Source organism: Actinoplanes sp. NPDC026670, assembly GCF_040638175.1.
Lineage (GTDB): Bacteria > Actinomycetota > Actinomycetes > Mycobacteriales > Micromonosporaceae > Actinoplanes.
Genome location: NZ_JBEZXU010000002.1, coordinates 1 through 55,296, shown reverse-complemented (window position 1 = coordinate 55,296; position 55,296 = coordinate 1). Strand labels below are relative to the sequence as shown.

Annotated in this window: 60 protein-coding genes (1 of these 60 only partly in view); 31 read left to right on the top strand and 29 right to left on the bottom strand. The window is 68.8% G+C overall.

The features are described from left to right. Nucleotides 1-621, top strand: partial view of a 2-oxoglutarate and iron-dependent oxygenase domain-containing protein gene (locus tag AB0E94_RS01980; RefSeq protein WP_360321026.1) — the 3' portion only. Its footprint begins 342 nt before the window's first position; the window shows 621 of its 963 coding nt (coding positions 343-963); the start codon falls outside the window, past its left edge; it ends in the stop codon at nt 619-621. 18 nt (nt 622-639) lie between these two features. On the opposite strand, the gene AB0E94_RS01975 is transcribed toward AB0E94_RS01980, so the two are convergent. Next, a complete protein-coding gene (locus AB0E94_RS01975) occupies nt 640-783 on the bottom strand; it encodes a hypothetical protein (RefSeq protein ID WP_360321023.1) in 144 nt (47 codons plus the stop codon). 154 nt (nt 784-937) lie between these two features. On the opposite strand from AB0E94_RS01975, the gene AB0E94_RS01970 reads away from it, so the two are divergent. Beyond that, nucleotides 938-1,669 carry a DUF6461 domain-containing protein gene (locus AB0E94_RS01970; protein WP_360321020.1) on the top strand — a complete coding sequence of 244 codons (732 nt, stop codon included), beginning with the start codon at nt 938-940 and terminating at the stop codon, nt 1,667-1,669. Here the strand turns inward: AB0E94_RS01970 and AB0E94_RS01965 are convergent. The 9 genes from AB0E94_RS01965 to AB0E94_RS01925 are packed head-to-tail and all read right to left on the bottom strand — an operon-like array spanning nt 1,627 to nt 9,571. Beyond that, nucleotides 1,627-2,874 (bottom strand): family 1 glycosylhydrolase, encoded by a 1,248-nt coding sequence (locus tag AB0E94_RS01965; RefSeq protein ID WP_360321017.1) that lies wholly within the window; start codon nt 2,872-2,874, stop codon nt 1,627-1,629. The genes AB0E94_RS01970 and AB0E94_RS01965 overlap by 43 nt on opposite strands. Further along, a complete protein-coding gene (locus AB0E94_RS01960; RefSeq protein ID WP_360321014.1) occupies nt 2,871-4,028 on the bottom strand; it encodes an alpha/beta fold hydrolase in 1,158 nt (385 codons plus the stop codon). Before AB0E94_RS01960 ends, AB0E94_RS01965 begins: the two co-directional genes overlap by 4 nt. Continuing rightward, nucleotides 4,028-4,753 (bottom strand): SDR family oxidoreductase, encoded by a 726-nt coding sequence (locus tag AB0E94_RS01955; protein ID WP_360321011.1) that lies wholly within the window; start codon nt 4,751-4,753, stop codon nt 4,028-4,030. Before AB0E94_RS01955 ends, AB0E94_RS01960 begins: the two co-directional genes overlap by 1 nt. Further along, complete coding sequence (locus AB0E94_RS01950) at nt 4,753-5,700, bottom strand: VOC family protein (protein ID WP_360321008.1); 948 nt, start codon at nt 5,698-5,700, stop codon at nt 4,753-4,755. Before AB0E94_RS01950 ends, AB0E94_RS01955 begins: the two co-directional genes overlap by 1 nt. A 25-nt stretch (nt 5,701-5,725) precedes the next feature. Next, complete coding sequence (locus AB0E94_RS01945; protein ID WP_360321005.1) at nt 5,726-6,481, bottom strand: SDR family NAD(P)-dependent oxidoreductase; 756 nt, start codon at nt 6,479-6,481, stop codon at nt 5,726-5,728. Continuing rightward, a complete protein-coding gene (locus tag AB0E94_RS01940; RefSeq protein WP_360321002.1) occupies nt 6,478-6,885 on the bottom strand; it encodes a VOC family protein in 408 nt (135 codons plus the stop codon). The genes AB0E94_RS01945 and AB0E94_RS01940 overlap by 4 nt, the downstream gene beginning before the upstream one ends. A 55-nt stretch (nt 6,886-6,940) precedes the next feature. Continuing rightward, the gene (locus AB0E94_RS01935; RefSeq protein WP_360320999.1) at nt 6,941-8,281 is read right to left on the bottom strand and encodes an aldehyde dehydrogenase family protein; all 1,341 of its coding nucleotides are present in this window, start codon (nt 8,279-8,281) and stop codon (nt 6,941-6,943) included. Nucleotides 8,282-8,283: 2 nt separating this feature from the next. After that, nucleotides 8,284-9,276, bottom strand: coding sequence for a fumarylacetoacetate hydrolase family protein (locus AB0E94_RS01930; RefSeq protein WP_360320996.1), 993 nt, complete (start codon nt 9,274-9,276; stop codon nt 8,284-8,286). A 4-nt stretch (nt 9,277-9,280) separates the two neighbouring features. Beyond that, on the bottom strand, nt 9,281-9,571 hold the full coding sequence (locus AB0E94_RS01925) for a putative quinol monooxygenase (RefSeq protein WP_360320993.1): 291 nt from the start codon (nt 9,569-9,571) through the stop codon (nt 9,281-9,283). Nucleotides 9,572-9,747: 176 nt separating this feature from the next. On the opposite strand from AB0E94_RS01925, the gene AB0E94_RS01920 reads away from it, so the two are divergent. From AB0E94_RS01920 to AB0E94_RS01900, 5 genes are read left to right on the top strand one after another with little or no spacing between them, the layout of a single operon-like run. Then, the gene (locus tag AB0E94_RS01920; RefSeq protein WP_360320990.1) at nt 9,748-10,716 is read left to right on the top strand and encodes a sugar ABC transporter substrate-binding protein; all 969 of its coding nucleotides are present in this window, start codon (nt 9,748-9,750) and stop codon (nt 10,714-10,716) included. Nucleotides 10,717-10,718: 2 nt separating this feature from the next. Further along, the gene (locus tag AB0E94_RS01915; RefSeq protein ID WP_360320987.1) at nt 10,719-11,756 is read left to right on the top strand and encodes an ABC transporter permease; all 1,038 of its coding nucleotides are present in this window, start codon (nt 10,719-10,721) and stop codon (nt 11,754-11,756) included. A gap of 3 nt (nt 11,757-11,759) precedes the next feature. Beyond that, nucleotides 11,760-12,533: an ATP-binding cassette domain-containing protein gene (locus tag AB0E94_RS01910; protein ID WP_360320984.1), complete on the top strand. Its 774-nt coding sequence runs from the start codon at nt 11,760-11,762 to the stop codon at nt 12,531-12,533. A 12-nt stretch (nt 12,534-12,545) separates the two neighbouring features. Next, nucleotides 12,546-13,679: an FAD-dependent monooxygenase gene (locus tag AB0E94_RS01905; RefSeq protein ID WP_360320981.1), complete on the top strand. Its 1,134-nt coding sequence runs from the start codon at nt 12,546-12,548 to the stop codon at nt 13,677-13,679. Then, complete coding sequence (locus AB0E94_RS01900) at nt 13,676-15,019, top strand: FAD-binding oxidoreductase (RefSeq protein ID WP_360320978.1); 1,344 nt, start codon at nt 13,676-13,678, stop codon at nt 15,017-15,019. Before AB0E94_RS01905 ends, AB0E94_RS01900 begins: the two co-directional genes overlap by 4 nt. 18 nt (nt 15,020-15,037) lie before the next feature. Here AB0E94_RS01900 and AB0E94_RS01895 read toward each other — a convergent pair whose 3' ends face one another. After that, nucleotides 15,038-16,984 carry a tachylectin-related carbohydrate-binding protein gene (locus AB0E94_RS01895; RefSeq protein WP_360320975.1) on the bottom strand — a complete coding sequence of 649 codons (1,947 nt, stop codon included), beginning with the start codon at nt 16,982-16,984 and terminating at the stop codon, nt 15,038-15,040. 66 nt (nt 16,985-17,050) lie between these two features. Continuing rightward, the gene (locus tag AB0E94_RS01890) at nt 17,051-17,995 is read right to left on the bottom strand and encodes a LysR family transcriptional regulator (protein WP_360320972.1); all 945 of its coding nucleotides are present in this window, start codon (nt 17,993-17,995) and stop codon (nt 17,051-17,053) included. A 32-nt stretch (nt 17,996-18,027) separates the two neighbouring features. Between AB0E94_RS01890 and AB0E94_RS01885 the strand changes: the two genes are divergently transcribed. Beyond that, on the top strand, nt 18,028-18,960 hold the full coding sequence (locus AB0E94_RS01885) for a LysR family transcriptional regulator (RefSeq protein ID WP_360320969.1): 933 nt from the start codon (nt 18,028-18,030) through the stop codon (nt 18,958-18,960). Nucleotides 18,961-19,090: 130 nt separating this feature from the next. Further along, a complete protein-coding gene (locus AB0E94_RS01880; protein ID WP_360320966.1) occupies nt 19,091-19,483 on the top strand; it encodes a hypothetical protein in 393 nt (130 codons plus the stop codon). A gap of 791 nt (nt 19,484-20,274) precedes the next feature. Here AB0E94_RS01880 and AB0E94_RS01875 read toward each other — a convergent pair. From AB0E94_RS01875 to AB0E94_RS01865, 3 genes are read right to left on the bottom strand one after another with little or no spacing between them, the layout of a single operon-like run. Further along, nucleotides 20,275-21,150: an SMI1/KNR4 family protein gene (locus AB0E94_RS01875; RefSeq protein WP_360320963.1), complete on the bottom strand. Its 876-nt coding sequence runs from the start codon at nt 21,148-21,150 to the stop codon at nt 20,275-20,277. A gap of 9 nt (nt 21,151-21,159) precedes the next feature. After that, a complete protein-coding gene (locus AB0E94_RS01870; protein WP_360320960.1) occupies nt 21,160-21,651 on the bottom strand; it encodes an SRPBCC family protein in 492 nt (163 codons plus the stop codon). Beyond that, nucleotides 21,648-22,172 carry an NUDIX hydrolase gene (locus AB0E94_RS01865; RefSeq protein WP_360320957.1) on the bottom strand — a complete coding sequence of 175 codons (525 nt, stop codon included), beginning with the start codon at nt 22,170-22,172 and terminating at the stop codon, nt 21,648-21,650. Before AB0E94_RS01865 ends, AB0E94_RS01870 begins: the two co-directional genes overlap by 4 nt. A gap of 82 nt (nt 22,173-22,254) precedes the next feature. Between AB0E94_RS01865 and AB0E94_RS01860 the strand changes: the two genes are divergently transcribed. Genes AB0E94_RS01860 through AB0E94_RS01850 form a run of 3 tightly spaced genes read left to right on the top strand, consistent with a single transcriptional unit; the run spans nt 22,255 to nt 23,873 of the window. Beyond that, the gene (locus AB0E94_RS01860; RefSeq protein WP_360320954.1) at nt 22,255-22,659 is read left to right on the top strand and encodes a type II toxin-antitoxin system VapC family toxin; all 405 of its coding nucleotides are present in this window, start codon (nt 22,255-22,257) and stop codon (nt 22,657-22,659) included. A 5-nt stretch (nt 22,660-22,664) separates the two neighbouring features. Next, entirely contained in the window at nt 22,665-23,375 is a 711-nt protein-coding gene (locus AB0E94_RS01855) for a DUF6193 family natural product biosynthesis protein (protein ID WP_360320951.1), read from the top strand. 27 nt (nt 23,376-23,402) lie between these two features. Continuing rightward, nucleotides 23,403-23,873, top strand: coding sequence for a GNAT family N-acetyltransferase (locus AB0E94_RS01850; RefSeq protein ID WP_360320948.1), 471 nt, complete (start codon nt 23,403-23,405; stop codon nt 23,871-23,873). Here the strand turns inward: AB0E94_RS01850 and coaD are convergent. From coaD to AB0E94_RS01830, 4 genes are all read right to left on the bottom strand, one after another. Beyond that, nucleotides 23,823-24,263 carry a pantetheine-phosphate adenylyltransferase gene (gene coaD, locus AB0E94_RS01845; protein ID WP_360320945.1) on the bottom strand — a complete coding sequence of 147 codons (441 nt, stop codon included), beginning with the start codon at nt 24,261-24,263 and terminating at the stop codon, nt 23,823-23,825. The two genes, AB0E94_RS01850 and coaD, sit on opposite strands and share 51 nt — an antisense overlap. Before the next feature lie 53 nt (nt 24,264-24,316). Next, entirely contained in the window at nt 24,317-24,496 is a 180-nt protein-coding gene (locus AB0E94_RS01840; RefSeq protein ID WP_360320942.1) for a hypothetical protein, read from the bottom strand. 92 nt (nt 24,497-24,588) lie between these two features. Continuing rightward, nucleotides 24,589-25,794: a hypothetical protein gene (locus tag AB0E94_RS01835; RefSeq protein ID WP_360320939.1), complete on the bottom strand. Its 1,206-nt coding sequence runs from the start codon at nt 25,792-25,794 to the stop codon at nt 24,589-24,591. Between the two features lies 1 nt (nt 25,795). Beyond that, nucleotides 25,796-27,247, bottom strand: a complete 1,452-nt coding sequence (locus AB0E94_RS01830; protein ID WP_360320936.1) for an AAA family ATPase — start codon at nt 27,245-27,247, stop codon at nt 25,796-25,798. Between the two features lie 68 nt (nt 27,248-27,315). Between AB0E94_RS01830 and AB0E94_RS01825 the strand changes: the two genes are divergently transcribed. After that, nucleotides 27,316-28,488 (top strand): PP2C family protein-serine/threonine phosphatase, encoded by a 1,173-nt coding sequence (locus AB0E94_RS01825; RefSeq protein WP_360320933.1) that lies wholly within the window; start codon nt 27,316-27,318, stop codon nt 28,486-28,488. A gap of 66 nt (nt 28,489-28,554) precedes the next feature. Beyond that, on the top strand, nt 28,555-29,196 hold the full coding sequence (locus tag AB0E94_RS01820) for a lysophospholipid acyltransferase family protein (RefSeq protein ID WP_360320930.1): 642 nt from the start codon (nt 28,555-28,557) through the stop codon (nt 29,194-29,196). 219 nt (nt 29,197-29,415) lie between these two features. Here AB0E94_RS01820 and AB0E94_RS01815 read toward each other — a convergent pair whose 3' ends face one another. Then, nucleotides 29,416-30,519, bottom strand: coding sequence for a serine/threonine protein phosphatase (locus AB0E94_RS01815; RefSeq protein WP_360320927.1), 1,104 nt, complete (start codon nt 30,517-30,519; stop codon nt 29,416-29,418). Nucleotides 30,520-31,177: 658 nt separating this feature from the next. Here AB0E94_RS01815 and AB0E94_RS01810 point away from each other — a divergent pair. The 5 genes from AB0E94_RS01810 (at nt 31,178) to AB0E94_RS01790 (ending at nt 38,183) form a co-directional block, all read left to right on the top strand. Further along, complete coding sequence (locus AB0E94_RS01810) at nt 31,178-31,726, top strand: hypothetical protein (RefSeq protein WP_360320924.1); 549 nt, start codon at nt 31,178-31,180, stop codon at nt 31,724-31,726. A 55-nt stretch (nt 31,727-31,781) separates the two neighbouring features. Continuing rightward, nucleotides 31,782-32,288 carry a DinB family protein gene (locus AB0E94_RS01805; RefSeq protein WP_360320921.1) on the top strand — a complete coding sequence of 169 codons (507 nt, stop codon included), beginning with the start codon at nt 31,782-31,784 and terminating at the stop codon, nt 32,286-32,288. Nucleotides 32,289-32,551: 263 nt separating this feature from the next. Further along, entirely contained in the window at nt 32,552-32,902 is a 351-nt protein-coding gene (locus tag AB0E94_RS01800) for a CU044_2847 family protein (RefSeq protein ID WP_360320919.1), read from the top strand. Further along, a complete protein-coding gene (locus tag AB0E94_RS01795; protein ID WP_360320916.1) occupies nt 32,899-36,978 on the top strand; it encodes a trypsin-like peptidase domain-containing protein in 4,080 nt (1,359 codons plus the stop codon). Before AB0E94_RS01800 ends, AB0E94_RS01795 begins: the two co-directional genes overlap by 4 nt. 233 nt (nt 36,979-37,211) lie before the next feature. Continuing rightward, nucleotides 37,212-38,183 carry an ISAs1 family transposase gene (locus AB0E94_RS01790; protein ID WP_360320913.1) on the top strand — a complete coding sequence of 324 codons (972 nt, stop codon included), beginning with the start codon at nt 37,212-37,214 and terminating at the stop codon, nt 38,181-38,183. A gap of 96 nt (nt 38,184-38,279) precedes the next feature. Here the strand turns inward: AB0E94_RS01790 and AB0E94_RS01785 are convergent, their stop codons facing one another. Further along, nucleotides 38,280-38,561, bottom strand: coding sequence for a hypothetical protein (locus tag AB0E94_RS01785; protein WP_360320910.1), 282 nt, complete (start codon nt 38,559-38,561; stop codon nt 38,280-38,282). A gap of 265 nt (nt 38,562-38,826) precedes the next feature. On the opposite strand from AB0E94_RS01785, the gene AB0E94_RS01780 reads away from it, so the two are divergent. Next, nucleotides 38,827-39,120, top strand: a complete 294-nt coding sequence (locus AB0E94_RS01780; protein ID WP_360320907.1) for a hypothetical protein — start codon at nt 38,827-38,829, stop codon at nt 39,118-39,120. Between the two features lie 637 nt (nt 39,121-39,757). Here AB0E94_RS01780 and AB0E94_RS01775 read toward each other — a convergent pair. The 5 genes from AB0E94_RS01775 to AB0E94_RS01755 form a co-directional block, all read right to left on the bottom strand. After that, the gene (locus AB0E94_RS01775; RefSeq protein ID WP_360320904.1) at nt 39,758-40,237 is read right to left on the bottom strand and encodes a hypothetical protein; all 480 of its coding nucleotides are present in this window, start codon (nt 40,235-40,237) and stop codon (nt 39,758-39,760) included. A 386-nt stretch (nt 40,238-40,623) separates the two neighbouring features. Further along, the gene (locus tag AB0E94_RS01770) at nt 40,624-40,914 is read right to left on the bottom strand and encodes a hypothetical protein (RefSeq protein WP_360320901.1); all 291 of its coding nucleotides are present in this window, start codon (nt 40,912-40,914) and stop codon (nt 40,624-40,626) included. 384 nt (nt 40,915-41,298) lie between these two features. Continuing rightward, a complete protein-coding gene (locus AB0E94_RS01765) occupies nt 41,299-41,847 on the bottom strand; it encodes an SMI1/KNR4 family protein (RefSeq protein ID WP_360320898.1) in 549 nt (182 codons plus the stop codon). 281 nt (nt 41,848-42,128) lie between these two features. Further along, complete coding sequence (locus AB0E94_RS01760; RefSeq protein ID WP_360320895.1) at nt 42,129-42,392, bottom strand: hypothetical protein; 264 nt, start codon at nt 42,390-42,392, stop codon at nt 42,129-42,131. 15 nt (nt 42,393-42,407) lie between these two features. Next, a complete protein-coding gene (locus AB0E94_RS01755; RefSeq protein ID WP_360320892.1) occupies nt 42,408-42,749 on the bottom strand; it encodes a hypothetical protein in 342 nt (113 codons plus the stop codon). Between the two features lie 222 nt (nt 42,750-42,971). Here AB0E94_RS01755 and AB0E94_RS01750 point away from each other — a divergent pair, with 222 nt between their 5' ends. The 3 genes from AB0E94_RS01750 (at nt 42,972) to AB0E94_RS01740 (ending at nt 45,004) form a co-directional block, all read left to right on the top strand. Continuing rightward, the gene (locus tag AB0E94_RS01750) at nt 42,972-43,307 is read left to right on the top strand and encodes a hypothetical protein (RefSeq protein ID WP_360320889.1); all 336 of its coding nucleotides are present in this window, start codon (nt 42,972-42,974) and stop codon (nt 43,305-43,307) included. A gap of 239 nt (nt 43,308-43,546) precedes the next feature. Then, nucleotides 43,547-44,116: a GIY-YIG nuclease family protein gene (locus AB0E94_RS01745; RefSeq protein ID WP_360320886.1), complete on the top strand. Its 570-nt coding sequence runs from the start codon at nt 43,547-43,549 to the stop codon at nt 44,114-44,116. 57 nt (nt 44,117-44,173) lie between these two features. Continuing rightward, a complete protein-coding gene (locus AB0E94_RS01740) occupies nt 44,174-45,004 on the top strand; it encodes a hypothetical protein (RefSeq protein WP_360320883.1) in 831 nt (276 codons plus the stop codon). 237 nt (nt 45,005-45,241) lie between these two features. Here AB0E94_RS01740 and AB0E94_RS01735 read toward each other — a convergent pair whose 3' ends face one another. Next, nucleotides 45,242-45,898 (bottom strand): maleylpyruvate isomerase family mycothiol-dependent enzyme, encoded by a 657-nt coding sequence (locus AB0E94_RS01735; protein WP_360320880.1) that lies wholly within the window; start codon nt 45,896-45,898, stop codon nt 45,242-45,244. 159 nt (nt 45,899-46,057) lie between these two features. Here AB0E94_RS01735 and AB0E94_RS01730 point away from each other — a divergent pair, with 159 nt between their 5' ends. The 5 genes from AB0E94_RS01730 (at nt 46,058) to AB0E94_RS01710 (ending at nt 50,169) form a co-directional block, all read left to right on the top strand. Next, a complete protein-coding gene (locus AB0E94_RS01730; RefSeq protein WP_360320877.1) occupies nt 46,058-46,369 on the top strand; it encodes a hypothetical protein in 312 nt (103 codons plus the stop codon). Between the two features lie 61 nt (nt 46,370-46,430). Further along, nucleotides 46,431-46,991 (top strand): TetR/AcrR family transcriptional regulator, encoded by a 561-nt coding sequence (locus AB0E94_RS01725; RefSeq protein ID WP_360320874.1) that lies wholly within the window; start codon nt 46,431-46,433, stop codon nt 46,989-46,991. Nucleotides 46,992-47,160: 169 nt separating this feature from the next. Beyond that, nucleotides 47,161-47,478 carry a DUF6355 family natural product biosynthesis protein gene (locus tag AB0E94_RS01720; RefSeq protein WP_360320871.1) on the top strand — a complete coding sequence of 106 codons (318 nt, stop codon included), beginning with the start codon at nt 47,161-47,163 and terminating at the stop codon, nt 47,476-47,478. Nucleotides 47,479-47,589: 111 nt separating this feature from the next. Next, entirely contained in the window at nt 47,590-49,365 is a 1,776-nt protein-coding gene (locus tag AB0E94_RS01715; RefSeq protein WP_360320868.1) for a serine/threonine-protein kinase, read from the top strand. 15 nt (nt 49,366-49,380) lie between these two features. After that, on the top strand, nt 49,381-50,169 hold the full coding sequence (locus AB0E94_RS01710; protein WP_360320865.1) for a hypothetical protein: 789 nt from the start codon (nt 49,381-49,383) through the stop codon (nt 50,167-50,169). A gap of 12 nt (nt 50,170-50,181) precedes the next feature. Here the strand turns inward: AB0E94_RS01710 and AB0E94_RS01705 are convergent, their stop codons facing one another. After that, the gene (locus tag AB0E94_RS01705) at nt 50,182-51,351 is read right to left on the bottom strand and encodes a Bcr/CflA family efflux MFS transporter (protein WP_360320862.1); all 1,170 of its coding nucleotides are present in this window, start codon (nt 51,349-51,351) and stop codon (nt 50,182-50,184) included. A gap of 184 nt (nt 51,352-51,535) precedes the next feature. Between AB0E94_RS01705 and AB0E94_RS01700 the strand changes: the two genes are divergently transcribed. Next, entirely contained in the window at nt 51,536-52,465 is a 930-nt protein-coding gene (locus tag AB0E94_RS01700; RefSeq protein WP_360320859.1) for an MBL fold metallo-hydrolase, read from the top strand. Then, a complete protein-coding gene (locus AB0E94_RS01695; RefSeq protein ID WP_360320856.1) occupies nt 52,462-52,995 on the top strand; it encodes a cupin domain-containing protein in 534 nt (177 codons plus the stop codon). The genes AB0E94_RS01700 and AB0E94_RS01695 overlap by 4 nt, the downstream gene beginning before the upstream one ends. Before the next feature lie 231 nt (nt 52,996-53,226). Here AB0E94_RS01695 and AB0E94_RS01690 read toward each other — a convergent pair whose 3' ends face one another. Beyond that, a complete protein-coding gene (locus tag AB0E94_RS01690; RefSeq protein ID WP_360320853.1) occupies nt 53,227-54,264 on the bottom strand; it encodes an alcohol dehydrogenase catalytic domain-containing protein in 1,038 nt (345 codons plus the stop codon). Between the two features lie 136 nt (nt 54,265-54,400). On the opposite strand from AB0E94_RS01690, the gene AB0E94_RS01685 reads away from it, so the two are divergent. Then, complete coding sequence (locus AB0E94_RS01685; protein WP_360320850.1) at nt 54,401-55,282, top strand: helix-turn-helix transcriptional regulator; 882 nt, start codon at nt 54,401-54,403, stop codon at nt 55,280-55,282. The last annotated feature ends 14 nt before the right edge of the window (nt 55,283-55,296 follow it).

Here is a 55,296-nt window from a genome sequence, read left to right as displayed (position 1 = left end):
GCCGGCGATCCGGCGTGGTTCCCGGCGAACGTGTGGCCGGCCGAGGTGCCGGATCTGCGCGAACCGGTGATCGAGTACGCGACCCGGATCCAGGACCTCTACCGGGAGCTGCTGGAGGTGCTGGCCGTCGCGCTCGGGCTGGAGACCGGCTACTTCGTCGACCGGACCAGGAAGTCGCCCTACACGTTCAACATCAACCGCTATCCGGCGTTGTCGGTCACCGGCAAACCACTCGACGGCCAGTTCCGGGTCGCGCCGCACACCGACTGGGGGATGCTGACCATCCTTGACCGGCAGCCGGGCTACGGCGGGCTGCAGGTGCAGACCCTCGACGGTGAGTGGGCCGACGCCCCGTACGTGCCGGGCGCCTTCACCGTCAACATCGCCGATCTGCTCGCCCGGTGGACCGGCGACCGGTGGCGGTCCACCCGGCACCGGGTGCTGCCGCCGTCCGAGGCCGACCCGGACGAGGAGCTGATCAGCCTGATCGTCTTCTGCGAATCGGACATGGACCGGGTCGTCACGTCGCTCGCTCCCCCGGTCGGCGGCGGAACCGACTATCCGCCGGTGGTGGCCGGCGACTACTACCGGGAACGGGAGGCCGCCGCCTCGGTCGACTGACGGCGGCCCCTGCGTAGATCAGCGCCGTCGCAGCAGATCCTGAAAGGTCGCGATGGTCGAGGCCGATTTGACCTCAGTCCCGGACAGCTCTCGCTCCAGACTCGCCCATGCCTTCCTGGCGCCCAGCACGCCGGCCACGATGAACGGAATCGCGACGGCCATCAGCCGTCGCTGAGCACGGTAAAGCCGCTCGCATTCCAGTAGTGAACGACGGCTGACGGTCCCAGCCGTCGCTGAGCACGGTAAAGCTGGCGGTATTCCAGTGGTGAGCGACGGCTGGCGGTCCTGGGCCGCGGAAGCTGCGAGACTGGTGGGCATGCGCAGACGCGGGCTTCTTGTGCTGGTCGCCGGGCTGCCGGTCGCCGGCTGCACGGGGCCGGCCGGGGATTCGCCGCCCGCCGCGCCCGCGCCGACGACCGGGAGTCCTGCGCCGTCGACCCGGAGCGGGCGGCTCTGGGGCGCCCGGGCCACCCCGGCGGTGGCGACGGACTACACCTGGCTGGTGGAGGATCCGAAGTTCTCGGGCCTGGGCTTCTCCCTGACGTGGCTGCGCGGGGTCGCGCCGGCCGAGTTCGCCCGCCGGCTGGGCGCGCGGGCCGGGCAGGTCCACCCGTGGGATTCGCTGCCGGAGCCGGGTGAGGACGACGCGTTGCTGGCGATCACCGACACCGGCGACTGGAGTCTGCTGGTCGAGTACAACGGGTTCGTCGCCATCGAGGACGAGCTGATGCAGTCGTTGTCGGCCGGCACCCGGCTGATCTCCAACTACTGCAATGTCGAGAGCGACAGTCGTTTCGTGCTCGTGGAGGACGGGACGATCGTCGCCGACTTCGATCCGACCTACCCGGCGAGGGTGTACGGGTCCGCCCCGGACCGGATCCGTACCGAGATGGCTGGGCTCGGTTTCGACGACACGCCCCGCCGCGACTACACCGAGGCCGCCCTGGTGCTCACCGAGCGGCTCACCGGTGTTCCCCTCACCGAGCAGAACCTGCGCGGATCCGATTACCTGGCGGCGGCCGTTCGTGATCCGTACGGCGGACGATAGGCGGCGACCAGGGCGGCGTACGTCTTGGCGCTGGGTTTCGGGGTTCGGGTGAAGGTTTCGCGGTCCACCTCGTGCAGGCCGTAGTGGAAGGCGTAGCCGAAGATCCACTCGAAGTTGTCGAGCAGGGTCCAGTGCAGGTAGCCGAGCACCGGGACGCCGTCGGCCATCGCCCGGTGCAGGCCTTCGAGGGCCGGGGCCAGGAACGCGTCGCGCAGGGTGTCGTCGGGGGTGGCCATGCCGTGTTCGGTGACCAGCACCGGGCGGCCGGTCATCGCGTGGGCGTAGCGGACGGCCCCGGCGAGCGACAGCGGTTCGATAGCGCTGCCCATCTGGTTGCGCGGGACGCCCGGTGGCGGCGGGACGGCTCCGTCGCCGTTGTAGAGGATGGTTTCGTAGTTCTGGACGCCGACGAAGTCGTCCTCGCGGGCCAGGTCGAGCCAGCGTTCGTACACCTCTGATCGTTTGCGGTCTCGCACCGAGGAGTCGTCTCCGCTGACCAGGTCGTCGACGATCGCCAGGGAGAAGCCGACCGGCAGGTCGGGGCGGTGGGCCTTGATCGCGGCGCGGGCGGCGCGGTGGCCGGCGGTCATGCCGTCGGCGATGGCGTCCATCTCCTCGGGGAGCATGACGTTCGAGACCCGGTAGCGGGGCACGCCGGCGGCGTGGCTGGCGGCTTCGAGGGTGGCGCGTTCCTGGTCGCGGATGAACGGCGGCAGGTCGAGCCAGGTCAGCAGGCGGGCCAGGTTGGGTTCGTTGAGGGTGACGGCGACGGCGATCCGGTCGGCGAAGCGGGCGGCGACCTGGTCGCAGTAGCGGGCGAACAGTGCCGGGGCGTCCGGGTTCAGCCAGCCGCCGAGGGCCGCGAACCAGTGCGGTGAGGTGAAGTGGTTGAACGTGACGACCGGGGCCAGCCCTTGCGCGAGGCAGTGGTCGACGATCGCCTCGTAGTGGTCGAGTTCGGCCTGGTCGAAGACTCCGGGTACGGGTTCGACGCGGGCCCACTCGACGGAGAACCGGTAGGCGTTCAGGCCCATGCCGACGGCGAGGCCGATGTCCTCCTGCCAGCGGGCGTAGCTGTCGCAGGCGCGGCCGGAGGGTTCGGCGAAGACGGTCGGGCTGACGTGTTCGAGGTACCAGGTGTCGCTGCCACTGTTGTCGCCCTCAGTTTGGTGTCCGGCGCCGGAGACGCCCCACAGGAAGGTCATTTGTTCAGCTCCTTGAGGGTGTCTTCGATCCAGTCGGCGGTGAAGGCGGCCACGTGCGGCAGGTGGTCGAGGCCGCAGTGTTCGGTGGCGCCCTCCTCCGGGGTGAACAGGCGCAGGTCCTTCTTCGGGGCGGCGACGGCTAGGTCGTACGACTGATGGGCGTAGTTGACGTTGATCTGCCGGTCGTTGGTGCCGTGGGTGATCAGAAGCGGGCAGGTGATCTGGTCGACGACGCCGTTGAGGTTGATCCGTTCGGACTTCGCGATGAATGTCGGGATGTCGGTTTCGCCCCAGACCCAGAGGACGTGTTCCCAGTAGTGCGGTACCGGGTTCTCGCCTTCGCGTTCGAGGCGTTTGCGCTGTACTTCGCCCCAGTTGTGGTTGGCGCCCCAGGCGACGGCGAGGGCGAGGCGTTTCTCGAAGGCGGCGGCCCGGGGCACGTAGTAGCCGCCGAGCGACCAGCCGACCAGGCCGATCCGGTCGTGGCGGACGTCGTCGCGGGTCTCCAGCCAGTCGACGATGGCGCGGGCCCAGTCCTCGCTCTCGACGCGGGAGGTGAGGCCGCGCAGGCGCAGGGCCTCGCCGGAGCCGGGGCAGTCGACCTGGAGCACGGAGATGCCGCGGGCGGCCATCTCGGCCGGCCAGCCGGAGGTGTACATGTGTTCCTTGGTGGAGTCGAGCCCGTTCCACATGATCATGGTGGGTACGGGTTCGCCGTCGCGGGAGGCGTTGGTGAAGTAGGCCGGCAGGCTCGAACCTTCGAACGGGATCTCCACGCGGGTGGTCGCCGGATCGATCAGCTCGAACGATTTATTCATGAGTTCGAGCAGGTGGCGGTAGGTGGGCAGCCGGTCGGGCGAGGAGTTGCTGAGCATCCGTTCGGCCTGGCACAGGTAGGCGGCGGCGCGCAGATACTTCTGCCCGGCGGTGCGGAAGTGGCCGGCTTTCTCGGCGTCGGCGGCCTGTTCCTCGATCTGGTCGGCGACGCGCCGCCAGGAGGCCATGAACTCACCGGTGCCGACGTCGGAGCCCTGCCGGGCCAGCTCGCGGATGGGTTTGCAGGCCCGGTCGACCTCGTCGATGGTGCCACCGGAGTTGAGGGTGGCGACGACGCCGAGATTCCAGATGTAGTTGCCGGGAAAGTACTCGAACATCAGTGGCCTTCCGTTGCTGGCGCGATGGCGTCGGCGATGCCCTTGTGGGAGACGTGGCCGGTCAGGCCGCCGTCGATCACCAGTTCGGCGCCGGTCATGTAGGAGGAGTCGTCGGAGACGAGGTAGACGATCGCCGGGGCGATGTCGGCGACGGTTCCGGTGCGGCCGAGGGGGATCTCGGCGAGCGCGGCCGTGCGGAACGCCGGTGACGCGGATTCCATCAGCGGGGTCTCGATCAGGCCGGGCATCACGGCGTTGACCCGGATGCCGCGCGGCCCGAGTTCCAGCGACGCGGATCGGGTCAGGCCGCGCAGGGCCCATTTGCTGGCGGTGTACGCGGCGGCGACGTGCCCGGAGAGGGCGGCGACCGAGCACACGTTGACGATCGACGACCCGGGCGGCATCAGGGGCACGAGCGCCTGGATGCCGAGCATCGGCCCGGTCACGTTGATGGCGAACGTGTTGTTCCAGACGTCCAGGTCGACGTGCGGCAGGCGGCCGCGGCTGGCGACGCCGGCGTTGTTGACCAGGGCGTCGACCCGATCGAGGTCGGCGGCGAGCCCGGCCCAGGCGGCGGGGTCGCGGACGTCCAGGTATCGGGCGCCGGGAAGAACGTCGGTGGCGATCACCTCCGCCCCGGCGGCGGTCAGGGCGGCGACCTCGGCCGCTCCCTGACCGCGGGCCGCGCCGGTGACCACGACGACCTTGCCGGAGAGACGGCCCATCAGACCGGCGGGGCGACGAACACGCCGCGGTCGGGGGTGTTGAAGCTGTCCTTCGCGATGATCTCACTCATCGGGTCGGCGGTGCCCCACTGGTCCTGCGTCTGGGGGTCGGCGATGTCGTACAGCGTGGGGTGCCATTGATCGGTTTCGAGGCGCTCCAGCTCGGTGGTGTACTCCATCGTGTTGCCGCTGGGGTCGAGGAAGTAGGTGAAGGTGTTGTTGCCGGCCAGGTGGCGGCCGGGTCCCCAGATCTTCTTGATGCCGGCGCGCATGACCCGGCCGGTGCCGCGCATGTATTCGTCGAGGCCGCGCATCTCGAACGACACGTGGTGCACCGAGGTGTGCGGGCCGCGGGCGATGGCGAGGCTGTGGTGCCAGTCGTTGCACCGCATGAAGTGCATCATCTCGCCCATGTGCTGGCTCCACAGCGTGTCGGACAGCTTGAAGCCCAGGTAGGTCTCGTACCAGTCCTTGGTGATGGTGGGGTCGTTGGAGTTCATCACCGCGTGCGAGATGCGGACCGGGATGGCCTCGCCCTCCTCGATCGCCCGGTGCTGGCGGGACTGCACGTCGGCGGAGATCTCGATGGTGCGGCCGTCGACGTCGAAGAACCGGAAGCCGTAGCCGCCGCCGGCGGTCTGCAGCTTGCCGGGCTGGTTGACCAGCTGGACGCCCTGGGTGCCGAGTTTCGCGGCGAGCGCGTCGACGGCGGCCTCGTCGGTGGCGCCGAAAGAGATCAGGTCGAGGCGCTTCTCGTCAGCCTTGCGCAGCCGGATGACGTACTGCTCGGGTGAGCCCTCGGCGGCCAGGTAGGACAGGTCGCCGTCGGTGCCGACCTCGGTCAGGCCCCACGTGTCGCGGTAGAAGGTGCGCTGGGTGGCGTAGTCGGGCACGGCCAGGTCGACGTGCCGCAGGTGGGTGATGCCGAATTCGTTGAGGTGGGACATGACGAACCTTTCAGCCGAGTGCTGATCAACCGAGTACTGAGCCGCCGCCGTCGACGACGAGGTGGGCGCCGCTGACCCAGGCCGACTCGTCGGAGGCCAGGAAGACGGCGGCGTTGACGACGTCGTCGGGGCGGCCGTGCCGGCCCAGCGGGATGCGGTCGAGGACGACCTTGCGCAGGGATTCGGGCGGGTCGGCGAGCATGGGGGCGGTGTTGGGGGTTTCGATCAGGCCGGGGCTGATCACGTTGGCGCGGATGCCGTGCGGGCCGCCTTCGACAACCAGTTGCAGCGTGAGGGCGATGACGCCGCCCTTGGCGGCGCTGTGCGCGTTCTGGGCCATGAACTCGACGCCGCGGATGGCGGCGATCGAGCCGACGTTGACGATCGACCCACCGCCGTGCTGTTTCAGGTGCGGCCAGGCCGCCCGGACGGTGTAGTAGACGAGGTTGAGCTCGTTGCGCATGGTGAAGTCCCAGTCGGCGGTGCTCAGTTCGTCGAGCGCGCCGAACCGCTGGGTGGAGGCGTTGTTGTAGAGGATGTCGATGCCGTCGTGCACGGCCACCGCCTCGTCGACCCATGCCTGGGCCTGGGCCGGGTCGCCGAGGTCGACGCCACCCATCACGGTGATGCCGGGGACCGCTTTCGCCGTGCGTTTGGCGCCGACGGTGTCGAGGTCGCAGCCCACGACCCGGGCGCCCTCGGCCGCGAAACGGGCCGCCGCGGCGGCGCCGATGCCGCCGCCGACACCGGTGATCAGGGCGATCTTGCCGGCGAGTCTCATGCGTTCACCTGCCGGTCCAGCAGTTCGATCAGGTTTCCCTCCGGGTCGGCCACATACGCCATCCGGACGCCGGGCTCCGGCGAGGGGCGCGGCGACATCCGGTCGGTCGCTCCGGCTTCGATCAATCTCTGGTACGCGGAATCGACATCCGTGACGTCCAGGGCGATGTGCCCGAACCCGCGGGTGAGGGCGGCCTCGATCGGGTTCGCCGGGGACGGGCGGCCGGTGCTGCCGGCCCGTTCGAGCAACTCGATGCGGTAGCCGTCGCCCCGCAGCATGACGCCTCGGAAGTGGTGCTCGGCGAGCTCGAAGGAGAATTCGCTGGTCAGGCCGAGGGCGCCTTGATACCACTCACTCATTTTGTCGATGTCGCCGACGGTGAGCCCGACGTGATCGAGTCTCATGCTGAGCCCTCCTCGGCATGCGCTCCCGGCCCTTGCTTCGCTGCGGTGCAGTCGCTCATGCCAGCACCACCGTGCGGAGGTTGGTGAACTCGCGGACCCCTTCGGCGGACAGTTCGCGGCCGTAGCCGGACCGGCCCACTCCCCCGAACGGCAGCCGTGGGTCGGAGGCGACCGGCGCGTTGACGAACAGCGCCCCGGACCGGATCCGCCGCCCGACCGCGAGGGCGTGCTCGGGGATCCCCCACACCGAGCAGCCGAGCCCGAAGTCGGTGTCGTTGGCCAGCTCGACCGCATGCTCGTCGTCGCGGGCCCGGATCACCGCCGCGACCGGCCCGAACGTCTCCTCGGCGAAGACCGCCATGCCCGGGGTGACCTGGTCGAGGACGGCCGGTTCCAGGAAGAACCCGGGCCCGCCGACCGTCGTCCCGCCGGTGAGCAGCCGAGCCCCGGCGGTCACGCTCTGCTCGATCTGCCGGACGGCGGCATCCCGGAGATCGGCGCGGGCCAGCGGGCCGATCTCCAGGGAACGGATCTCGGTGAGCAGCAGGGCGACGAACTCGTCGGCGACCGCGTCGACCACGATGAACCGTTTGGCCGACACGCAGCTCTGCCCGGCGTTGCCGAACCGGGAGCGGGCCGCAGCGGCGGCGGCCGTCTGCACGTCGGCGTCGCCGAGCACGACGAACGGGTCGGAGCCGCCGAGTTCCAGCACGGTCTTCTTCAGCGCGGCCCCGGCGGCCTGCGCGATGGCCGAGCCGGCCCGTTCGCTGCCGGTCAGGGTGACCGCGGCGATGCGTGGGTCGGCGACGATCCGCGCCGACACCTGCGGCACCCGCTCGGCCTCGACGACCAGCGACCGGAACAGCCCGGGCGGCGCGCCGGCGTCGGTGAACAGCGCCTCGATCGCCAGCGCGCAGCCGGTGACGTCGGGGCTGTGCTTGAGCAGGGCGGCGTTGCCGGCGGACAGGGCCGCGCAGGCGAACCGCAGGACCTGCCAGAACGGGAAGTTCCACGGCATCACCGCGAAGATCACGCCCAGTGGCTCGTAGGAGATCCACGACCGGGTCGCGCCCGACGCGATCTCCCGGTCGGCGAGCCAGCCGGGTGCCAGGTCGGCGACGACCCGGCAGTTCCAGGCGCACTTGTCGATCTCGGCGAGGGATTCGGCGAGCGGTTTGCCCATCTCGGCGGTGATCAGGGCGGCGTACTCGTCGCGGCGGTCGGACAGCAGCTTGCCGACCGCGCGCAGCAGGGCCAGCCGCTCGTCCAGGCCGGTGACGGCCCACCGCTGGGCCGCGGCGGCGGTCGCCGCCAGCGCGGCGTCCACCGCGGCGTCGTCGTGGGACTCGTATCGGTGCAGTTCGGCGCCGGTCGCCGGGTTGCGGGTGGAGATCATGGTCAGACCCCCTGTGGTACGCGACGACGGGCCGGCACGACCGGCGGCACCTGTTCGGTGCTCTCAACGATGCGGTTGCGGACCGTGCCGAGGCGTTCGATGGTCATCTCGACCACGTCACCGACCTGCAGTGGCGGCGGGGTGAGGGTGCCGGTGCGGCCCCACGCCTCGGCCAGGGCGCCCGACGCGCAGGTGCCGGAGGCGAGCACCTCACCGGCCTTCACCCAGGAGGCCCGGGAGGCGTAGGAGACCAGGTGCTCGAACGACCAGCCCATGTGGCTGCTGCGGTCGGCGCCGGTCTCGACGCCGTTGACGCGTACCGTCATGGCCAGGTCGAGGAATCCGTCGGCGTCGCGGCAGTCGTCGAGTTCGTCGGCGGTGACCACCCACGGGCCGATCGTGGTCGCGAAGTCCTTGCCCTTGGACGGGCCGAGGCCGAGTTTCATCTCCCGGCCCTGCACGTCACGGGCCGACCAGTCGTTCATCACGCAGTAGCCGCCGATCGCCGCACGGGCCTGTTCGGGGCTCACGTTGCGCACGTCGCGGCAGATGATCGCGGCGATCTCCAGCTCGTAGTCGAGGCGCTCGGTGTCCGGTGGCATGGCCACGTCGTCGTGCGCGCCGGTGACCGCGTGCGGGGCCATGAACAGGAAGGACGGGGCGGCGTACCACTCGGGTGGCACCGACGCGTGGCCCTGCATGCCTTTGCCGACGCCTTCGACGTGGGCTTCGAAGGTGAGGAAGTCACGCATCGCCACCGGGTAGACCGGCGGGAGCAGGACGACCTGGTCGGGGCGCAGTCCGTCGCCCTGTGCGGCGGCGTCGGCGGCGGCCTCCCGGTCGGCCGGGTCGGCGGCGAGCAGGCCGACCAGGTCGGTGCCGTCCGGGAACGGGTGCAGCCACCACTCGTTGCGCTCGCCGACGACCAGTCCGGTCCGGCGGGCGGCTGACTCACTCGCCGGCACGTCCGCCGGCCGGAAGCTGGCCAGTCTCATCTGATCAGCCGATCGTCTCGTAGAAGGCGCGCTCACGCTTGGCGAGCACCGGGATGGCCTGGCCGAAGCCGTACTTCTCGAAGTGCTCGGACGTGCCGTGCGCCTTGTAGGCGTCCTCGTCGTCGTAGATCTCGAACAGGTGGAAGGTGCTGGGCTCGGCCGGGTCCTGGTAGGCCTGGTAGAAGCGGTTGCCCGGTTCGGCTCGCGAGATCGGGGTCAGCTTCTCGATCGCGTCGAGCACCACGCTCTCCTGGCCGGGCTCGGCGACCCAGGTAGCGCTGACGACGTAGGCCATGGGTTTTCCTCCTCGTTGGGTTCTGCCGCCACGCTAGGCGCGGGCCTGTGGTGGGCGGAAAGCTCTGACAGCGATGCCTGCCATCACCGCGATGAGGGTTCCGATCCACATGTGGCGCGTGTTGTCTGTGAGCCAGACCACGGTTAACAAGAACGTCACATAGCCCAGGAGGCGCCGTGAATCGCATAACTTTCGCCGCTCTGACCGCCGGATCCCTTTTCCTCGCCGCTTGCAGCTCCGGCGGAACCCAGCCGGCCACGGGTGCCGCAGCGGGCGCCGACAACGCCAAGACCATCGTGTTCTCGCCGCTGGCTCTGAAGATCCCGGCGATGAAGGGCCTGTCCGAAGGCGTCAAGGGCTACGGCTCCAGCAAGGGCTACACCGTGCTGGTGCAGGACCCGAACCTCGACCCGCAGAAGCAGCTCACCGACCTCAAGACGGTCATCGAGTCCGGCAAGGCCGGCGGGGCGTGGGTGATCGCGGTGCAGCCGGCTGCCCTGTCCGACCTGGTCAAGACGGCCCAGGAGAAGAAGGTGCCGCTGGTGCTCAACGGTGTGCCGGAGGATTACGGACTGAGCGGTCTGCAAGCCGGCCTCACCTTCGCCAAGATCGACTACACGGCGCAGGGCAAAGCCATCGGCGAAACGCTCGGCAAGTGCATCAACGAGAAACTCGGCGGCACCGCCAAGGTCATCCTGACCGTGTCGGCCGCGGGCACCGCCGGCAAAGAGGACGTCGAGAAAGCGCAGCTGGAGGCGCTGAAGGCGGCCGCTCCGGGCGCGGAGATCGTCACCGAGGTGCAGGTCGGCGACCGGGCCAAGGCGCAGACCGACATCGGCAACGCCCTGCAGGGCAACCCGGGCGCCAACGCGGTGATCGGCAACAACGACGAGGGCGCCCTCGGTGCGGTCGGCGCGTTCGCCGCGGCCGGCAAGGAACTGCCCTGCATCACCGAGACCGGCGGCAACGACGAGGTCCTGCAGGCGGTCAAGGACGGGAAGATCTACGCATCGGTGGCGCTCCAGTTCGACGCCGACATGGTCCAGTCGTTCGACAGCCTCACCGCGATGATGGCCAACCCGACGGCCCAGGGCCAGCAGCTCGCGACGCCGCAGAAGGTGATCACGGCAGCGGGTGGGCAGTGACGGTGACCGCACCCGCGGCGGAGACGACCGTTCCGACCGGCCACGACGTTCCGCGTGCCGTCTCCGCCCTGCTGTTCGTCCGCGACCGTGGCATCTTCGTGCTCTGGGGCCTGATCATCCTGGCCTTCTCGTTCTGGTGCGCCCCCTACTTCGCGACCCTGGACAACGCGCTGCTGATCGCCAACGCGGCCGCGCTCACCGCGATCTTCGCCGCCGGTGTCGGCTTCGGCGTGATGACCGGTGTGCTGGATCTGTCGCTGCCGGGCACCGCGGCGTTCGCGTCCTGCCTCACCGGCTGGCTGATCACCAACGGTCAGCCGGTGTGGGCCGGGCTGCTCGCCGGGCTGGCCAGCGGGGTGCTGGTCGGCCTGGCCAACGGGCTGATCGTGCTGCGCGGCTTCAACCCGATCATCGTCACCATCGGCACGCTGTCGGCGCTGTCCGGGCTGGCCGCGGTGATCGCCGGCGGCTACACCTTCCCCGGGCTGACCGGGCTGACGTTCATGGGCACCGACAGGTACCTCGGGGTGCCGGCGCCGGTGTACATCGTCGCCCTGTTGTTCCTGGTCGGGACGGTGTTCCTGACCCGTACCCGGGACGGGATCCGGCTGATGGCGGTCGGTGGCAACGCCGAGGCGGTGCGCCGGTCCGGCATCCACGCCGACCGGTACAAGGTCCTCGGGTTCGTGATCTCCGGGCTGTGCGCCGCCCTCGGCGGGCTGGTCACCGCGGCGATCACCACCGAGGCCACCCCGGAGGCCAGCCCCAGCATCATCTTCAACGCCCTCACCGCGGTCGCGCTGGCCGGGGTGGCGCTGACCGGCGGGCGCGGCAGCCTGCCCCGGGTGCTGGTCGGCGCGCTGATCCTGGCCACCATCGCCAACGGCCTGACCATCCGCGGGGTGCAGCCATACTGGGCGACCGTCACCACCGGCGTGCTGCTGCTCGCGTCGCTGCTGCTGGAGCGGATCGTGCAGACCGGTGTCTCGAACCGGCTGATGAGCAGCGCCAACCTGTCGGTCCACAAGAAGCAGGTCTGACCCATGACGACTCCCGCTCTGCGACTCACCGGCATCGACATGCACTACGGCTACGTGCGGGCGCTGTCCGGCATCGACTTCCACGTCCAGCCTGGCGAGGTGGTCGGCCTGCTCGGCGACAACGGCGCCGGCAAATCCACCCTGCTCAAGGTGATGTCCGGCGCCCACCGCCCGAGCGGCGGCACGATCGCGGTCAACGGCCGCGAGGTGTCCTTCCACTCCCCCAGCGACTCGGCGGCCGCCGGCATCCAGATGGTCTACCAGGACCTCGCCCTGGTCGACCCGCAGGACATCTCCACCAACCTCAACATCGGCCGGGAGATCCTGCGCCGCGGCCCGCTCGGCTGGCTCGGTTTCGTCGATCGCAAAGCCATGCGTAAACGCTCCGAGACCGAACTCGACCGCCTCGGCGTGCGCACCGCGCCGATGACCCGCCCGGTGGAGATGCTCTCCGGCGGCCAGCGCCAGGTGGTCGCCCTGGCCCGCGGCGCGATCCGGGTCTCCGGTGAAGCCGGCGGTGTGCTGCTGCTCGACGAACCCACCGCCGCCCTCGGCTACGAGCAGACCAAGCAGGTCGAGGCGCTGATCCGGCGGATGGCCGGGCAGGGCATCGCGATCGTCCTGGTCACCCACAACCTTCCGCTCTGCAACGAGGTCGCCGATCGGATCGTGGTGCTCAACCGGGGCAGCAAGGTCGCCGACATCGCCGTCGCCGACACCGACCCGGACGCCGTCGTCGGCTGGATCACCGGCGCCCGCCCCTCCCAATTCGTGTGAAAGGCAGTCCTCATGGCTGACTCCCCGAGCCGCCGGGTCCTCGTCGTCGGCGGCGGCATCACCGGCAGCACCCTCGCCCTCGCGCTCGCCCAGCGCGGCGTCCACGTCATCCTGGTCGAGCTGCGCCGCGAACTCGGCGGCGTCGGCCACGGCATCACCCTGCAGGGCAACGCGCTCAAGGCCTTCCACTCCGTCGGCATCCTCGACGAACTCGCCGAACACGGCTGCGCCTTCGACCGGCTGCGGATGTTCCGGGCCGACGGCGTACAGATCATGGAGATGCCGGCGCCGCCGATGGGCGGGCCCGGCCTGCCGCCGACGATGGGCGCGCTGCGGGCCCGGCTCGCCGACATCCTGGCCCGCCGGGTCGCCGGCGCCGGGGTGGACGTACGCACCGGCACCACCGTCACGGCGATCGACGACCGGGGCCACGAGGTCGTCGCGACCCTGTCCGACGGCACCACCGAAACCGTGGACCTGCTGGTCGGCGCGGACGGCATCCGGTCCAGCGTCCGATCCATGATCGGCATCGACACGTCGCCGCGTTCGGTCGGCATGGGCATCTGGCGGGTCGTCGCGCAACGGCCGAAGGAGATGGACTGCTCCGGCCTCTACTACGGCGGCCCGAAGTACAAGGCCGGCTACACGCCGATCTCCGACGACCTCTGCTACGCGTTCCTGCTGGAGGGCAACCTCGACCGCTCGTTCGTCGGCGAACACCCCAACGGCAAGATCCTGAAAGAGCGCGGGCAGGGGTACGGCGGGGTGTGGGGCCAGGTCCGCGACAGCCTCGCCGACGACGCGGTCGTCAACTACCAGTACATCGAGGCGATCCTGGTCGACGAGCCGTGGTTCCGCGGCCGGACGATCGTGATCGGCGACGCGGCGCACGCCTGCCCGCCGCTGATCGCCCAGGGCGCCGCCATGTGCGCCGAGGACGCGGTGGTCCTGGCCGACATGCTGACCGGCGGCGACGGAATCGACGAGGTGCTGCCGGCGTTCATGGCCCGGCGGCTGCCGCGAGTGAAGATGGTGCTGGACAACAGCCTGCTGATGGCCGAGTGGGAGATCCACCCGGACACCCCCGGCGCCGACCCGGGCCGGTTGATGGGCCAGACCCTCGGCGCGCTGTGCGAGCCGGCGTGAACCTGATCGAACGCGGCACGCCCGGCTTCGAGCAGGCCTGCTCCGACCGGATCTTCAACCGGCGGCTTCCCGACCGGTCACCCGCCGCGGTGCTGCGGGCGACCAGCGAGAAGGACGTCATCGATGGGGTACGGCTGGCCCGCGACCGTGGCTGGCAGGTCGCGGTCCGGTCCGGCGGGCACAGCTGGGCGCAATGGTCGGTGCGCGACGACGCCCTCGTCATCGACCTCGGCGGTCTCCGCGAGCTGGGCTACGACGAGACGACCGGGATCGCGACCGCGTCACCGGCGATCCAGGGCGGCACCGAGCTGGCGCCGTTCCTGGCCGGGCACGGGCGGTTCTTCGTGGGCGGGCACTGCCCGACCGTGGGGATCGGCGGGTTCCTGCTGCAGGGCGGGCAGGGCTGGAACGCCCGCGGCTGGGGCTGGGCCGCCGAATACGTCGAGGCGATCGACGTGGTCACCGCCGACGGCGAGCTGGTCCGGGCGGACGCCACCGTCAACAGCGACCTGTACTGGGCGGCCCGCGGCTCCGGCCCCGGCTTTCCCGGGGTGGTGACCCGCTTCCACCTGCGGACGTTGCCCGCCCCCGGGTATGTGGCGCAGACCGTGCAGGCGTACCGGCTCGACGACTTCGACGAAGTGATGACGTGGCTGCAAGGCATGCACGGCACGGTCGACAGCAACGTGGAGATCGTGGCGCTGACCAAGACGGACGTGGAGCTCTCGCCGTACCCCATCCTGCTGGTGACTGCGGTCGCGCTCGTCGCGGACGCACCGCAAGCCGACGCCGCGCTCGCGCCGTTGCGGGCCAATCCCGCCCTCGGGCGGGCCCTGTTCGTGGTGGACGCGGTCCCGACGACGCTCGACGAACAGCGGGCCCGGCAGCTGGCCGACAACCCGGAGGGACATCGGTGGGCCGTCGACAACGCCTGGCTCACCGGCCCGGCGGGGGACGTGGTGCCGGCGATGCGGCGGGCGTTCACGACGCTGCCGAACGAGAAGGCGTTCACGATCTGGTTCAGCATGGCGCCGTTGCGGGAGCTGCCGGACATGGCGTTCTCCGTGCAGTCGGAGATCTACCTGGCCAGCTACGTGCTGTGGCAGGACCCGGCCGACGACGAACGCCACCAGCGGTGGCTGGCCGCCGCGATGACGGACCTGGAACCGGTGACCGCCGGCCAGTACCTCGGTGACAGCGACCTGAGCCGCCGCCAGGTCCGCTTCATGTCCGACGACGCCTGGCAGCGCTACCGCAAGATCGTCACCGAGCGTGATCCGGACGGCGTATTCTGCGGCTACCTGGGCGGCGCCCTGAACCGCAACCACTGGGCGGGCTGACCGCCCGCCCGGTGGCCTTCAGGGGCGGTAGACGTCGGTGGTGAGCCGGCAGGCGTCCGGTGCGGCGGTGACGTCGGCGAACTGCTGCCAGCCGTCACCGATGTCCCGGCCGGAGATCGCCCACGCGCTGTCCCACTCGCGGTGCCGGTACTGCCGCAGGTCACCGTTGCCGGGCAGACCGAACAGGGTGTTCCCGCCGGCCGAGAACACTCCGCCGGAGAACTGCTGCCAGCCGGCGCCCGCCCAGACGCCCTTGGCGACCCAGGTCCGGGCGGCGGGGTCGAAGTGGTACCGGTACAGACGGCCGTCGGCGGCGGCCCGCGCGTAGAGCACACCGGTGTCGGCGGCGATCACCTTGTCGTATTTCTCCCACCCGGTGTCGATGGTCTGCTCGATCGACCAGGTCCAGGTCTGCTCGTCCAGCCGTGACCAGATGAGATTCCCGGCGCTGTCGATACGGTAGAAGTCACCCTGCCGGTCGACGGTGATCCGGTCGTTCCAGCCCGGCTGCGCATACTGACCGAACCACGAGCCGAGCGACCCCACGGGGTACGTCCAGCGCTGCGCCAAACCGCCCCAGACGTACTGGTACAGCCCGTCGGACTTGATCCCGTAGACCCGGCCGCCCGGCCCGCCGAGCACCTTGCCGAACTGATTCCAGCCGGCGCCGATCGCGTTCCGGTCGTTGACGTACTCCCAGGTGGTGCTGGTGGTGGACGGCTGGTGCAGGCCGTACAGGTACATCCTGCCGTCGGGGGCGACGGCGTAGATCGTGGCGCTCGTGGCGCAGTCGGTGGACCGTGCGGCCGAGGTCAGCCCGAGGCCGCTGGGCACCGGGCGCTCCTCGGTCTGGGTGCCGCCGACCGCCGACACCCCGGTGGTCCCGGGCAGGCGGGCGACCATTCTGGTCGAACCGCCGCCGTCGAGGCTGATCGCATCGTCCGCGCCGAGCCCCTTGAGCGCCTGTGCCGCCTGCGCGAACGTCATGCCGGTGCGGTCGTCGCCGTTCGCGGCCAGGATCCAGATGCGGGTGCCGTCGGCGGAGAAGCCGATCGCCGTACGCGGCCGGGTCGTGGTGTTGGTGAAGGTCTTCACCACGCCGTTCTCCAGCAGGATCCAGTCGGGGTGGGCGCCGATGGCGACCGTGGCGGCGGCCGGCTGGCCGGACCCGTCGACGGGCCGGTAGTCGACGGTGACCGGGGTGCCGGCGGTGAGCGCCGCGAGCCGGTCGACCCCGGTGCCGGTGCCGACGAGCACGACCGAGCCGGGCGCCACCGGCCCGCCGATCGTGTCGTTGACCTCGGTCACCCGGCCCTGGCTGATGACGACCTCGCGGACCCGCGAGGCGCTGCCGGTGGTGATCGTCCGGTCGGCGCTGCCCCACAGCTCGGAGTAGACGCCGACGCCGTTGGCGATCAGCCGCGGCGAGTTGAGCTGGTCGGCGGTGAAGGCCGCGCCGCCGTCAGGTGTGACCGTCGCCTCCAGGTACAGCTGGGTGTAGCCGGCCAGGGTGCCCGTCGCGGCGGGAGTGAACGCTGCCACCCCGTTGTAGCCGGCGGTGGCGGCCCGCGCGCTGCGCAGCGTCCCGTCGCTGATGGCGGTGCCGTTCGGCGCGTTGGTTCCGGCGGCATCCGGGTCCCAGAAGTCACCGTTGACCGCGGCCACCGCGCCGGCGTCGCCCGCCATGGTGGCGACGGTCGCGGTGCTGCGGCTGACGGTCGCCCCGGACAGATACTTCACCCCGAGCGTGGGCGTGGTCAGGTCCGCCTCGAAGACCTGAACCGGCAGCGATGATCCGGTGCCGGTCACGGTGCTCAGGGTCAGCCCGGGAGCGATGGTCCGGGTGCCGGTCACCGCGACCGCCGCCGACGCCGGCCGGGCCGGGACCGCGACCCACGCGGTCGTCGCGGTCAGGCCGGTGAGCAGCAGACAGCCGCATTTTCGGGCAGCATGAAACAGTCCCAAGAGATCCCCCCATGATCAATACCTCTAGGACCGATCACCCTACTCGACGATCATCAGGGCATTGATCTACGCCGGTGGTGTCCGCCGGGGCCGGGCCGGTTCGCCCAGTTCGCCGGAGAGCTGGTCGAGCTGGGTGAACAGCCAGCGGTGGGCCGGATCGGAGAGGCGGTCGGCGGCGAACCAGTAGCCCTCGGCCAGGACCACCTCGCCGAACGGCGGCTCCACCACGGTGATCGGGCCGCCGTCGGCCAGGTGCATGCGGGCCAGCCGCTCCGGCACGACGGCGACCATCTCGGTGCCCTCGATGACGAACGCCAGCGGCAGGAAACCGGACACCTGAAGCGCGATGCGCCGGTCCACGCCGACCTCGCCGAAGACCCGGTCGACCGGGGTGAGGATGCCGGGCCCGAACGCGGCCACCGCGTGCGGCAGCACCGCCAGGTCGTCGAGCGTCAGCCGGCCGCCGGCCAGCCGCGAGTTGCGGCGGTCGGCGATCACCACCATCCGGTCCCGCCACAGCGGCCGTGACTCGCCGGGGAACCCGAACCCCAGCGGGGCGATCAGGGCGTCGTGCTCGAACAGGATCCGCTCCGAGGTCCGCGCGTTCGGGCCCAGATGCTCGATCACCAGCCGTACGCCCGGGGCGGTCGCGCTGAGCAGCCGGACCAGCGGCTCGTGCAGCACCGCGATCGCGTAGTCGCTCATGCCCAGCCGGAACGACCGTTCGCTGGTGGACGCGTCGAACCGGCCTTCGACGTCCAGGGCGCGGGCCATCAGCCGTACCGCATGCTGCACTTCCGGAAGCAGGTCGCGGGCGAACGGGGTCAGCTCGTAGTCGCGGCCGGCCCGGACCAGCAGCTCGTCGTCGAACCGGCGGCGCAGTTTGGCCAGCGCGGCGCTCATCGCGGGCTGGCCCACATCAAGGCGGGCGCCGGCCCGGGTCACGTTGCCCTCCTCCAGCAGGACACGCAGAAAGAGCAGCAGATTCAGGTCGGTACCGCCCAGAGTCATCGTTCGGCCTCCTCGTGCCCGAGACTAGAGGGGTGAAGGAACGGCTGCGGGAAGTCGACGCCAACCTGTTGCTCTCCCTGCACGCGCTGCTGGAGGAACGCAACCTGACCCACGCTGGCGACCGGATGACGATGAGCCAGTCGGCGATGAGCGGCGCCCTCGGGCGGCTGCGCAAACATTTCGACGACGAGCTTCTGGTACGGGAGGGGCGCGGCTTCGTACTGAGCCCGCTCGCCGGACGGTTGCGGCCGGTCGTCGCCGAGGCCGTGGAAGCCGCCGAGGCGCTGCTCGGGGCGCAGCGGGAGTTCGATGCGGCGGCCAGCACCCACCGGTTCGGGGTGAGCATGTCGGAGTATGCGATGACCGTGCTCGCCGAGCCGCTGACCCGGCTGGTCGCACAGCGGGCGCCGGGGTGTTCGCTGGCCCTGGATCCACTCGAGGTGGCACGCGAGCAGTTCGAGTCACAGCTGATGCGGCGCGACCTGATCGTCGGGCCGCTCGGCTACGACTTCCCGGGACGCACCCAGCCGGTCTTCACCGACCACCTCGTGTGCGTGGTCGCCCGTGACCATCCGCGCCTGGTCGACGGGGAACTCGGGCTGGCGGATCTGCGGGCCATGCCGCATGCGGTCGCCCAGTTCAATGCGGCCGGGAGCCGGCGGCGGCCGCTGGAGGTGACCCTGGAACAGCACGGGCTCGCCGACCGGACCGTGCTGGTGCAGGTCACCAGCCTGCTGACGTTGCCGTTCGCGGTCGGCGGGACGCAGATGTGCGCTTTCGTGCCGTCCCGGCTGGCCCGGCGCTGCCTCGACATCCTCGACCTGGTGGTCGCCCGCACGCCGTTGCCGACCGTGCACATCACCGAGGCCGCCCATTGGCATCCGCGCCGCGAGAACGACCCGGCCGTGGTCTGGCTGCGCCGCCTGCTGTACGACGTGGCCGTCGCCGTCGAGGACAACACGTGAGGTGAGCTCCGGAGATAATCGGCGGGTGCCCTCGTACGTGACCACCCCTCGCAGTCTCAGCGACCTCAGTGCCCTTGAATACCGGTTCGCGACCGCCCGGGGTGAGGCGTCAACCCGCGACGATCTGCTGGTGGTGACCTTCACCGGCACGTACGGCATGGGCAGCGCCGGCAACAGCGACGCCGTGTTCATGCGGGCGGTGCTCGCGCTCGCGCTACGGGCGTTCGCGCCGGTCGGCGTCGTGCTGGACCTGCGGGAACTCGACTACCGTTGGGGCGACATGATGGGCGCGGTGCTCAACGACGCCACCATCCGCGACGTCACACCCGCAGTCGTGATCTCAGAAGCCTGCCGCAAAGCCATGACCAGCCTCATCACCGACGAGCTCGGCGAAGAGCCGGTCGAATGGCTGTTCGACAGTCCCGAAGACGCGTTCTTCGCCGTCGACAACAGGGTGCAGCGTGCGCGGGCCGAGGTCCGGCAACAAATCCGGGCAGCGCAGCGTCGTGCGGATCAGCCGTGACGATTCCGCCGGTCGCCTGGCTTGGATCAACGCTGCGGCCAGGTCGGAACAGAATGGACCTTCTGTTTGACGTAGGCAGTACCCGTTCCGCAACGTCCCGGACGGGCCGATCGGCGCGACACCCTGGCCCGTCCGCGCGAACGACACGAGGCAGCCGGTCGTCACACGTAGCGGAACCCCGTAGACGACGTCGCGTTCCGGGGATTCGCCGTCGTATTCGGCACGCCGGACTTCGGCGCCGGGGTAGCCCAGGTCTCGCAGTGCCTTGCGGACAACCACGCCCGTGTCCGCGCCGGATTGCTCACCAGAGCAGGAAGCGGGATCCGGGCAGATCGCGGCCTGCACCGCCGCGTTGATCTTCCGGGCTTCCGCCTCCGCGGCCGCTGACGTCGGCGACGGTCGCCGATCCGGGTCGCGGGCGGTCAGGAATCCGCAGTCCTGTGCATCCTCTTTCAGGGTCGCGGCCTGAAGAGCGTGGATGTCGACGGGTCCGCCACTGACGAAGGAGCCGCGGAGGGTGCCCGGAGTACAGCTCACCGGACGGTTCGGGAACTCGGCGACAGGCGCCGCCTCCGGCATCGGATGCCCAAGCACCGCGGTCACCAGAGCACCGGAGATCACCGCGAGAGCCACGACGCTGGGGAGGCCGACCCTGCGCGACGTGCGAGGATCTTCGCCGAAGACGGACACGCTGGCAAAGTAGCCACTCCAGGGTGCGGCAACGGTTGCCGTCCGGGAGCGGCACAGACCGCACGCGTGCCGCTCCATCGGCCTCGCCCCGTTTCTGCTGGTCAGCGGTCGTAGGAGTGCGGGCCGCCGAGCCAGATGCTCAGGTACTCGGACTGGACGATGCCGGTCAGCAGGTCGGCCAGCGTGGCGGCGAAGCCGGTCTCGTACTGCTCCCAGAGCGGCCCCCGCTCCTTGAACACCACAGGCCACCGGTCGGGTGCCGTGCCGGGTTTGATGTGCCAGAAGAGAAAGTCGCCGTTTCCGGTGTGCCCCCACGAGATCAGGTCGTCGCCGGGCTCGAACCAAGCCGGAATGTCCTCCCGGCCTGGGGCCCAATGCGACGCGTCGCCCAGGCGCCATTCCCGGCGCCAGTTTCCCCGCCCGAAGAACTCCGGGCCGGCACATTCGTGAGCATACGAGTTGTGCCGGAGGAGATCCGCCCAGTCCTGGGCCGCGCCGGGAGCACACACATACAGATGGTCATCGACCGAACCGTTGCCGTAGGCGTCGATGAAAGCCCGATAGTCGCCGGGCAGTGTCACACCGAGTTCCGCCTCCACGACCGGCCAGTCGATGCTCTTTCCGCCGGAATCGGCCAGAGGTGGCAGTTCCAGAATCTCGGCCAGGTGGGCGGCCGCCTCGGTCGGCGTCCGCTGGGTGTCCACGCGGTCGGGAACACTGCGCTCACCGGACACGATGTCGCCTGACCGGAGCAGGTCGCCGCCGATGCCGGACACCACCGCATACGACTCGGCGAGCTCGGCGACGACCAGGTCCACGGCGCGCCGCTTCCGGCCGGACTCGTTGCAGGCGAGACGAAAGCGCTCGCCCGGCTGGGCCCAGTGCCGTGGGTGGTAACCCGCCTCGCCCTCGAGGCGCCACCCGCCGGCGGCGGCCTCGACGGACTCAACGGCGAACTCAAACCGCTCGACACGCATAAGGACAGGTCAACCTTTCGCTTCGCGGACATCGGTTCCGTCTTCGGCATACGCCTTGAAATCCTGCATGTGCTGTTGTGACTGCTTGCGGAAGCTACCCGGCATCAGCAGACCCACCAGCCGCATCATCAGGCCGCTGAACCGGTATTCGTTCTCGCTGACCCAGAGAGTCGCCTCCGGGCCGGCCTCGGTCAGCCGCTCACGTGCGGCATTCCACATGCCCTTGGCGACGATCTCGCGCTCGAAGCGGACGACCATGTCACTCGGGATCCGGTGCAGGTCGGCCGGCTCCCGGCGGGTGATGGTCTCGGTGCACTCGAACTGCTGCCCGCCCGAGTTGAACACGACGCGTGACTCGGTGCCGACCTGGCCGTGCACCCCTGTCAGCGGCTCGTGCAGCACCAGGCCGCGTAGCCAGCCCGGCATCTGTGCCGGGTCGGCGAGCATCTGAGCCACCTGCTCCAGGGGCCGGGCGATCTCGATGGAGACGGTGTATTTCATGGCGAGACGCTCCCCGCTGCCAGCCACTGCGCGTGCTCGCGCATGCGGACCACGTCGTCCGGGAACCAGCTCTCCCACACGTCGTCGAGGCTCATCCAGGCGGCGGGCTGGCCGGGCTCGGGTGTGAGCGGAGCGGCGGAATCGACGATCGCGGCGTAGGACAGGCTCAGCGTCGGCGGCTTGGCCGGATGGAACGAGCGGACGCACGCCCCGGCCGGCTGAGCGAGAAGCTCGGCATCCACTCCGGTCTCCTCGCGGAACTCACGACGCGCCGCAGCGCGGGGCGACTCCCCCGCCTCGACCTTTCCGCCCGGTGGGACCCAGCCCCGCCAGGGATTACGCACCAGAAGGATTCGGGACAGGTCGCGGTCGAACGCCCAGACCTCGGCGCCCAGCGGATCCGCCGGGCTCGCGCCGACACCGGCCACCCAGCCTGCGACGTCGTCGAACTCGACCCGGGCGACAGCGACGTCACCCAGAGCGGCCGCCAGCGACCGCCGCTGCAACTCCTCGCGACTCATGGCAGCAACCTAGCGGCAGGGTCCGACATTCCGGTGCCGCAACCGGTCGATCCGGCCCACCGGCGCCGCCTACCCTGAGACGGTGGCCCGCTATGTGATCGATGCTGCGACCCTGCTGCACGTCGTCGACAACGCGCTCGCGGTAGATCGCGGCCATCAACTCGTGGCGCCGAACGTCATCCGTTCCGAGGCCCTGGACCTGTTGTGGCGCGACGTCCGCCGGGGCGAGCGCACCGAGCGTGCGGCGCTGGAAACCCATGTCCGGATCACCGAGCTGAAAATGCGGCTGCTCGGTGACCGCGTGTCGCGGGCGACGGCGTGGCGGATCGCCCGCGAGAACGACTGGGACACGCTACGCGACGCCGAATACCTGGCGGTGGCGCGGCTACAGGCCGACGCCCTGGTGACGGTCGATCCCCGGATGGCGGCGAAGGCGAAGAACGTCGTTCCGGTGCTGCCCGTTGAGGCCCTCATGACCAGCGGGTAGCAACCATGCCGTCGGTGCATCATGGAGCGATGGCTGATCAAGTGTCGTGGGGCGACGCGGCGCAGTGGTATCCGGACGTCGTCGGGTACGGGGCTGTGCATGATGCCTGGCAGGCCGAGTTCAGCCGGCTCGGGTCGCTGTTCCGGGCTCGTCCCAAGCAACCGGCGAATCCTCGGACCGCGGCCGTCAGCAACGGTGAACGGAACGCCTATCTGATCCTCAGCGCACGGGAACGCAAGATCATTCTCGGTCTGTGCCTTGAGCGTTCCGTCATGGTCAGCGGCTACGCACCGGACGTGGCCGTCGCCGCGGACGCGGCGCACGAATGGCTGTCCGGTGCGCGGCCGCCTGTGGTTGCGGCCGCTTGGCCGTTTCTCGGATCCGTGGCCCTGGCGGCAGCGCGGGAACGCGGCGATCACCGTGAGGCCAAGTGGCTTCACTTGTACGAGAACCACCGCGACGATCGGATAGCGACACGGCTGCATCCTTTTGTCGCCCTGGCCTTCCATGAACCTCGGCTGCGTCGGCTCAGCCCGTACACCAGCCTGTGGACTCTGCGTTTCAGCGCCACCGCGACGTGGCCGTTCACCGGGTCCTATCCCAAGGTCACCCCTGTTGCAACGCCCGGCCGGTATGTCGTGACCACCAGTGACGGCCGAACCCACGACGAGACCGACGCGGCCGACACGCTCCGGCTCGTACTCGCCGCGCTGTGACCCGGCCCCCAGCGAGGGGATGCCAGGATGTCCGGCATGGATCTACAGCTTCGGCCGGTTCGGCGGCAGGACGTCTCGGCGATTACCGGTCTGCTGGGCCAATTGGGTTATCCGACGACCGAGGCGGTGGTGCTGGAACGACTCCACCTCTGGCTGGATGACCCGTCGAGCTGGCTGATCGGCGCCGACGACGATGGTGAACTGGTCGGCGTCGCGGCGCTGCATGTCATGCCGATGCTGGAGATATCCGGAAAGCTCGGGCGCCTGCTCGCGTTGGTCGTCGATGAGCGGTACCGCAGCCGGGGCGTGGGCCAGTTGCTGGTGGCTGCCACCGAACGGCAGGCACGCGCCGCCGGTTGCGTGAAGTTGGAGATCACCAGCAACCGTCTCCGGACGCGAACCCACGAGTTCTACCAGCTTCTCGGGTACGCGGACATCTGCGCGTCCTCAGCCCGTTTCGTCAAGAGCCTCGCCGACGGCCGTCCGCACAGCGGTTGAGGACATGTTCGCCAGAGCCGGTCGAGCGGGTACGAGCAGCGTCGTGATCCCGAGTGTCTCGTTCATGGCGGCGAGCTGGTACTCGTACAGCGCATCGGTTGAATTCCGGACGCCGCGGATGATCGCTGTGCTGTGGTCTCGGTGGCAGTAGTCGACGGTCAGGCCGGACCAGGTGGCAACCGTGACGTTGGTCCAGCCGGGCGGTAGAACCTTCCGGACGGCGTCCGCCCGGGCCGTGCCGGGTTGGGTGGGATCCTTGTCGGCGTTGACCGCGACGAGAACGGTGAGGTGTGCGAACAACCGCCGTGCCCGGTCGACGATGTCGAGGTGCCCCGGGGTGAAGGGGGCGAAGGTGCCGGGGTAGACGGCGCGCGCAGACGTTGGAGGCACCGGCTCAGGGTATTCGCTGCGCGCGGGCCGGTCCTCGAACACCGGGGCCGGGGTCAGGCGGTCCAGATCAGGGCTGTGGTGAGTGCTACTGCGGCGGCGACGGCGACGAGCATCAGGGTCGCGGCGCCGGCTCCGGCGGCGAGGCGGCCGGCGATGGTCCGGGCGTCGATGCGGGTGGGCAGGGCCGGGGCATACTGGACGGTGACGGCGTCCGAGTCGTCGAAGAAGATCACGCTGCGTAGGTTACGGCTCTGAAGGTCAACTAGAAAAACCCAGTTCAGGTGACGTTGAGCACCACAGTGCGGGCCGTCACCGAGCATTGACCTTACGTACTGTGACCATTGTGGAATCGATGGTCGTGATGCCGCACGGTGGGCGTCCGACCACCCCGCGTGGGCGCGGCAAGATCAAGATCTTCGATCGGGACGGCCCACGACTCGATGGTCACCGGCCCAACCGTTGTCGTCGTTCGTCGGCTCTCGGGCGCGGGGTATACGAGTGCCGCCTTTTCGACGCCGAGTCGTTGGGCGTACGTGAAGAGTTGATAGATCTCGTCGGTGGCGGGAGTCGCCTGCCAAGGGCGGTATTTGGCGTCGTAGACGGCGGAGGCCTCGCCGCCGCGATAGAGGACGAAGTCGGCTTTGCCGGTCCGTTTCGGTCCGGTGTCGGTCAGCGCGATCGGCTGCTGGGCGGTGACCGACATTCCCGGCGACCGGTGTCGCAGCCACCTGCCGACGTAGTCCTCCCAGATGCGCGTCATGTCGAACATGACGCTCACCCCCGACACCCCGGCGCCGGTCGGCAGCGTGCTGCGGTCGTCGAGGAGCAGCCGGGCCAGGCGTTCGATCTGGAGATAGCGAGCGGGAACGGAAGCGGATCCGGCCGGGCGGCCGGTCAGCGGGGTGATGCCGTGGAAGATCGGGTCGAGGGCCCGGACCCGGGTGCGCAGGCGGGCGTCCGGGTAGGGCAGCCCGATCAGCCTGCGGTACGCGGTGGCGAGGAGCCGATTGAGCGGGATGTCGCTGGTGAGCCGGTTGGCGTGGGTGGCCAGCCGGTCCGGGCGGCCCGCGTGCGCCTTGAGATGCAGCGTCACCGACGGCACGCCCGGATACGGGGATCGGGTGAACGCGCGTCGCTCGTACGCCTTGGCCAGCCCCTGGCCGGAGATCCGCTCCGCCTCCCGGACGAACGCGAGAGCGATCAGGTCCACCAGGCTGTGCCCGCCGCTGCCCGGCGCGGTGGCCTCGTCGAGCAGCGCGGCATCACGGCCGAGCCCGAGCAGCGTGGCCAGATCCTGGAACGGGAACCGGCCGGTCACCTCGACGGCCCCGCCGCTGAGCAGCTGAAACCGGCCGACGTACGGGCCCGGCTGGAGATCGTAGAAGCCGGGGCGCGCGGTCGGCGTCAGTCGCTGGATCAGCCGCGGCCGTCCGCTGCCGTCGCGGGTTCCGACGGTCATCCGGGCCAGTTCGGCGGCCTCGGCCGTGCTGAGCTGCACGGTCGCGGGCCGGTATTCGACCAGTCGCAGCACGTCAGGCCAGTTCCGCGATCAGGGAGCGGACATCCTCGTCCAGCCGGTTCAATTCGGACGGCTGCTCGAACCAGTATTCGGCCAGATAGGGCCGGACCTGGTAATCCCAGATCCGCTCGGCCACGGCGGCGTCCAGAGCCGCCGTCATCCAGTACGAATGGCCCGGACTGACCGGCGCGTCCGGGCCGACCCGGTCCCGGATCAACCGGAACACCCCCAGCGCGAGTTCGGCGCTGCCGTCCGGACGGCCGGCGGTCCAGCGTTCGAGCACCTTCTCGTCGGGCGGCAGCGGAAAGGCGTTGAATCGGCGGCGCAGGGCGAAATCGAGCATGGCGAGGCTGCGATCGGCCGTGTTCATGGTGCCGAGCAGAAAGACATTTTCGGGTACGGAGAACCGGCGCTGTGAATACGGCAGGGTGACCTCGGTGTCCCGGTATTCCAGCAGGAACAGCAGCTCCCCGAAGACAGCGGCAAGGTCGGCCCGGTTCATCTCGTCGATGATCATGACGAAGGTGTCCCCCGGCGTGTTCCGGGCACGCTCACAGAGCCTGGTGAAGACGCCGGGCCGGACCTCGTACCGCAGCCCGTTTTCTGTGGTGTCGGGCCGAAGGCCCTCGATGAAGTCCTCGTAGGAATACGCGGGGTGGAACTGGGTGAGCTCGATGTGGCCGGGCGAAGTCGCCAGGTGCCGGGCGAGCAGCCGGGCCACGTGCGTCTTGCCGGTGCCGGGCGGCCCGTGGAAGACCGCCTGCCGCATGCCTGTGGTGAGCGCCTGAACCCACTGGTCCACCTGCTCGACGTCGAGGAAGCAGCCCTCGGCGACCTCGGCCACGCCGACTTCGGAGGGCAGGGGCTCGGCCGGCGCCGGCTTGTTGAGGCGCATGATCGCGGTGAGGATCGCGTCGGCTTCCTGCGGTGCGATCCCGTGCCGCTGACGCCAATCGCGGAGATCAACACAGAATTTCTCGTACGCGGCCCGGCTTCGCGCGTGATAGGCGTTTCCGGTCTCCTGTGCGAGGCCGAGCCTCGTGGCGTTGATGCAGATTCCGAACTGCTCGGGATCACGCAGGTAGAGCAGCAGGCTCGGCAGTGAAGAACCGGCGTGTGGAAACAGTGACCGGTCGGCGTAGATCGCCCCGAGAGTCGCGAGAGCGTCCGGGAACGGTTCGGTCCACAGCCGGGTCGCCATGCGGTTGAAGGTGTCGGGGTCGCTGCCGAGTTTGCTCATGATCGCGCCGATGAAGCCCGGGGTGAACCTGTCGTACCGTTCCCGGCCGAGCATGTTGTGCTGATTGATCAGGCGGCCGAGCGCGATGATCTGCGCGGAGTCCATCGATCCGAGGTGCTTGTGGAGGAACGTGCGCACCTGTTCCTCGGCGGCGACCCGGGCCGGAACGAAGTCCGGGCCGAACTGCTCACGGACGATGGAGTTGACCTCAGCAGTGGTGGGCATCAGCAATTTCTAGCAGTCGAGGACCCCCTGGGGCTGCGTCCCGGATCGGGCGATGGAGTATGAGGGTGATGCTCGAATCGATGGAGGCCGTGCGGCGGCTCATGGACCTGCGGCACCGGGGGCGGGCCGAGGATCTGCCGGCCGTGCTGATGGAGACCGCGCCGCTGCTGGAGGCGCGGGCCGCGATCGTGCTGCTGGCCGACTACGGGCAGGTCGGGCTGCACCCGCTGCGGTCGGGCCGGGATGTGTCCTCGCCTCTGGAGGTGGAGGCGACACTCGCCGGGCGGGCGTTCATCACGTCTCAGCGTCAGTGGAGCGACGCGGGTGACGGCGGGGTGTTGTGGCTGCCGCTGCTGCACGGGGCCGAACGGCTCGGTGTGCTGGAGTTGCAGGTCACGGCTCATCCTTCGGCATCGGCGCTGCACGACCTGGAGATCATTGCGGCTCTGGTGGCCGAGCTGATCGCCAGTCGCCGCTTCTACGGCGACGCGGTGGAGCACACCCGGCGGCGGCTGCCGATGCAGCTGGCGGCGGAGATCATCTGGAATCAGCTGCCGCCGCTGACGTACGCGATCGACGGCACCCGGGTCGCCGCGGTGCTGGAGCCCTGCTACGACGTCGGTGGTGACGCCTTCGACTACGCCGCCAACGCGGATGTCCTGCATGTCGCGCTGTTCGACACGGTCGGGCACGGGATCAGTGCGAGCGCGCTGACCACGTTGACGCTCAACACGTACCGTAATGCGCGTCGCTCTGGCCTTTCTTTGATCGACACCTGCCGATCGATTGACAAGTGGGTGCGCGCTCAGTACCCGGGCGCCTTCGTGACCGCGTTGCTGGCCGAGCTGGACATGGCGACCGGCCGGTACCGGCGGATCAGCGCCGGGCATCCGGCCGAGGTCTTCCTGCGCGGCGGCCGCATGCGGCCGCCGCTGCCGACACCGAACACGTTGCCGCTGGGGCTCGGCCACATGGTCGCCCGGCCGCCGGCGGTGGTCGAGGAGCAGCTCGAACCCGGCGACACGCTGGTGCTCTACACCGATGGGATCACCGAGGCGCGGGATGCGTCGGGCGCGCTGTTCGGGGTGGAGCGGCTGGCCGCGTTCCTGCTCGACACCCTCGGCCAGGGGACGGCGGCGGCGGAGACGATGCGCCGCCTGGTGCAGACCATCGTGTCGTACGAGGACGGCGAGCTCCGCGACGACGCCACCGCCGCGATGCTCCAGTGGCGTGCCCACTGACCGTGCGCCGCAACCCTGTAGCGTTGCTGGACCGGCATGTCGCCGTTCAATCACTGGGAGTGGCTCATGAAACGCGATCGGACGGGCGACGCCGCACCGATCCCGCCGATGTATCGGGCGGTGATGACGGCGGCCGGGCCGATCGTGCGCTGGTGGGGCCGTCTGGAAGTGGTCGGGCTGGATCTCCTGCCGCCGCAGGGCGCGACGATCGTGCCAGCGAACCACGACAGTGTCTGGGATCCGTTCGTCATCGCGTTCGCCGCCCGCCGGCGTCGGCAGATCAGGGCTCTCGCCAAGGCGTCGCTCTGGAAGAATCCTCTGCTCCGGCGGGTTCTCGATGGGATGGGTCAGATCCCGGTCCGGCGCGGGCAGGCCGACACGGATGCGCTCGATGCCGCGGTGGAGTGCCTGGCCACGGGTGGTTGTCTCGGGATCTTCCCGGAGGGCACGCGGTCACAGGGGCGGCAATTACGGGCCCGCAGCGGTACGGGGCGTCTCGCTCAGGCTGTTCCGGAGGCGCGGATCGTGTGCGCGGCGGTGTCGGGGACCGTGGATATTGCCCGGTTTCCCCGGCGCCCGCGCCTTAAGGTGACGTTCTTCGAGCCCACGCCGTCGGATGCGGCGGAGTCCGCGCTGGAGCTGTCTACGCGGCTGACTGCCGAGCTCCGCGCCATCGCACCGGTGGCCCCGGCCGGGCGACAGCCGTAGCCTTGGTCGCTGCCGTCGGTGAGCTCGCGATTTTCGGGCCGGGCGGGGCCGGCAGCGGCCGTGGTCACCCGTCCGGTGGCGGTCAACCTTCCTCTTCCCAATTCAGTTCGCGCTCCGGAGTCACGACTGGTCGGTAGAGGCGTGCGACTCCGCCCCTCGCGCCGGCTGTCACCGGCGAACCGTGGATCAACGCGTTGCGAATCTCCAGCAGCATGTGGCTCACGCTCGGGTAGAAGAAGCCGGCGCCATCCCAACCGGACTCGTGGTCAAATTGGCCGATATGGAGATTTCTCGGCCCGCCTCGATCGCCTTCCGATGGCCGGGGTACTCGGCATTAAGGTCGCCGTCGAATAGGCGCGAGCAGAAATCGTTCATCCGGGAGGCGGCGGGGGCGTGTCTGGCGATGATCTCCGCCAAGGACAGTGGCACCTCTGGTGGGATGTCGCCGGTTGCGCACCGGCGGACAAGCTGGTCGCGGGCGACGGGACTGCTGCCGGTCGGCGGGGGCACCCTGCATGTCGAGGTGATCAGCCAGTTCACCAGCTGCATGGAAGCGTAGTCGGCGTCGTGGCCGGTGTTGGTGGCCGCGAATTCCCGCTCGGCGTCTGACAGGTCGAAGCGCGGCGAGGTGGCGAGCCCGAAATCAACAAGGTAGAGCTGGTCGTTGTCGGCTCGGATGTTGCCGAAGTGTCCGTCGAGGTGCAGCACCTCGCGGTTACGCAGGAATGCCGCGATCTCGAGTAGTTGTCGTTCCACCGTTGCGGCTCTGCCGACTGGGTCGCTGAGCCAGTGCGGCAGCCCATCGGGGAGATGTTCGAAAAACAGCACGAGGCTCGAAGTAGCGCTCGCGAGCGCTTCAAATCGTGCGCGAACGGCTCTGTTACCACCGAACTGAGCGACGACGGCATCGATGTCGAGGTGCTCTGCCGCTATCGGCGGGCGGCCGGGCAGCACCCGCCAGTGGTACAGCAACGGGAACGAGTGGGCCTCGCCTGCGAGCACTCCCTCAGTGACAGTCTGGTTGACGGCGAGTTCCCGCCACGCACCGAAACCCGGACCGGCCAGGCGGTACATGCCGTATTGCCAACGGGCCGGTAGGTCGAACAGGTTTGCCGTGCTGTGTGGATGAGCCAGCTCCCAGTCGGTGATCGGCACGCGCTTGACGAACACGGGCGAGCCATCGATGTCGATGCTCGAAGCGCCGCCACCAACGCCCACGCCCCTGAGCTGCGCGGTCCGCAACAACGCCGTCAGTTCGGCGTCGGCGTGGGCTGCCAGTAAGGTCGCGACATGGTTATGGCGGGAACGCCGCTCAAGGAGCACCTCGGCATCATGCCACTGGGTGCTGATTCCCTCAGAGTGGTGACTCCGGTCCGCTGCCGTCCGGCCAGACTTACCTCCTCACTTGACCGGCCCGGGGAGAATCACTGGGCGGAAGCGTCAAGTTGACGGTGGGCCTGCCGACCGTCGAGCCGTGACGAATCTGCGCTCGTCCTCCCGCCGGTCTGGCTGGCTGGCTCTGCTCGCCGCAACCGGGGCCGTACTAGGTGGGGCGTACGCAGTCCATCGGCACCGGCAAAGGCGGGGCGACCAGCGCCCGGAGGCAACTGGTACATCTCGCCCACAGCCCGCTATTGAGCCGGTGCCCGTGATGCCTCCGGACGACCCAGCCGTACCCCGGCCGCGGTTCCGGTCGACCTTCGTCCTCGCGCTGTTTCTCGTGTTGGCGGTGGCCGCCGTGATGGCGATACATCTGTCGGGCACCGACTCCACCGCCTTGCCGAACCGGCTGCCGCGGACGGAGTCACCCGCCACCCACCCCGGCGATGTTGTTCTGCCGCTCCCCCCTGTCACAGCCTGGCGCCCCGAGTGGCCAGTCCCTACCGAGGCGCCACGACCGTCCCCTGCGGTGGTGCCGGACAGCTTTCGAGTCGACGGCAGGACCTGCGGCTCCGGTGAGGCTCGCCCCGTCCTTGACACGATGCATCCCGTCCTGACCGTCCGGCTAACCGCGCCGGCAGAGAATAGGCTGCAACTTTTTAAGAAGAGCGGCGACTTTTTCGCATACGTTAACGTCAACAGCAGTGACCTGACGACGAACGATCAAGGCGATGTGACCCTGTATCCCCGCCGGGAACTCGAGCGCGGTGAGTTGTACCGCTGGGAGCTTTACACGACGACGAGCGACCCGTCGCCGTGGTGCGAGTTCAGGATCGCCGCGCTCGCCCCCACCTCCCCTGACCTCCAGAGCTCCCTCCGTACGGTCCGCCTGTCGCCCTCGAAGTGGCGGAAGATCCGCGCAGTGCTTGACAATCCGTCCGCGTACCGGCCGATCTATGCGGCCAGCAAGCGGGTCTCGAAGGGCGACGTCGCGGCCAAGATGGAGACCCAGAAATGGGAAACGGTGCTCGAACTGATGGCAGAACGGGCTTCGGCAACCGATGATCTCAAACTCTGGCGACTCGTTGACACGCTCTCCGTGAAGTTGGGCGGGCCGCCCGATCCGACTATGGGCTTCACTCGCGCCTGACGGGTCCGGTGCCTTGAGATGCTTGTGGCACATGCTCTTGTGGAAGCATTGATGGATGCCGAGCGAGATGACCGTGTCGCGCACACCGAAATCCGAGTACGACGCGCTGGAGAACTTCCTCGATGCCCAGCGCATCGGGCTTATCCGCAAAGTCGAAGACGTCAGCGACGAACTGGCACGCCAAGCGCCAACGGCGAGTTCCCTGTCGTTGCTCGGCCTCATCAAGCACGCGGCGACCTGGGAGCGCCGCTGGTTCCAGGTGATCATGGCGGGAAGGACGTCGCCCGATGGATGGCCCGAGGTCATGCCGGAACCTCGGGACGCCGAGCTCATCAGCCACGACAGCGATACCGTGGCGAACTGGATCGCGGTCTATCGGGAGCACATCGAGACGTCAAACACGATCGCCGCCGCAATGGACCTGGACGCCCTCTGCGCGCGCACCGATCTCATCGAATGCAACCTGCGCTATGTTCTCCTCCACATGATCGAGGAGACCGCTCGTCATGCCGGGCACGCCGACATCATCCGCGAGACGCTCGACGGGTCACGGGGAATCTGATCTGAGCGGACGCCTGCCGCCGGGCAGAGCTGGTGTTTCACCGGACTCGACAGGGGAAACCCGCGGAGATCGAGGTTCCCTCGTGACCCCGATCGCGGCTGGTCAGCGGGTTTCCGTACAGCCATCAGGCCCGAAGGAATGGTCTTTCCGGGATCGCGGCGCGGATTCTGTGAGCGGTTGCGTAACTGGGTTTCGGAATCGCTCGTTGTGGGGTCGCGTGATCGTTGCCCCGGTCAACCGGTGCCATTCGAAACGGAGTTCTGATGGCCGCTCTACTTCAAGTCGCATTGGGTGATGGCGGTCAGCTGTTGCTGGAGGCGGCGGAGACCAGCCCTTCCGGGCCGGTGAAGGTCGGCCGGGCCACCGACGCGGTCGAGGAACTGCGCGAGAGCCTGCGGACGGTACTGCGGCCGGTCGCCCAGGCGTCCCGGGATGTGCTGGCAGAATTGCGTACCGCCGGCCCCGACGAGGTGAAGGTCGAATTCGCGGTCAAGCTGACCGTCGGCGCGGGCGCGATCGTCGCCAAGAGCGAGGCCGGTTGCCATTTCAAGGTCACGCTGGGATGGGCGCGAAACGGGATCGTCGCCCCGGACGCGGACGGCGAGGCGCCGTGACGACCGATCTGGTCGAGCGCGGCCACGGGGTTGTGGCGGTGCTCGACGGGACCGAGGCCGCCTGTGGCGTGGGGTTCGTCGCGGCGGACGGCGTCGTCGTCACGTGCGCTCACGTCGTGGAGGCGGCCGGCGCCGGGCCCGGCGACCAGGTGCGGCTGGCGTTTCCTCGGCTGCCGGGATGCCCCCAGGTCGTCGGCTGGGTCGATCCGGGCGCGTGGCGGCAGGACGAGGACGTCGCGCTCCTCCGGCTGACCGATGTCCCCGCGGATGCCACCTCGTTTCTGCTGGGCTCCGCGGCCGGGTGCCGTGGGCACCGGGTGTCGGCGTTCGGGGTTCCCGACGGCGGGCTGCGTGGCCGGTTCGGCTACGCACGGGCCGGTGACGTGCTGTCGGACACCGATGGCGGGCCGCTGCTGCAGCTCGCCGAGGCCAACGACGTGACCGCCGGGTTCAGCGGATCTCCGGTGATCGACGAGGAGACCGGCCTGGTCGTCGGCATGGTCACCGAGATCGACCGGGCCGACGAGTACCAGCGCGGCATGGGCGTGGCCTACGCGACGGCCGCCGAGACGCTGCGGCAGCTGGACGACGCTCTGCAACTGCAAACGGTGTGCCCGTACCGGGGACTGGCTCCGTTCGGGATCGAACACGCGACCTGGTTCCATGGCCGGGGCGCCGCCGTGCAGCGGGTCGTCGGCGCGCTGGCCCGGCGTGGCGTGCTGCTGCTCGGGCCGTCGGGCTCCGGTAAGTCGTCCCTGGTGAACGCCGGAGTGCTGGCCAAGGTCGCCGCGGGACGAGCGGCGACCGGCTCGGACACCTGGCGTGTGATCTCGGTACGCCCCGGCCGGGGTCTACTCGGCGAACTCGACCAGGCGGGCCTGCCCGGCGCGTCGGCTCTCGGCCTCGCGGGCGGGGTACAGGCCTGCCTCGCCTCTCTGCCGCCGGGGTCACGTCTGCTGCTGGTCATCGACCAGTTCGAGGAGATCTTCGCCGACCCCGACGCCCGCGGCCTGCTGAGGCAACTCGAAGAACTGCTACGCGCGCCGGCCGCGCTGACCGTCGTGCTGGTGATGCGCGACGACTTCTACGCTCAACTGGCCGCGGCATCACCGGAACTCCTGCAGACGCTGGCCGCCGGAATGGTGAACGTCCCCGCGTCGCTGGCACGTTCCGAAGTGGAGAACATCATCGCTGCCCCGGCCGCTGCCGCCGGCCTCCGGTTCGAGCCCGGCCTGGTCGCTCAGATGGTCGCCGATCTGGAATCGCTCGCCGTCGAGCAGGACGATCGGCAGATTCCCGTCACTGTGCTGCCGTTGCTCGAACTGTCGCTGCTGCAGTTGTGGGAACACCGCGTCGACGGCCGGCTGACCCACGACGGCTACCAGCGCATCGGCCGCCTTTCGGGCAGCCTGACCAGCCGCTGCGACCAGAGCGTCGCCGCACTCGACCTCACCCATCAGCCGATCGCGCGGCGGCTGCTCACGGCGCTCGTCCGGCCCGCCGACCCGGAAAGAAACATCCCAGCGGTACGACGCCAGGTGCCCCTCGACGAACTGAGAGATCTGGCCGCCGGCCACGGTCAGCAGGACCGGCCCGCCGTCGAAGCCGTTCTGCGCGCGCTGACCACGGCCACCCCACTGATCGTCACGCACGCACAGCCGGGCCGGCCCGACGCGCCGCCGGTGGCCGAACTGATCCACGACTCACTCATCCGTGACTGGGCGACCCTGCGTGACTGGATCCGCCAGGACTCCCGGTTCCACGATTGGCTCCGCCGGGCCGACGACCAGCGCCACCGCTGGTCCGAGACCAACAACAACGCGGACCTGCTCCGCGGGTCCGACCTCACCGAAGGACTTGATTGGTACGGGAAACGCCGGCTCCCGAGCACCACGACTACCTTCCTCAAGGCCAGTGAACGTGCCGCCACCGCACGCGTACGACGTACCCGGATCACGATCGCCGCAATGGCCGTTCTCCTCGTCGTGTCGGTCACCGCCGCCGCCGTCGCGTTCAGCCAGCGGCAACAGGCCGTCGATGCGCAGCAGACGGCGTTGTCCCGGCAACTCGCCGCCCAGTCGCAGGCCATCGCGTCAGCCAACCCCGAGCTCAGTGAACTGCTCGCCGCGTATGCCTACCGCGCCGCCCCGACCAGCGAGGCACTCAGCGTGCTGGCCACCTCCTACGAATCAGTTCGCCCGCTGCGCCGAACCCTCGCCGGCCACGGTGAGGCCGTCTATTCGCTGGCGTTCAGCCCGGACGGCAGAACTCTGGCCACCGGCAGCGTCGACAACACGGTCCGGTTGTGGGACGTGGCCACCGGGACCAGCCGTCTGACGCTCACCGGCCACACCAAAGTGGTCTTCTCGTTGGTGTTCAGTCCGGACGGGAGAACCCTGGCCACCACCAGCGCCGACAACACGGCGCGGTTGTGGGACGTAGCCACCGGCAACAACATCCATACCCTCACCGGCCACACCAACGGGGTCTGGTCGGTGGCGTTCAGCCCGGACGGAAACACCTTGGCCACAGGTGGCCACGACCGCCTGGTGCGATTGTGGGACGTGAGTACCGGCAGCAACCGTCGAACCCTCACCGGCCACACCGACATGGTCCGGTCGTTGGTGTTCAGCCCGGACGGGAGAACTCTGGCTTCCGGCAGCACCGACAACACGGTGCGGTTGTGGGACGTGATCAGCGGTACCAGCCGTCGTACCCTCACCGGCCACACCGGTTCGGTCAACGCGATGGCGTTCAGCCCAGGCGGTGACACACTCGCCACCGGCAGCACCGACAACACGATGCGGCTGTGGAATGTGGCCACCGGGACCAGCCGTCGTACTCTCACCGGCCACACCGACCCGGTCAACGCGATGGCGTTCAGCCCGGGCGGCGAAACCCTGGCCACCGGCGGCCAGGACAACACGGTTCGGGTATGGGATGTGGCAACGGGCGGCATCCGTCGAACTCTCACCGGCCACACCAATGTGATCTTCGCGGTGGCATTCAGCGCGGACGGCGAAACCCTGGCCAGCGGCGGCCAGGACAACACCGTGCGGTTGTGGGACGTAGCCACCGACACCAGCCGTCGAACACTCACCGGCCACACCGGCGCGGTCTGGTCGGTGGCGTTCAGCCCACGCGGCGAAACCCTGGCCACCGGCGGCATCGACAAATCGGTACGGCTGTGGGACGTGGCCACCCGTATCAGTCGTCGAACACTCACCGGCCACACCGCCGAAGTCTTCGCCGTGGCGTTCAGCCCCAGCGGCAGAACCCTGGCCACCGGCGGCCTCGACAAGTCGGTGCGATTGTGGGACGTGGCCACCGGTACCAGCAGCCGAACCCTCACCGGCCACACCGGCACGGTCTGGTCGGTCGCGTTCAGCCCGGACGGAGACATCCTGGCCAGTGGCGGCGCCGACAATGCGGTGCGATTGTGGGACGTGGCCACCGGCACTAGCAGCCGAACCCTCACCGGCCACACCGACGCCGTCACCTCGGTGGCGTTCAGCCCGGACGGCAGAACCCTCGCCACCGGCAGCGCCGACAACACAGTGCGGCTGTGGGACGTCAGCACCGGCGCCAGTAGCAGAACCCTCACCGGCCACACCAACACTGTTGTCTCGGTGGCGTTCAGCCCGGACGGCAGAACCCTCGCCACCGGCAGCGCCGACCACGCGGTGCGATTGTGGGATGTCGCCACCGGTACCAGCAGCCGAACCCTCACCGGCCACACCGACGCCGTCGCCTCGGTGGCGTTCAGCCCGGACGGCAGCACCCTGGCCACCGGCGGCTTCGACAAATCGGTGCGACTGTGGGATGTCGCCACCGGTACCAGCAGCCGAACCCTCACCGGCCACACCGACGCCGTCACCTCGGTGGCGTTCAGCCCGGACGGCAGAACCCTCGCCACCGGCAGCGCCGACAACACGACCACCTTGTGGAGCACGAGCGTTCCCGACGCCACGTCCATGACCCAGAAAATCTGCGCCGCAGTCGGCCACGACCTGAGCACCGACGATCTGAACGCCTACCTACCCGACTGGCATCTCGGCGCGGTGTGTACGACGTAGCACCCAAAGGCCGGGCCGGTCACATCGTCGACGGCGTGACCGCCCAGCGGAGTCGCGGCGAACTTCTCGTAGTAGATCCCGAGCGGACGACCAGGGCCTCGGCAAAGTCGTGAGAGTGTCCGACTTGGGTCCTTTGAAGTAGAAGCGCCGCTACTTGGCACAACAAGACGGGCATGACCGGTTCGGAAGATCATCAAGGTTCCTACGCCATGTTGATCGATCCGAAGTGAGTCATGCCCGCACTGCCATCATCGCTGATCTCCTCTTTGTCCTGCGCACCGGCTCTGACCGTGCCCGAAACTGCTGGTGGGCTGATCGCAGCCCTTGCCGAACTGCCTGATCCGCGGGCTCGTCGCGGGGTTCGGCACCGGCTGACAGTGGTGGTTGCCGCAGCGGTCTGCGCGGTCATCGCCGGCAGCCGTTCCTACACCGCGATCGCCGAATGGGTCGCCGACGTCCCGGCCACGACTGCTCTCGCTCTCGGTATCGCCCCGGACCGGCGCCCGTCCGAAGCGATGATCCGCCGACTCCTGCAAGCCCTCGACGCGCAACGTCTGACTACAGCGATCGCGGTCTGGCTCGCAGGCCAGGCGACATCGGCGGATCGGCAGGTCATCGCGGTCGACGGCAAGACACTGCGGGGATCCCGTACCGGCGACCACGCCGCCCGGCACGTGCTGGCAGCCTGCGATCAGAATGTCGGAATGGTGCTGGCCAGCACCGATGTCGATGGCAAGACCAATGAGATCACCCGCTTCGCACCCCTGCTCGACCAGATCGGCGACCTGCGAGACGCAGTGATCACCGCTGACGCCATGCACTGCCAGCGCGACCACGTCGACTACCTCGCCGAACGCGGCGCCCACTGGATCCTGACCGTCAAAGGCAACCAGCCCCACCTGCACCGACAGCTCTCGCGCCTGCCCTGGCGGCAGGTCCCGCAAGCCGCCCGCGAGGACGACCGCGGCCACGGCCGCCGCGAGATCCGCACCCTGAAGATCCTGACCATTGCGGCCGGCATCGATTTCCCGCACGCCGCCCAGGCCCTGCAGATCCGCCGCCGCAGACGCCGCCTCGACCAGCCACGACGCTTCACCACCGAAACCGTCTACGCCATCACCAGCCTGCGAGTCCACCAGGCAAAACCCGCCCAGATCGCCGCCTGGCTGCGCGGGCACTGGGCCATCGAGAACAAGATCCACTAGGTTCGCGACGTCACCTACAACGAAGACCGCAGCCAGATCCGCACCGGCACCGGGCCACATGTCATGGCCGCCCTCCGCGACGTCGCCATCAGCGCACTACGAGCCGCCGGAGCCACCAACATCGCCGCCGCGAACCGTCACCACGCCCGCGACAGCAACCGGCCACTCGAGCTTCTCGGCCTCATTTAGGACTTTGCCGGGGCCCTGAGCGGACGACGCGGCAATACCGGTCAGCCAGTAGATCGACACGTCGGTGAGGATGCGGTCGCGGTCGATGTTGTCCTCCGGCAGCCCCTTCTCCGGATCGGTGTGCTCCTTGAACTTCTCCTCGATCCAGGCGAGCTGGCTGACCGGCGAGTCGGTCAGGGCGAACCCCACGGTCTGCCGGCGCTTGGCCTTGCAATGCAGATACAGAGGTCGCACTCCTGAACGGAGGATGGCCGTTCGGCAGACTGCGCAGCGGTCCAGCTGAGGCTCTGCCGCCGAAAGCCAGCCGCGACGGTGGCATTGGCTGCCGCGGAGCAGCGACTTGGCATGCCGAGAAGCTTACGTTCCGGATGGCTCATTGGGACGCAATTCACCGCTGTAGCGGTAGTATTTCGTCAGAGCGGCTGATACCTGTGGTTAACGGTAAGATGAGAGCGTGACGCGCGACTTCACCAAGGCCACGATGGTCTGGAATCGGGCACTGTCCGATTACCCTGTCGGCGGTGTCGGCGATCGGCACCTGCAGGCGATGGCCAATCCGTACGCCCAGATTATGGGAAGTGGCGTGTCTGCAGTTATGGATACGAGTTCGGCGGAAGATGTCCGACAGGCAGCGGACGCGTTCGACTATCTCGGTCTGCCGGATCTGGCGAATTTGACTCGGCGGCTCATCGATGCCGACTGGTGCTCCGAAGACGGCCTTGAACAACGTCTCAACCGTACTTTTTGAGGGCTCGAGCTCGCACTGATGGGCGCCTTCGAACGTAAGTATGCCGAGTCTCCGGAAGACTTCGACGCGGTTGTTGACGACGGAGTCAATAGACTATCTGGATCTTGGCCATCAGGTGACGGAGAATTCATAAGAGCCTGTTCGGGTGAGCTTATCGTGTCCGAAACTGACGTCGTGTGCTCGCAGCGCGATGCCTGCCTCGGGGTGGAGCATTCTGTTCTGCATTCCCGATCACGGTTGCTCAGCGAGGCTTAGCGCAAGCTGAGGTCGATAGGCCGAGCGCTAACAAGGTCGGAAAAACTTGATGAGATCAAGATGTTACAAATACATCTGCCTCCTATGCCCCCAGGGGTCGCCGGTGTTGTAGACGTTGATCCACGTAGCCAACTTTCTCCAACAGTCGACATTGTTCTGCCGCGGACATATAGGCGGAAGGGAATTGTCTGCCAGCGAAAAGGATGTCGCCAGCCGGCCTTATCGCCGCCCGAACGTTCTCTCATGGCCGCAGCAGGCGGGCTGACTTCGCGGTCGAACACAAGACCATTGCGTGGGCATGTGCCATCGCCAAGAGGGCGGCTTATTGGCTAATGCTCGTCTTTACTTCGATTTGGCCGGCGATCAACTGCCGTTGAAGTCATCATGACTGGCTGCCTGTGGTGTCGAGATTGTCGGCTCTGGCTACGGTCTCAACGGCATTGATTCCTTCGAGTAGTAGATACAATAGCGCGTACCGGCGGTCAAAGCCCTTGGCGGCGGCAAACGAGTCGATTCTTGCCGAAATTTCAGCGTCTGGCTGAAAGAAAATTGGGGCGCCACTGTTTACACGGATGCGGCTTGAGGGAATCTCCGGCGCCAAATTTTCGACTGCACCAAAGTAGTGCTCGAAGACGTTCTGCATCTGGCCGTTCAGCAGCCATTCTGCGGCGTCCTCGTCACTCCCGAACGAGTATTGTATTTCGGGCTCGTTAGGGGGTCGCTGTACGAAGTGTTCGAATACCCACTGACCGCCAGCAGTTCGAAGTAAGCACAGTTTGTTTATCAGCTTTCTGCTATCGCGCGCGGCTTCGGAATCGGGGCGGTTTTCGTTGTCCGTCGCGGCGGGCTCGTTGAAGCGCAATGCCCTGTCGTAGTCGAATGATCCCAGCAATCATGGGGGCCTATTCCCCTCCCATGGCTCGTAATGGTATATCTCAATCAATTTTGCCACGATTGCTCCCCATAACTGCGAACGCCTTTGATCCAACCGAGCGTACGGATTCCGGAATCTGACTGCGCGGCAAACGGGGATGTCGCTCGCTGGGAAAGTTGGTGCGGCCGGGAGGCCACGTAGCAGTTAGCGTGACGTGCGACGCTTGAGAGGAGTTCAGGTCCTCGCCGAGCGTGACGTGCAAGGATAAGGAGAGTTCAGGTCCTCGCCGTCGGCCGACACCCTCACATGGCGATCCGCGCGTCGGGCCGCGCCGCTGCAGGCTCGAGCGCCGGAATCTGGACGGCTGGAGATCATCACCGCGTTGGTTCGAAGCGTGCTTCAAGCTCGCGTCGTGCCGCGATCCATCGTTGAACGAATTCTCTGCCGCCGATCGACGTCAGAGAGGGCTCGGCCTCCGGTGGGAACGCTGTCTCCGGGGCAACGCCGTAGATCCGCTCGTAGGCGCTAACCGAGTCGGCGCCGCCCTTGTCCCTGGCGGCAATGACTTCGGACAACGCAGCTGCGGCCAGGTACTGGCCGTTCGATCCAGCCTCGATGTGCCGGTTGGCCCAGCCGTCTGGCCCGATTTCGTCCCAGCAACTCATGCCTTGGAAATGCCTGTGAATGTACCGGTATGCCACCCCTGCCAGGACCTGCCAGCTGTCACCGTCGGTGGGCTGTGGATCTCATCGGGCGATGACCGTATGGTCCTCTGTCTGGGCAACCGCGGTTCCCCGGCGCTCGATGTCCTCGTGGCTGTCGTCTACCTGCTCGACGTCCTCATCGACAAGGCAATCGTTGCGGAAAGCCGCAGGGCATCGGGCGCACAGCGCTCGATCCGATACGCCACGAATGAGTCGTCGGCCAGCACGCCCGAAGTCTATGCGGACCTGCAACCAGCGAAGCCGGCACCTCACTCATTTGGCATTCCGTACAGGTCGCGGAACACGTCGGGCATCGTGGGGGACACTCCCGCCCCGGCCGGCGGCTCAGTCATAGTCGTAATCGCTCTCCGGTCGCAGCGCTTGGACGAAGCTGACGAAATCCGGCGCCAGCACGGTGACCCGGTAGCCGACCTCCTGATCCACGTGGACCACGCGCGGTTGACCGTCCGGCCCGCAGTCACGGTAGTCGAACGCGATCATGTCATGGCCAGCCGAAGGACAGTCTGCGAAGTACACGCCGATCTCTGGATAGCCCCACTCCTCCACGTAGAACCGAGTGCCCATCGAGCCGGCCAGAGAACCTTCCTTCTCCCGGCCGATCCCCATGATCGCGTTGAGGGCGACGTAGTCATCGGCCCAGGTCGTTCTGCTCGGCGCTGGACAGCACGTGTTCCGCGGAATTCCGCCGTTACGCATCCGCATCAAAGCCACATACGAAGCCGGCAACCGAAACCCGAGTTCCGCCTCGACGGACGAGACCAGGTCTTCGGTGGGATACCCGCCACGGTAGGTCTCCTCGGCGTACGTGCTGTCCTCCCAGAAGCCGTCCAAGTCCAGACCGGGGAACACCTGTTTGAGCGCCTCGTCGGCCATGAGCCCGCCCTCCGTCAAACGCAACCCGACACCAGCCAAAACACGGCGGCGGCACCCGCCAGCCACTCATGATCCCGTACTCGCCGCTCAAAACAGACCGGCGTCCCTGTTACGCCGTCACGGGAAATCGTGCACGTCCGGTTCTGATCGGGCGGCGGCGCAGCAATGCGCCGTCGCTACCCGGCCCGTCCGCGTGCGGACGCGGGTCGGCGTACGCAGTTGGGCGGGGCGCCGGTACCGTTCGGCGGTGTCTGCCGATCCCGAACGCCAGGACCGTCTCCTCACCCTGTACCGCAACCGCGTCGCCAGCTATGAAGGCGTAGCCTGTCGACTATCCGCAGCGCTGGAGCCGATGGTGCCGACATCTGCTGCAGTACGGCGGTGAACTGGTGGTTCCCCACCGACACCCTGAACACCATCTTGACGAACTTCTTGCCTGCGCCGCCGTCCAGCCGACGGCCGGCCGGTTCGTGCTGGGCGTCGCGCCGCGCCCCGTGACCCTGCAGGCCCTCCTCGTCCGGCATCACATTGAAGCCAACCGTCATGCACGACAAAATGGATTATGCCAAATATTTATCCTGGCGTCGGGCGAGTAGGGCAACGCCGAATACCGTAATCACGGAAACCACGGCTACTGTGGCACCTCTGACGAATCGGGCTTCCTGACAGCCTCGGTCCATCTTCTCACGGTAGAACTCGTACTCGGGGTCGACGGGATCGATGACGTCCGGTTTCGGCGGAGTCAACCAGAAGATGTTGCCGCAGTTCATGTCGTACGGGTGGTCGCCGCCCGGCTCCGGGGCCTGGATCGGAGTCGCAAGCAGGGCCACGACGAGTAGGGCTCCGGCAATCGCCAGCCAGCGGCCCATGCCTTGCATGTAATTGCGGATTCCGATCTTCATGCGTCGACCTTATCCGCGCGGACAAGTCGAGGGCGGCTCGCAGAATATGCGCGTCAACCAGCCACCCATCGCGAACGACGTCAGCGTGTACAAGGTTCACGGCGAGCAGCGGTCCACGGCGCACGCCGCCTATTGGATCTCATCCAGATCGCTGCCAGATCCATGACAGGACGACGCGGCATGCTGCCCGCGGTGTGCTCGACCTCAACGAGAGAGGCAGCGATGAAGAAACTGCTACCCGCGATGGTAGTGCTCCTAGCCACCGCCGGTCTTGTTTCCGTCACCGCCCAACCGGCGCAGGCAGCGACCGGGTTCTGCACGGTGCCGTGGAGCGGCTGCGAGACCGGAGCGGTGCCTGCCGGCGACGGAGTGATCTGGATCAACATCACGGTGCCCGCCGGCGGTTTGTGTTCCTGGCGAGTGCGGGACACGAACAACAGGGCGATCGTGAAGACGCGCACCACTCATCAGTGGGCTGAACGTATCACCGGTGTTTACAGCTGGTATCGGCTGGAGCTCACCAACTGCACCCCGGGATCCACTGGAACGATCACCTGATCGTTCCAGCTTGAGTCTTGCCCGGTATGGCGTGGCCTGGGGTGCCGCTGCCCTCGGAGGTTCGGCTGCCTCGCCTGGAAGCCCTGACCTGCAAATCAACAGGAATGTCCACGGATGCCGGCGTGGTTCACGCCCGCAAGGACGGCCCCGCCGACTGGTCGCGCCGGGTCTGCCGTACCGCTGCCTCCGTCTGTTGATCTGCGCTCTTGATCTTGAGGTGCGGCGCCTACCATGGCGCGGTGACTGCTCCTGAGACGCGAACCGGTGAGGTGTCGCCTGCCCTCGCTCGGGCCGAGGCGGCGTTGCGGCTGCTGACCGGCGTGCCGGTCGCGGTGGATGTCGCTGTTGCGCGGCTCGGCCGGGGCAGCGGTGTCTACGCGTGGTGGGCGGGCCCGTCGGTCTTCCCGGAGTTGCCCGGACCGCCGAACGAGCACGTGCCGTCGCTGCGCATGCTGTATCTGGGCCGGGCGACCACGCTGCGCGGGCGGATTCTGCGCAACCATCTGCGGCGGTCGGGGAGTTCGACGCTGCGCCGCACGCTGGCGGGCTTGCTGGTGTCCGAGGGGTACCGGACCACGTGGACCGATCGGGTCGTGCTGGTGCCTGAGGACGAGGCCCGGCTGACCGCGTGGATGCGCGCGAACCTGCTGCTGACCTGGGCGCAGGACGCGGAGCCGGGCTCTGTCGAGGCCACCCTCGTCCTGCGGCTGCATCCGCCGCTGAACGTGAGCGGGGTCGATCCTTCGCATGTGCAACCGGCGGTGGTCGCCGCCAAGAGGCGCTACGACGAGTCGGCCAGCCGTCGGTAATAGGTTCGGGGCGTCCTTTCCGCTCAGGGTGGGCGGCGGCCCGTCGATCGGAGAGGTGTGACCGCGCCGTGGGGACGCCGCGCCGGCTGGTGGGCGGCCCTTGTCGCGGTCGTTCTCGCGGGCGTCGCTGTCGTGGCGGTGCGTGCCGTGCGGCGGCGCAGTTCCCTTGATGAGCAGCCGCCGCCGGTCGATGTCGTGTCTCCGGTTCCAGCCGCGCCGGTGGCGGTACCGGACGTGGCACGCGTGCGGCGTCAGCGGGACGTGTTGGCCGTCGTTCTGGTTCTGACCGTCGTCACCGGTGCGATCATCGCGCTGATTCCCCGGCGCACGCCGGCACCGGATGTCGTAGTGGCACCGTCACCCGCGGCCTCACCGACTCCGGTTCCCACGCCCTCCCCCGCGGAGCCACCCTGTGTGATGGTCTCTCCGTGGACCGAGCAGCCGTCCGTGCCGCCTGGGTTCATCATTCCGGCGGGCGAGTTCGGGTTTCCGGCGTGCTGGAACGGCGTGCTCGGTGAGGAGGCGCTCCTCACCAGTGGCTACGGCCATCTGGTCAGGGTGACCTTGACGCGTGCGACCGAGCCGGCCAAGTCGGCGAAATCGAAGCGGTCGGGCAAGAAACGCCGGGAGTCGTTCCGGGTGCATCTCGAGTCCGCCAGCAGGGAGATTCAGGGTGTCGATGTGCGGCCGGTCGCCTGGGGCGCCGTCGAACCGGCGACGTGGATACCGGCGGTCGCCTCGCCGTTTCAGTGGCTGCGGATCGAACCCGGCCGTGACGCGGAGCAGGTCTTCAGTTTCGATACGAGAGAGCATGACGGTTTGGTCCGGTTCCGGATCAGCATCATGCCCGACGGCAACATGGGGACCGCGGAATGGGAGATCACCTGACACGCGGTTCGGCCAGAATCAGCGGGTGACCCTGTTCCCCAGCGCCGGATAGGTACTCGGATGTGCCGTCGCGGACCGACAACCTGATGCCGCTCGCTCGTCGGCCCGGAGCTTGTGAGGTCTGATCGGCGATCAGGACGTGGTCGATGTCCTCCCAGATCGGCTCGTTGTCGGGCCAGGGCAGTGCCCATGACCGTCGCGCCGGTGGCCCCGGCCGCGGAGAAATCGGCGTCGCGTTCAGCTCGTGCCGATTGAACGTGCTGTGCGGTTCGTCAGTTCGGCGACTCCATCGCCGGACAGGTCCGCCAGCGCGGCATGACGGCCGGTCAATGCGAGCATCACCGCTTCGGCGGTGCCGAGAATTCGTGGACCGTCGCCCCAGGCCCAATCCATGTCGGTGGCCTCGAATCGCAGACCGGCCGGTCGCCGTTTCGGAACGAAACCTACTGCGCGACCGCCGACCAGGAAGTCGAGTGACACCCGTAAGCGCTCCGGTTGCAGATCATGCGGGAGGCCCAGTGGCCTGCGGATGTCCTGCCCGTGTACCTGCAGATCGGTGAGTTGCCCTGGATAACCGACGATCGGTGGGCGGAACGGATCATCCGCGTGTGCCCGTAACAACTCAGCGAGCTCATCGGCCGGGCGGCCGGCCATCATGACGGCAAGCCGCGCGTTCGCCCGGTGGATTCTGAAACCACTGCGCACCAGGAGCAGCACAGCGGAGGAGTTCGGGGTGGCAACCGCCGCGACCAGGTGACCGATCACCTCTTTGACACTCCAGGCGTCACACAGGCTGCCTGCATTCAGCTGCTCGGAATCCAATGACTCGACAAGATCAGCTGTTCGGCGGCGCTCATCGATGATCATTTTCATGACGTCCGCGTCGGGAAGCATCGGAAAACCTACTCTCCGGCTTGATATTCAAGGTATCGAAGTAGGCCTACTATAATCATAGTAGTGATTTGGGAGGGGTGTGCGATGCGGGGTCGGCGCTGGTTTTTCGGGGCACTCGTGGTGACCGCTGTGGTCAGTGCCGCCCTCCTGGTGCTTCCGTTGTATGCGTTTGAGACAGCGAGCGCGCCCGCCGCTGCTCCGGGCGAGGCGGGGGCCGGCTACTCGTACGAGCAAGGCAGCCGGAGCCTGCTGGAGGCCGAGGGTTCCGGAGTGGTGTTTCTGCTGGCGATGCCGGTGCTCGTGTCCGCTCTGCCGGTGCTGGCGCGTGGGCGGCGGCAGCGGCTCGCGGGCTGGGTCAGCACCGTGCTGCTGGGCCTCGGCGTGCTGGCCGGGATCGCCTCGATCGGGATCCTCTACCTGCCTGGCGTGCTGCTGTCAGCGATCGGTACAGCGCTCAGCAAGACCAGGTGACGGTGAGAGGCCGCCGCGGTCGAGCAGATCCGCAGGCTGGGCAGCTCGGTACAGTGAGCCGGTGCTGCCCACCACTGCCGTCCGTGTGGCCGATGCGGCTCTGCAGGTGCTGGGCACCGGTGGCCTGCACGCTCTGAGTCACGCGCGCGTCGACACGACCGCCGGGCTGCCGCCCGGTTCCACGTCCAACTACTTCCGCACCCGGGCCGCGCTCGTGGCGTCGGCTGTGGCCCGGCTGCGCGAGCTCGACGGCGCCGCCTGGGAGGCCATGCTCGCCGCCGGTCCGCCGCACCGTCTGCCGCAGCTCGCCGATATGTACGCCCGCTTCGTCGACGATTCCACCGGTGCCGCGCGGGTCCGTACGGTCGCCCGGTATGTGATTTTCGTGCAAGGTGTCGTGCAGCCGGACCTGCTCGAGTCGCTGAACGCCGATCGGCGGCTGCTCGTCGAGTGGACGGCCGGGGCGTTGCGGTCGTTCGATGTGCCGCAGGCAACGGCCACGGCACAGACCCTGCTGGCCGCCGTCGAGGGTTTGATCATGCATCGGTTGACCGGATTCGTGACAGCGCCGGCCGGGCCGGAGGTGCACCGGCTGGTGGACAACCTGTGCCGCCGGGTTTGACGCTCGCCGGCAGGTTCATATTGAGCATGCTCTGATCACGTCGCCGTTGCCGCCGGAGTGATCCACTTCCGTGCTGGCGGGAACCCTCCCGGAGGGTCGGCCTTACCGTCCCCTGGTCGATCACGAACCGGATCCGTTGTGGCCGGTCAGCAGAATCGGAGGGATCTCCATGGTAGGCAAGAACAGCCTCAAGAAGGCCGCCATCGGCGCGGCGATCGTCGCGGGCCTCGCCGGCGGGGTCGCCGCTCCGGCCGCGGCGTCGGCAGCCGCCCCGGCGGATGTGCAGATCAGTGCGTGCGGGTTCTGGGTCAACGCGCAGGGGTGGGCGTTCTACACCCACTGCACCGGCCCGGTGTACACGATCGTGCAGGTGAAGGTCGTGACCAGGTCCGGCCCCGGCTCGCTGATCTGTGTCCGGCCCGGCACGGTCGGACTCGGCCCGAACGCCGTGGTGAGCAACGCTTACTACACGGGCAGGCTTTGCTGAACAGTCGTTGTCGCGGGGTGCGTCGCGTGTCGGCGCACCCCGGCCTGCGGAAGCCTGGACATCACATCGACTGGCTACGATGTGACGAGGCCCACGCGGGGAGAGCGAATCGTGCAGACGGAGCGGGTTGTCGCCAACAGGTACCGGCTGGAAGAGCAGATCGGCTCCGGCGGCGGCGGAGTCGTGTGGCGGGCCACCGACGAACGTCTCGGCCGGCCGGTCGCTCTGAAGCGGGCCCAGTCCACCGATGGCGACCCGCAGCGGTTCCGGCAGCTGGAACGCGAGGCGAAGCTTCTCGCCCAGTTGAACCACCGGCACGTCGTGACGATTCACGACGTGCTGGACGACCACGGTGAGTGCTGGCTGGTCATGGAGTACGTGCCGGCGCGGAGCATGGCCGAGTTGGACGCCGTCGCACCTCGGCAGGCGGCGAAGCTGGGCGCGCAGATCGCCGATGCGCTGGCGGCGGTGCACGCGAAGGGCATCCTGCACCGCGACATCAAGCCCGGAAACGTCCTCATGATCTCCGACGACGAGGTGAAGCTCGCCGACTTCGGCATCTCCCGCGACGCCACGGGTGAGCAGACCGTGACCAGTCCCGGTCTGCTCACCGGGTCACCGGGGTACGTGGCGCCGGAGGTGGCCAACGGTGGCGCGCCGACGGCGGCCTCCGACGTGTTCTCGCTGGCCTCCACGCTGTTCGCCGTCGTGGAGGGCGAGTCACCGGTCGGGTCGGCGACCGACGACATGCGGCTGCGCCTTCGACGGGCCGCCAGCGGCGCCATCGCCTCGCCGCGCCGGAGCGGGCCGCTCACGCCGGTGCTGGAGCGGATGCTGCGGGTCGATGCCGGGCAACGTCCCACCGCGGCCGAGGCACACGAGATCCTCGCGGACCTGGCCGGCGTGCGGGCGGCCCGGCGTGCGCCCCGCCCGGGGTTCGCTGGGCGCCGCAGGCTTCTCGTGACTGCCGGGGTGCTGGTCACGGTCGCGGCGGCGGCGAGCGGCATCGTGTTCATCGATGAGCCCGGGACGCCGGCGGAGCCTGTGCTCGGCCCCGATCCGCGTACCGCTGATCCGTGCTCGCTGATCCGTGACGCGGCTCTGGAGCCGTTCGGCGATCCGAACCTGGTCTCCGACGATTCCGGGTTCAACCAGTGCAACGTCATCGTCAAGAAGGACCGCAAGGAGGCGAACCTGCTGGCGCGGATCGACCGTACTCCCGGCGAGCAGTCGCCGGTGCAGGCCGAGGACCGGGGGCGGTACGGGCTGGTGAACGAACCGTCGGGTGAGGGATCGTGCGGGCGCCGGATGCTGTTACCCGACCGCTACGAGGTCCGGATCGAGGTGACCAGGGCCCACCTGATCGACGCCGACGCGTGTGCCCTGGCCGACGTCGCCGTCCGCAGTGCCGACGCGGTGATCACCGGAGGTTCGATACCGGAGCGCCGGCCGGGCAACCCGACGTTGCGGCCGGACTCCTTCAGCGGGGCGGATGCGTGCCGGGCCAAGGATTCGCCGTCGTTCCCCGCTCGGCCCGGGATCGACCGGGAGAACCCGGAGGTCGGCTTCGGGCGCTGGAAGTGCACCTGGACCAGTGCTGCCGACGGGATCGTGTACCGCCTGCGTTTCACCCGGGCGCAGCCGTTGGTCAGGTCCGGGGCGGCGAAGATGACGATCGACGGCCGGTATTCGGTGATCGGTTATCCCGGGGACGCGCCTGGCGACGAGATGTGTGAGGTCGAAGTGCACAACTTCACCTACGTGGACGCCTACGGCTTCGACAAGGACGAGGTGCTGGAGGCCACCGTCGTCGGCAGGAACCTGTCGCCGGACGAGCGGTGCCTGCTCGCAACCCGGCTGGCGACCGCTTTCTTCCCGCCACGGTGACGCCAGGAGGCGACCATGCCAGACGTACGGCCGAACGCGCTCCCGGCGAACCACCACAGCCTCGCCCTCGGAGTTCCCGCCGATATCGCACCCGGCATGCTGCACGTGTTGGCGGCGGCCGGCGGCACGTCGGTCGGATCCAAGGAGGGGCGTACCGTTCTCTTCGGGCGAAGCCGGCCGGATGTGCATGTGTGCGTCGGCGAGGACGACCTGCGCATCAGCAGGAGACACGGGGCGCTCACCTGTCGCGGCGACCGGTGGTGGATCAGCACGCTGGGTCACCTTCCGCTTCGGCTGCCCGACTCGCGCCTGTTGTTCCGGCAGGACGAGCCGATTCCGTTGCCGGCCGGGTACACGCCGCTGTTCGTCCGCGGTTCCCACGAGCGACTGCACCTGCTTGAAGTTCACGTGCAACCCAGGGACGGTAACCGGCCACCGGCCGACCACCACACACCGACCAGGCCTCCGCGCACGTGGCATCTGACCCCGGTGGAGAAGCGCGTGGTCGTCGTGCTCGCCCAGCGGTACCTGCTGCACGAACGGCACCCGATTCCGCTGTCCTGGCGTCAGGTCGCCGAACACCTCAACGAGATCCGACCGGACGACGACTGGAACCACAAGAAGGTCGAGCGGGTCGTCACCGAGGTGCGCAACCGGTTGAGCGGCAACGGTGTCTCCGGCCTGACCCGCAAGGAGGTCGGTGAGCCGATCGGGAACACACTGAACCACAACCTCATCCGCGAACTGATGGAGAGCACCACCCTCGTACCGCCGGACCTGCGCCTCCTCGACCACGACGACTGAGCCTCCGCGGTGTCACAGCCGGAGGCAGGCGGCGCCGGCCAGCAGTGACGCGGCCGCCATCACAACCGCCGGAACCACCGCCGAGTTCGCGCCACCGAGCCCGACCAGCGGCGACACGGCAGCGCCGAGGGCGAACTGGCTGAACCCGAGAACCGCGCTGCCGGTCCCGGCCACCTCCCGCACCTCGGCCATCGCCAGCGCCGCCGAGTTGCCCATGATCCCGCCGTTGGCGGTCACCGCCACGAACACGGCCACCGGAAACGTCCAGACCGACGCCCCGGAAACCGCCAGGAGCAGGAACGACACCGTCGCGGCCACCTGCACGGCGATGCACCAGCGGATCATCCGGGCCGGGTCGATGCGGCGCACCAGACGCCCCGCGACCGCGCCCGCACCGATCAGCCCGGCCGCGTTGACGCCGAACAGCACGCCGTAACCGAGCTCGGACAGCCCCACCACGTTCTGATACAGGAACGGCGACGCGGCGATGTAGGCCATCATCACCGCGAACGAGAACGCGAACACCGTCACCGGCGCCCGATACCCGCGGCTGCCCGCCACCGTACGGACCGCGGCCGGCCAGGACATCTGCTGCTCGACCGGGGCACGGGTCTCGGCGACCACGACGATCACCGCCACCAGCAGGGCCAGGCTCAACAGCGCGACCGCCCACAGCATGCCGCGCCAGCCGACCGGCCCGGCCAGCAGCCCGCCGACGCTCGGCGCCAGCACCGGCGCCACCCCACCGACGGTCAGCATCAGCGTGAACGCCCGCGCCGCGGCCCGCCCGGTGGCGAGATCGGCGATCACCGCCCGGCCGATCACCATGCCGCCCGCCCCGGCCAGCCCCTGCACCAGACGGGCCGCCACCAGCAGCGGCAACGTCGGCGCCACCGCGCACGCCACCCCTGCTGCGACCGACACGGCGACGCTGACGACCAGCGGCTTGCGGCGGCCGTAGCGGTCCGACAGCGGGCCGGTCACCAGCTGGCCTACGGCCATCCCGATCAAGAACGAGGTCAATGTCAGCTGTACGCCACTCGCGTCCACACCGAGCTCGGCGCCGATCGCCGGGAACCCGGGCAGGTACAGATCGGTGGCCACCGGCGCAACAGCGGCGAGCGCGGCCAGCACGAGCAGCAGCGGCCACCGGATCTCCCGGCCGGTCAGAGGTGTCGTCACCACCCGAGCCAACCCGGCGTCACGTCCGCGCGGAACGTCTGCTTTCCGCATGCCAGCGATCGGCGCTGGCGATGGCTGGCGTGGTTGTCGTGCGGGCGCCGAGGGTGCCCAATGAGTGCAGAACCGGCCGGCTGTCAGCACTGCCATCCGGCCGGGTTTCCCGCGCGCATCTGAAGGAGGAGACGTGACCTGGGACGACGGCACCCCGTATGTGGACCGGCTGACCGAGGGCGTGCACGCCTACATCCAGCCCGACGGCGGCTGGATGGTGAACAACTGCGGCGTGATCGTGGACGGCGCCGGGACCGCGATCCTGGTCGACACCACCTCGACCGAGCGCCGGAACCGGGCCGTGCTCGCTGAGGTCGCGAAGGTCAGCACCGGCGCCCCACGCGCGGTGGTCAACACTCATCATCACCCCGATCACACGTACGGCAATGGCTTCTTGCCTGCGGAAACGCTCGTCATCGGGCATGAGAGATGCCGGGACGAGGTGCTCGCCGCCGGTCTTGAGGCGACCAAGGTGATCACCACCCCCGACTACGGCGACCTGAAGCTGCGGCCACCGGAGATGACCTTCAACGACCGGATGACGCTGCACCTGGACGGTTTCGGCGTCGAGCTGCGGCACGCCGGCCGGGCGCACACCAGCAACGACGTGCTGGTGTGGCTGCCGGAGCAGAGTGTGCTGTTCGCCGGTGACCTGGCGTTCGCGGGCGGGCAGCCGTTCCTGCTGGAGGGTTCGGTGGCGGGCTTCAAGAAGGCGATCGCCCAGATGCGCGATCTCGCGCCGGCGATCCTGGTGCCAGGGCACGGCCCGGTGGTACGCGACGAGCAGGTCACCCGCCTTCTCGACGACCTGGACGGCTACGTGTCGTACGTGGCCGAGGTCGCCGCCGCCTCGCACGCGGCCGGGCTGTCGCCGCTGGAGGCCGCGGTCAAGCACCGCGACAACCCGTACCGGGCGTGGGCGGAGACCGAACGTTTCGTCGGCAACCTGCACCGGGCGTACTCGGAGCTGTCCGGCAACCCGATCGACACCCGCCTGACCGTCCCGTCGGTGTGGCCTGACATGGTCGCCTTCCACGGCGGCCCGATCGCGTGCCACGCGTGAACGTCCCCCGCCGGGTGGTGACCGGCCACTCCCCCGACGGCGTGTCGATCGTCGTCTCCGACGGCCCGGTCCCGGTGAGCCGCGAACTGCCGGAGGACGGGGTGGAGTTCCACGAGATCTGGAACACCGAAGGCGCCCCCGCCCGGATCCTGGCGGTCGAGCCCGACGAGCCGACCGCCCGCACCCTGGCCGTCCCGCCCCCGCCGCACGGCACGAAGATCCGGATCAACGAGTTCGCGCCCGGCCACCTCGACTCCCGGGGTTTGCAGTCGCCGGTGCACCGGACCGCGTCGATCGACTACGGCATCGTCCTCGAGGGCGAGATCACCCTGATCCTGGACGACTCCGAGGTGCTGCTGCGAGCCGGCGACGTGGTGGTCCAGCGCGGCACCGACCACGCCTGGGCCAACCGGGGCACAGTCCCGGCCCGGGTGGTATTCGTCCTGGTAGACGCCGAATTCGACGACACCCTGGCCGCCACCCTGCCGGACGGCCTGACCGGCCTGATGCACGGCGGCCCCCGAGACTGAACAGCGGCCGCGGTCCCGGCCCAGACCGCCAGCCGTCGCTGAGCACTGGAATGCAGGCGGCAATACCGCGCTCAGCGACGGCCGAGCCCGCCAGCCGTCGCTGAGCACTGGAATGCGGGCGGCTTTACCGTGCTGGGCGACGGCTGGCGGGGTTTGCTGCTGCGGGTCGGCGACATCGATCAGCGCGCTGCAAGGACCGGTCGCTGTTCGCGGCCGGCCCTGCACCGTGCGTCAGGGGCGTACCAGGACTTTCAGGGATTCGCGGGCGGCCATCTGGCGGTAGCCGGTGGGGACACCCGTCAGATCGGTGGTCACGTCGAAGACCTTTCCGGGGTTGAGGGTGCCGTTCAGGACGTCGGGCAGCAGCTCGGCGATGTAGGGGCGGGTGGGTGCGGCGCCGCCGGTCAGCCGGATGTTGCGGAAGAACAGGCTGCCGATGCCGACCGGGGCGTCCTCGTACTGGGGGACGCCGACCCGGCTGATCGTGCCGCCGTTACGGACCGCGCCGACGGCCTGGTCGTAGGCGGGACGGGTGCCGACCGCCTCGATCACGACCGAGGTGCCCTGGCCGGCGGTGAGTTCGCGGACCGCGGCGATCCCGGCGTCACCGCGGTCGGCGACCACGTCGGTGGCGCCGAACTCGCGGCCCAGGTCGGTGCGGGCCTTGTGGCGGCCCATCAGCACGATCTGCTCGGCGCCCAGCCGCTTGGCGGCCAGGACGGCCAGCAGCCCGACCGCGCCGTCGCCGATCACCGTGACGGTCGAGCCGGCGGTCACGCCACCGCGGACGGCGGCGTGGTGGCCGGTGCCGAACACGTCGGAGAGGGTGAGCAGCGACGGGATCAGCGCGGAGTCGGCGGCGACCGGCAGCTTGACCAGGGTGCCGTCGGCGTACGGGACGCGGACGGCCTCGGCCTGCGCGCCGTCGGCGTCGCCGTAGCCCCAGATGCCGCCGTGGGTGCAGGAGGTGGTCAGGCCCTCACGGCAGTATTCGCAGGTGCCGTCGCTGAACACCCACGGCGCCACGACCAGGTCGCCCTTACGGACGGTGGTCACCTCGGCGCCGGTCTCCTCGACCACGCCGATGAACTCGTGGCCCATCCGGGTCGGCGTGCCGTCGGCCGGTTTCGTGTCGTACGGCCACAGGTCGGAGCCACAGATGCAGGCGGCGGTGATACGGACGAGGGCGTCGGTGGGGTGCACGAGCCGCGGGTCGGGAACCTCTTCGATTCGGACGTCGCCTGCGCCGTACAGCATGGTTGCTCGCATTTAAGGTCTTGCTCCTCGAACGTGGGATCTGGTGGAACCCATGCAAGACCCGGGCCGCGGGGTGTTCCAGGCTCGGCTCATCGGGGGTACAAACACCACCCCCTTACCGGGCCGCCGCCGACGTACCGTGGGCTGCGTGAACACCCGCGTCGCCGTCCGTGAGTTCCTGATCAGCCGCCGGGCTCGCATCACCCCGGTCCAGGCCGGGTTGCCCGGTGGCGCCCGCCGCCGGGTGCCGGGGCTGCGGCGGGAGGAGGTCGCGGTGCTCGCCGGGGTCAGCACCGAGTGGTACACCCGGCTGGAGAAAGGGCACATCCGCGACGTGTCGTACGACGTGCTGGAGGCGGTCGCGAGGGCGCTTCGGCTCGATGACGAGGAGCGGATCTACCTGTTCGACATGGCCCGGGTCGCGCGGGCGGAGACGCCGGGCAGTTCGGCGCGGGAGTGCCCGGCCGCCGCTGCCCGGGTGGAGTTGCCGGCAACCGTGCAGTGGCTGCTGGACAGCATGACCTTGTCGAGTGCCATGGTGACCAGCAAGAGCCTGGATGTGCTGGCGATCAATCCGCTCGGCCGGGCGTTGTACGCGCCGCTGTTCGAGAGCCCGGAGCAGCCCAATCTGGCTCGCTTTCACTTTCTCGACCCGGGGGCGCGGGACTTCCACGGCAACTGGGAGGCGACGGCCGACGTGCTGGTCGGTCTGCTGCGCACCGAGGTCGGGCGGGCCCACTGCGATCAGGCCCTGCACGACATGGTGGCTGGGTTGAACGAGGTCAGCGACGAGTTCCGGGTTCGCTGGCAGGCCCACAACATCGTGATCAACTACCGGGGTACGAAGGTGTTCCGCCACCCCTTCGCCGGGCCGCTGACCCTGGCGTACCACTCGATGGATCTGCCGATCGCGGTGCAGGACGGCCCGATGTTGAGCGTCTGCACCGCCGAGCCGGGGTCGGCGGACGAGGAGCGGCTACGGATGCTGGCCAGCTGGGTGGCGCCCGCCGGCGTGGTGCACCGCCGGTAGGGCGGTGCACCACG

Excerpts from the sequence above, each read along its gene's own strand:
- AB0E94_RS01975 (WP_360321023.1), bottom strand. The coding sequence starts at position 783 with ATGGCCGTCGCGATTCCGTTCATCGTGGCCGGCGTGCTGGGCGCCAGG.
- AB0E94_RS01970 (WP_360321020.1), top strand. The coding sequence starts at position 938 with ATGCGCAGACGCGGGCTTCTTGTGCTGGTCGCCGGGCTGCCGGTCGCC.
- AB0E94_RS01965 (WP_360321017.1), bottom strand. The coding sequence starts at position 2,874 with ATGACCTTCCTGTGGGGCGTCTCCGGCGCCGGACACCAAACTGAGGGC.
- AB0E94_RS01960 (WP_360321014.1), bottom strand. The coding sequence starts at position 4,028 with ATGTTCGAGTACTTTCCCGGCAACTACATCTGGAATCTCGGCGTCGTC.
- AB0E94_RS01955 (WP_360321011.1), bottom strand. The coding sequence starts at position 4,753 with ATGGGCCGTCTCTCCGGCAAGGTCGTCGTGGTCACCGGCGCGGCCCGC.
- AB0E94_RS01950 (WP_360321008.1), bottom strand. The coding sequence starts at position 5,700 with ATGTCCCACCTCAACGAATTCGGCATCACCCACCTGCGGCACGTCGAC.
- AB0E94_RS01945 (WP_360321005.1), bottom strand. The coding sequence starts at position 6,481 with ATGAGACTCGCCGGCAAGATCGCCCTGATCACCGGTGTCGGCGGCGGC.
- AB0E94_RS01940 (WP_360321002.1), bottom strand. The coding sequence starts at position 6,885 with ATGAGACTCGATCACGTCGGGCTCACCGTCGGCGACATCGACAAAATG.
- AB0E94_RS01935 (WP_360320999.1), bottom strand. The coding sequence starts at position 8,281 with ATGATCTCCACCCGCAACCCGGCGACCGGCGCCGAACTGCACCGATAC.
- AB0E94_RS01930 (WP_360320996.1), bottom strand. The coding sequence starts at position 9,276 with ATGAGACTGGCCAGCTTCCGGCCGGCGGACGTGCCGGCGAGTGAGTCA.
- AB0E94_RS01925 (WP_360320993.1), bottom strand. The coding sequence starts at position 9,571 with ATGGCCTACGTCGTCAGCGCTACCTGGGTCGCCGAGCCCGGCCAGGAG.
- AB0E94_RS01910 (WP_360320984.1), top strand. The coding sequence starts at position 11,760 with ATGACGACTCCCGCTCTGCGACTCACCGGCATCGACATGCACTACGGC.
- AB0E94_RS01905 (WP_360320981.1), top strand. The coding sequence starts at position 12,546 with ATGGCTGACTCCCCGAGCCGCCGGGTCCTCGTCGTCGGCGGCGGCATC.
- AB0E94_RS01890 (WP_360320972.1), bottom strand. The coding sequence starts at position 17,995 with ATGACTCTGGGCGGTACCGACCTGAATCTGCTGCTCTTTCTGCGTGTC.
- AB0E94_RS01875 (WP_360320963.1), bottom strand. The coding sequence starts at position 21,150 with ATGCGTGTCGAGCGGTTTGAGTTCGCCGTTGAGTCCGTCGAGGCCGCC.
- AB0E94_RS01870 (WP_360320960.1), bottom strand. The coding sequence starts at position 21,651 with ATGAAATACACCGTCTCCATCGAGATCGCCCGGCCCCTGGAGCAGGTG.
- AB0E94_RS01865 (WP_360320957.1), bottom strand. The coding sequence starts at position 22,172 with ATGAGTCGCGAGGAGTTGCAGCGGCGGTCGCTGGCGGCCGCTCTGGGT.
- AB0E94_RS01855 (WP_360320951.1), top strand. The coding sequence starts at position 22,665 with ATGCCGTCGGTGCATCATGGAGCGATGGCTGATCAAGTGTCGTGGGGC.
- AB0E94_RS01850 (WP_360320948.1), top strand. The coding sequence starts at position 23,403 with ATGTCCGGCATGGATCTACAGCTTCGGCCGGTTCGGCGGCAGGACGTC.
- AB0E94_RS01830 (WP_360320936.1), bottom strand. The coding sequence starts at position 27,247 with ATGCCCACCACTGCTGAGGTCAACTCCATCGTCCGTGAGCAGTTCGGC.
- AB0E94_RS01825 (WP_360320933.1), top strand. The coding sequence starts at position 27,316 with ATGCTCGAATCGATGGAGGCCGTGCGGCGGCTCATGGACCTGCGGCAC.
- AB0E94_RS01820 (WP_360320930.1), top strand. The coding sequence starts at position 28,555 with ATGAAACGCGATCGGACGGGCGACGCCGCACCGATCCCGCCGATGTAT.
- AB0E94_RS01810 (WP_360320924.1), top strand. The coding sequence starts at position 31,178 with ATGCATCCCGTCCTGACCGTCCGGCTAACCGCGCCGGCAGAGAATAGG.
- AB0E94_RS01805 (WP_360320921.1), top strand. The coding sequence starts at position 31,782 with ATGCCGAGCGAGATGACCGTGTCGCGCACACCGAAATCCGAGTACGAC.
- AB0E94_RS01800 (WP_360320919.1), top strand. The coding sequence starts at position 32,552 with ATGGCCGCTCTACTTCAAGTCGCATTGGGTGATGGCGGTCAGCTGTTG.
- AB0E94_RS01790 (WP_360320913.1), top strand. The coding sequence starts at position 37,212 with ATGCCCGCACTGCCATCATCGCTGATCTCCTCTTTGTCCTGCGCACCG.
- AB0E94_RS01770 (WP_360320901.1), bottom strand. The coding sequence starts at position 40,914 with ATGAGTTGCTGGGACGAAATCGGGCCAGACGGCTGGGCCAACCGGCAC.
- AB0E94_RS01765 (WP_360320898.1), bottom strand. The coding sequence starts at position 41,847 with ATGGCCGACGAGGCGCTCAAACAGGTGTTCCCCGGTCTGGACTTGGAC.
- AB0E94_RS01760 (WP_360320895.1), bottom strand. The coding sequence starts at position 42,392 with ATGACGGTTGGCTTCAATGTGATGCCGGACGAGGAGGGCCTGCAGGGT.
- AB0E94_RS01755 (WP_360320892.1), bottom strand. The coding sequence starts at position 42,749 with ATGAAGATCGGAATCCGCAATTACATGCAAGGCATGGGCCGCTGGCTG.
- AB0E94_RS01750 (WP_360320889.1), top strand. The coding sequence starts at position 42,972 with ATGAAGAAACTGCTACCCGCGATGGTAGTGCTCCTAGCCACCGCCGGT.
- AB0E94_RS01735 (WP_360320880.1), bottom strand. The coding sequence starts at position 45,898 with ATGCTTCCCGACGCGGACGTCATGAAAATGATCATCGATGAGCGCCGC.
- AB0E94_RS01720 (WP_360320871.1), top strand. The coding sequence starts at position 47,161 with ATGGTAGGCAAGAACAGCCTCAAGAAGGCCGCCATCGGCGCGGCGATC.
- AB0E94_RS01710 (WP_360320865.1), top strand. The coding sequence starts at position 49,381 with ATGCCAGACGTACGGCCGAACGCGCTCCCGGCGAACCACCACAGCCTC.
- AB0E94_RS01690 (WP_360320853.1), bottom strand. The coding sequence starts at position 54,264 with ATGCGAGCAACCATGCTGTACGGCGCAGGCGACGTCCGAATCGAAGAG.